Annotated in this window: 45 protein-coding genes and 4 tRNA genes; 27 read left to right on the forward strand and 22 right to left on the reverse strand. The window is 67.6% G+C overall.

The genetic code is table 11. The features are described 5' to 3' along the window. The first annotated feature begins 196 nt into the window (after window positions 1-196). On the forward strand, window positions 197-1,054 hold the full coding sequence (gene prmC / locus AC5P88_RS18910; protein ID WP_495225758.1) for a peptide chain release factor N(5)-glutamine methyltransferase: 858 nt from the start codon (window positions 197-199) through the stop codon (window positions 1,052-1,054). Between the two features lie 48 nt (window positions 1,055-1,102). Then, a complete protein-coding gene (gene pip / locus AC5P88_RS18915) occupies window positions 1,103-2,044 on the forward strand; it encodes a prolyl aminopeptidase (RefSeq protein ID WP_495225759.1) in 942 nt (313 codons plus the stop codon). Window positions 2,045-2,220: 176 nt separating this feature from the next. Here pip and AC5P88_RS18920 read toward each other — a convergent pair whose 3' ends face one another. Continuing rightward, entirely contained in the window at window positions 2,221-3,105 is an 885-nt protein-coding gene (locus tag AC5P88_RS18920; protein WP_495225778.1) for a LysR family transcriptional regulator, read from the reverse strand. A 105-nt stretch (window positions 3,106-3,210) separates the two neighbouring features. Here AC5P88_RS18920 and AC5P88_RS18925 point away from each other — a divergent pair, with 105 nt between their 5' ends. Together AC5P88_RS18925 and AC5P88_RS18930 are read left to right on the forward strand one after the other, a co-directional pair. Then, window positions 3,211-4,629, forward strand: coding sequence for an MFS transporter (locus tag AC5P88_RS18925; protein ID WP_106550873.1), 1,419 nt, complete (start codon window positions 3,211-3,213; stop codon window positions 4,627-4,629). After that, on the forward strand, window positions 4,626-5,297 hold the full coding sequence (locus AC5P88_RS18930) for a DUF7716 domain-containing protein (RefSeq protein ID WP_495225760.1): 672 nt from the start codon (window positions 4,626-4,628) through the stop codon (window positions 5,295-5,297). Before AC5P88_RS18925 ends, AC5P88_RS18930 begins: the two co-directional genes overlap by 4 nt. A 96-nt stretch (window positions 5,298-5,393) precedes the next feature. On the opposite strand, the gene AC5P88_RS18935 is transcribed toward AC5P88_RS18930, so the two are convergent. Genes AC5P88_RS18935 through AC5P88_RS18950 form a run of 4 tightly spaced genes read right to left on the reverse strand, consistent with a single transcriptional unit; the run spans window position 5,394 to window position 8,263 of the window. Beyond that, a complete protein-coding gene (locus tag AC5P88_RS18935) occupies window positions 5,394-6,191 on the reverse strand; it encodes an N-formylglutamate amidohydrolase (protein WP_106550875.1) in 798 nt (265 codons plus the stop codon). Next, on the reverse strand, window positions 6,184-6,738 hold the full coding sequence (locus tag AC5P88_RS18940; protein WP_495225761.1) for an NUDIX hydrolase: 555 nt from the start codon (window positions 6,736-6,738) through the stop codon (window positions 6,184-6,186). Before AC5P88_RS18940 ends, AC5P88_RS18935 begins: the two co-directional genes overlap by 8 nt. Next, a complete protein-coding gene (locus AC5P88_RS18945) occupies window positions 6,735-7,685 on the reverse strand; it encodes a 5'-3' exonuclease (RefSeq protein WP_495225762.1) in 951 nt (316 codons plus the stop codon). The genes AC5P88_RS18940 and AC5P88_RS18945 overlap by 4 nt, the downstream gene beginning before the upstream one ends. Next, complete coding sequence (locus AC5P88_RS18950) at window positions 7,682-8,263, reverse strand: nitroreductase family protein (protein ID WP_495225763.1); 582 nt, start codon at window positions 8,261-8,263, stop codon at window positions 7,682-7,684. The genes AC5P88_RS18945 and AC5P88_RS18950 overlap by 4 nt, the downstream gene beginning before the upstream one ends. A 331-nt stretch (window positions 8,264-8,594) precedes the next feature. On the opposite strand from AC5P88_RS18950, the gene pacR reads away from it, so the two are divergent. Then, complete coding sequence (pacR, locus tag AC5P88_RS18955) at window positions 8,595-10,916, forward strand: PacR family protein (protein ID WP_495225764.1); 2,322 nt, start codon at window positions 8,595-8,597, stop codon at window positions 10,914-10,916. 51 nt (window positions 10,917-10,967) lie between these two features. Then, window positions 10,968-12,047 carry an NAD(P) transhydrogenase subunit alpha gene (locus AC5P88_RS18960; protein WP_495225765.1) on the forward strand — a complete coding sequence of 360 codons (1,080 nt, stop codon included), beginning with the start codon at window positions 10,968-10,970 and terminating at the stop codon, window positions 12,045-12,047. 85 nt (window positions 12,048-12,132) lie between these two features. On the opposite strand, the gene AC5P88_RS18965 is transcribed toward AC5P88_RS18960, so the two are convergent. Genes AC5P88_RS18965 through AC5P88_RS18975 form a run of 3 tightly spaced genes read right to left on the reverse strand, consistent with a single transcriptional unit; the run spans window position 12,133 to window position 13,505 of the window. Beyond that, window positions 12,133-12,594, reverse strand: coding sequence for a DUF3106 domain-containing protein (locus AC5P88_RS18965; RefSeq protein WP_495225766.1), 462 nt, complete (start codon window positions 12,592-12,594; stop codon window positions 12,133-12,135). A 3-nt stretch (window positions 12,595-12,597) separates the two neighbouring features. After that, entirely contained in the window at window positions 12,598-12,924 is a 327-nt protein-coding gene (locus AC5P88_RS18970) for a hypothetical protein (protein WP_106550881.1), read from the reverse strand. Next, window positions 12,921-13,505, reverse strand: coding sequence for an RNA polymerase sigma factor (locus tag AC5P88_RS18975; protein ID WP_495225767.1), 585 nt, complete (start codon window positions 13,503-13,505; stop codon window positions 12,921-12,923). Before AC5P88_RS18975 ends, AC5P88_RS18970 begins: the two co-directional genes overlap by 4 nt. A 98-nt stretch (window positions 13,506-13,603) precedes the next feature. Here AC5P88_RS18975 and AC5P88_RS18980 point away from each other — a divergent pair, with 98 nt between their 5' ends. Both AC5P88_RS18980 and AC5P88_RS18985 read left to right on the forward strand, forming a co-directional pair. Then, the gene (locus AC5P88_RS18980) at window positions 13,604-13,924 is read left to right on the forward strand and encodes an NAD(P) transhydrogenase subunit alpha part 2 (RefSeq protein ID WP_049428770.1); all 321 of its coding nucleotides are present in this window, start codon (window positions 13,604-13,606) and stop codon (window positions 13,922-13,924) included. Beyond that, window positions 13,921-15,381 (forward strand): NAD(P)(+) transhydrogenase (Re/Si-specific) subunit beta, encoded by a 1,461-nt coding sequence (locus tag AC5P88_RS18985; protein ID WP_111112373.1) that lies wholly within the window; start codon window positions 13,921-13,923, stop codon window positions 15,379-15,381. The genes AC5P88_RS18980 and AC5P88_RS18985 overlap by 4 nt, the downstream gene beginning before the upstream one ends. 222 nt (window positions 15,382-15,603) lie before the next feature. Here AC5P88_RS18985 and AC5P88_RS18990 read toward each other — a convergent pair whose 3' ends face one another. Further along, on the reverse strand, window positions 15,604-16,023 hold the full coding sequence (locus AC5P88_RS18990; protein ID WP_106550885.1) for a hypothetical protein: 420 nt from the start codon (window positions 16,021-16,023) through the stop codon (window positions 15,604-15,606). A gap of 122 nt (window positions 16,024-16,145) precedes the next feature. Here AC5P88_RS18990 and sufT point away from each other — a divergent pair, with 122 nt between their 5' ends. The 3 genes from sufT (at window position 16,146) to AC5P88_RS19005 (ending at window position 20,045) form a co-directional block, all read left to right on the forward strand. Then, the gene (gene sufT / locus AC5P88_RS18995) at window positions 16,146-16,697 is read left to right on the forward strand and encodes a putative Fe-S cluster assembly protein SufT (protein ID WP_012479222.1); all 552 of its coding nucleotides are present in this window, start codon (window positions 16,146-16,148) and stop codon (window positions 16,695-16,697) included. 59 nt (window positions 16,698-16,756) lie between these two features. Further along, complete coding sequence (locus AC5P88_RS19000) at window positions 16,757-17,851, forward strand: branched-chain amino acid aminotransferase (protein WP_049428774.1); 1,095 nt, start codon at window positions 16,757-16,759, stop codon at window positions 17,849-17,851. A gap of 451 nt (window positions 17,852-18,302) precedes the next feature. Continuing rightward, window positions 18,303-20,045 (forward strand): S8 family peptidase, encoded by a 1,743-nt coding sequence (locus AC5P88_RS19005; protein ID WP_106550886.1) that lies wholly within the window; start codon window positions 18,303-18,305, stop codon window positions 20,043-20,045. Window positions 20,046-20,175: 130 nt separating this feature from the next. Here the strand turns inward: AC5P88_RS19005 and AC5P88_RS19010 are convergent, their stop codons facing one another. The 3 genes from AC5P88_RS19010 to wrbA form a co-directional block, all read right to left on the reverse strand. Continuing rightward, entirely contained in the window at window positions 20,176-20,661 is a 486-nt protein-coding gene (locus tag AC5P88_RS19010; RefSeq protein ID WP_010481766.1) for an asparaginase domain-containing protein, read from the reverse strand. A 79-nt stretch (window positions 20,662-20,740) separates the two neighbouring features. After that, a complete protein-coding gene (locus AC5P88_RS19015; protein WP_094000359.1) occupies window positions 20,741-21,076 on the reverse strand; it encodes a DUF2069 domain-containing protein in 336 nt (111 codons plus the stop codon). After that, entirely contained in the window at window positions 21,073-21,666 is a 594-nt protein-coding gene (gene wrbA / locus AC5P88_RS19020) for an NAD(P)H:quinone oxidoreductase (RefSeq protein ID WP_005408181.1), read from the reverse strand. The genes AC5P88_RS19015 and wrbA overlap by 4 nt, the downstream gene beginning before the upstream one ends. A gap of 77 nt (window positions 21,667-21,743) precedes the next feature. Here wrbA and AC5P88_RS19025 point away from each other — a divergent pair, with 77 nt between their 5' ends. Beyond that, window positions 21,744-23,018, forward strand: coding sequence for a YihY family inner membrane protein (locus tag AC5P88_RS19025; protein ID WP_049428781.1), 1,275 nt, complete (start codon window positions 21,744-21,746; stop codon window positions 23,016-23,018). Further along, the gene (locus AC5P88_RS19030; RefSeq protein WP_106550888.1) at window positions 23,015-23,587 is read left to right on the forward strand and encodes a TlpA family protein disulfide reductase; all 573 of its coding nucleotides are present in this window, start codon (window positions 23,015-23,017) and stop codon (window positions 23,585-23,587) included. The genes AC5P88_RS19025 and AC5P88_RS19030 overlap by 4 nt, the downstream gene beginning before the upstream one ends. Before the next feature lie 590 nt (window positions 23,588-24,177). On the opposite strand, the gene ppk2 is transcribed toward AC5P88_RS19030, so the two are convergent. The 4 genes from ppk2 to hemA all read right to left on the reverse strand — a co-directional run bounded on the left by ppk2 (window position 24,178) and on the right by hemA (window position 29,240). Next, a complete protein-coding gene (ppk2, locus tag AC5P88_RS19035) occupies window positions 24,178-24,960 on the reverse strand; it encodes a polyphosphate kinase 2 (protein WP_106550852.1) in 783 nt (260 codons plus the stop codon). A 218-nt stretch (window positions 24,961-25,178) separates the two neighbouring features. Then, a complete protein-coding gene (locus tag AC5P88_RS19040) occupies window positions 25,179-26,891 on the reverse strand; it encodes an O-linked N-acetylglucosamine transferase, SPINDLY family protein (protein ID WP_495225768.1) in 1,713 nt (570 codons plus the stop codon). Between the two features lie 5 nt (window positions 26,892-26,896). Beyond that, on the reverse strand, window positions 26,897-27,979 hold the full coding sequence (prfA, locus tag AC5P88_RS19045; RefSeq protein ID WP_106550854.1) for a peptide chain release factor 1: 1,083 nt from the start codon (window positions 27,977-27,979) through the stop codon (window positions 26,897-26,899). Next, complete coding sequence (hemA, locus tag AC5P88_RS19050) at window positions 27,957-29,240, reverse strand: glutamyl-tRNA reductase (protein WP_495225769.1); 1,284 nt, start codon at window positions 29,238-29,240, stop codon at window positions 27,957-27,959. The genes prfA and hemA overlap by 23 nt, the downstream gene beginning before the upstream one ends. Window positions 29,241-29,303: 63 nt before the next feature. Between hemA and AC5P88_RS19055 the strand changes: the two genes are divergently transcribed. The 8 genes from AC5P88_RS19055 to ychF all read left to right on the forward strand — a co-directional run bounded on the left by AC5P88_RS19055 (window position 29,304) and on the right by ychF (window position 36,288). Beyond that, window positions 29,304-30,989: a tetratricopeptide repeat protein gene (locus AC5P88_RS19055; RefSeq protein ID WP_181358237.1), complete on the forward strand. Its 1,686-nt coding sequence runs from the start codon at window positions 29,304-29,306 to the stop codon at window positions 30,987-30,989. Beyond that, window positions 30,986-31,645, forward strand: a complete 660-nt coding sequence (gene lolB, locus AC5P88_RS19060; RefSeq protein ID WP_495225770.1) for a lipoprotein insertase outer membrane protein LolB — start codon at window positions 30,986-30,988, stop codon at window positions 31,643-31,645. The genes AC5P88_RS19055 and lolB overlap by 4 nt, the downstream gene beginning before the upstream one ends. After that, a complete protein-coding gene (gene ispE, locus AC5P88_RS19065; RefSeq protein ID WP_495225771.1) occupies window positions 31,642-32,511 on the forward strand; it encodes a 4-(cytidine 5'-diphospho)-2-C-methyl-D-erythritol kinase in 870 nt (289 codons plus the stop codon). Before lolB ends, ispE begins: the two co-directional genes overlap by 4 nt. Window positions 32,512-32,522: 11 nt before the next feature. Beyond that, window positions 32,523-32,599 (forward strand) — tRNA-Gln (locus AC5P88_RS19070). 140 nt (window positions 32,600-32,739) lie between these two features. Then, a complete protein-coding gene (locus AC5P88_RS19075; RefSeq protein ID WP_005415400.1) occupies window positions 32,740-33,699 on the forward strand; it encodes a ribose-phosphate diphosphokinase in 960 nt (319 codons plus the stop codon). Window positions 33,700-33,809: 110 nt separating this feature from the next. Then, the gene (locus AC5P88_RS19080) at window positions 33,810-34,427 is read left to right on the forward strand and encodes a 50S ribosomal protein L25/general stress protein Ctc (RefSeq protein ID WP_014036085.1); all 618 of its coding nucleotides are present in this window, start codon (window positions 33,810-33,812) and stop codon (window positions 34,425-34,427) included. 48 nt (window positions 34,428-34,475) lie between these two features. Next, the gene (gene pth, locus AC5P88_RS19085; protein WP_005408192.1) at window positions 34,476-35,054 is read left to right on the forward strand and encodes an aminoacyl-tRNA hydrolase; all 579 of its coding nucleotides are present in this window, start codon (window positions 34,476-34,478) and stop codon (window positions 35,052-35,054) included. A 142-nt stretch (window positions 35,055-35,196) separates the two neighbouring features. After that, complete coding sequence (ychF, locus tag AC5P88_RS19090) at window positions 35,197-36,288, forward strand: redox-regulated ATPase YchF (RefSeq protein ID WP_049432727.1); 1,092 nt, start codon at window positions 35,197-35,199, stop codon at window positions 36,286-36,288. Window positions 36,289-36,792: 504 nt separating this feature from the next. On the opposite strand, the gene AC5P88_RS19095 is transcribed toward ychF, so the two are convergent. The 6 genes from AC5P88_RS19095 to AC5P88_RS19120 all read right to left on the reverse strand — a co-directional run bounded on the left by AC5P88_RS19095 (window position 36,793) and on the right by AC5P88_RS19120 (window position 51,179). Further along, entirely contained in the window at window positions 36,793-40,032 is a 3,240-nt protein-coding gene (locus tag AC5P88_RS19095; RefSeq protein WP_495225772.1) for an autotransporter family protein, read from the reverse strand. 264 nt (window positions 40,033-40,296) lie between these two features. Then, window positions 40,297-40,938: a response regulator gene (locus AC5P88_RS19100; RefSeq protein ID WP_111204503.1), complete on the reverse strand. Its 642-nt coding sequence runs from the start codon at window positions 40,936-40,938 to the stop codon at window positions 40,297-40,299. Continuing rightward, entirely contained in the window at window positions 40,935-44,162 is a 3,228-nt protein-coding gene (locus tag AC5P88_RS19105) for an ATP-binding protein (RefSeq protein ID WP_495225773.1), read from the reverse strand. Before AC5P88_RS19105 ends, AC5P88_RS19100 begins: the two co-directional genes overlap by 4 nt. Window positions 44,163-44,287: 125 nt before the next feature. Then, entirely contained in the window at window positions 44,288-45,508 is a 1,221-nt protein-coding gene (locus AC5P88_RS19110) for an EAL domain-containing response regulator (protein ID WP_106550862.1), read from the reverse strand. Next, window positions 45,505-48,276: a response regulator gene (locus AC5P88_RS19115; RefSeq protein WP_495225774.1), complete on the reverse strand. Its 2,772-nt coding sequence runs from the start codon at window positions 48,274-48,276 to the stop codon at window positions 45,505-45,507. The genes AC5P88_RS19110 and AC5P88_RS19115 overlap by 4 nt, the downstream gene beginning before the upstream one ends. A gap of 164 nt (window positions 48,277-48,440) precedes the next feature. Then, a complete protein-coding gene (locus tag AC5P88_RS19120) occupies window positions 48,441-51,179 on the reverse strand; it encodes a TonB-dependent receptor plug domain-containing protein (protein ID WP_495225775.1) in 2,739 nt (912 codons plus the stop codon). Between the two features lie 170 nt (window positions 51,180-51,349). Here AC5P88_RS19120 and AC5P88_RS19125 point away from each other — a divergent pair, with 170 nt between their 5' ends. The 6 genes from AC5P88_RS19125 to AC5P88_RS19150 form a co-directional block, all read left to right on the forward strand. Continuing rightward, the gene (locus AC5P88_RS19125; RefSeq protein WP_495225776.1) at window positions 51,350-52,369 is read left to right on the forward strand and encodes a cyanophycinase; all 1,020 of its coding nucleotides are present in this window, start codon (window positions 51,350-51,352) and stop codon (window positions 52,367-52,369) included. A gap of 106 nt (window positions 52,370-52,475) precedes the next feature. Next, entirely contained in the window at window positions 52,476-53,492 is a 1,017-nt protein-coding gene (locus AC5P88_RS19130; RefSeq protein ID WP_106550865.1) for an isoaspartyl peptidase/L-asparaginase family protein, read from the forward strand. Between the two features lie 137 nt (window positions 53,493-53,629). Continuing rightward, window positions 53,630-53,715, forward strand: a tRNA-Tyr gene (locus AC5P88_RS19135). A gap of 24 nt (window positions 53,716-53,739) precedes the next feature. Beyond that, window positions 53,740-53,813 (forward strand) — tRNA-Gly (locus AC5P88_RS19140). A gap of 49 nt (window positions 53,814-53,862) precedes the next feature. Next, a tRNA-Thr gene (locus AC5P88_RS19145) sits at window positions 53,863-53,938 on the forward strand. 41 nt (window positions 53,939-53,979) lie between these two features. Next, a partial coding sequence (locus tag AC5P88_RS19150) for a GTP-binding protein (protein WP_495225777.1) occupies window positions 53,980-54,210 on the forward strand: 231 nt, incomplete at its 3' end.

Genomic DNA, 54,210 nt, shown 5'->3' on the forward strand with positions numbered 1-54,210 from the left:
CAACTGTTCGGGCGGATCAGGGAGAAACCGGCGCGGAGATCCTTGCTACAGAGCGATCGAAAAGACCTAGAGCCGAACGGTCGTCCGCGCCGGGCTCTCGGCACCTAAGGTGCCAGAGTCGGAAGAGATAAGAGCCGAGCCTACGCTCGGCTGTTCCAGAGGCAGCCGAGCATGGGCTCGCCTTTACAATTGCGGCATGTCTGTCAAAACCGAACCCTCCCTGCGCCAGGTGGTGGCCGAGGCCAGCGCCCGACTCGGCGGCGTTGAAGCCCGCCATGAGGCGGAACTGCTGCTGCTGCATGTGCTTGAGCGCCCGCGCAGCTGGCTGTTCGCGCACGCCACCGATCCGCTGCCTGCTGCCGAACTCGCCGCCTTCGAAGCGCTGCTGGCCCGTCGCGTGGCTGGCGAGCCGGTGGCCTACCTGACCGGGCACCGCGGTTTCTGGACGCTGGACCTGGAGGTCGACCCGGCCACGCTGATACCGCGCCCGGAAACCGAACTGCTGGTCGAGCTGGCGCTGGAACGACTGCCGCCGGACCGCGCGCTGCAGCTGGCCGACCTGGGCACCGGCAGCGGTGCGATCGCGCTGGCGCTGGCCAGCGAGCGGCCTCATGCGCAGGTGCTGGCCACCGATGCCAGCCCAGGCGCGCTGGCCGTGGCCACGCGCAACGCCGCGCGCCATGAACTGCGCAACGTGCGCTTCGCCCAGGGGGGCCACGACTGGTACGCGCCGCTGCAGGGCGCGCGCTTTGATCTGATTGCCAGCAACCCGCCGTATATCGCCAGCGACGATCCGCACCTGGAACAGGGGGACCTGCGCTTCGAACCGGCCACCGCGCTGGCCTCGGGTCGGGATGGCCTGGATGACATCCGCCGCATCGTCGACGGTGGCCCGGCGCGTCTGCTGCCCGGTGGATGGCTGCTGATCGAGCACGGATGGGACCAGGGCGAGGCGATCCGCGCGCTGTTCGACGCGGCCGGTTTCGCCGACGTGCAGACCGTGCAGGACCTGGAGCAGCGCGACCGCATCACCCTGGGCCGGCGACCGGCCTAGAATGGAGGTTCTCCTGCCCCGGCAGGGCATCACCCTGGAGCTGCAAGCATGCGTACGCTGTACCCCGCCATCACCCCCTACGACGTCGGCACCCTGAAGGTCGACGACCGCCACACGCTGTACTTCGAACAGTGCGGCAACCCGGACGGCAGGCCGGTGGTGATGCTGCACGGTGGCCCGGGCGGCGGCTGCAGCGACAAGATGCGCCAGTTCCACGACCCGTCGAAGTACCGCATCATCCTGTTCGACCAGCGCGGTGCCGGCCGTTCCACCCCGCACGCCGACCTGGTGGACAACACCACCTGGGACCTCGTTGCCGATATCGAAAAGCTGCGCGAGCACCTGAACGTCGATCGCTGGCAGGTGTTCGGTGGCAGCTGGGGCTCGACCCTGGCGCTGGCCTACGCCGAAACCCACCCGCAGCGCGTGACCGAGCTGGTGCTGCGCGGCATCTTCATGCTGCGCCGCTGGGAACTGGAATGGTTCTACCAGGAAGGTGCCAACCGCCTGTTCCCGGATGCGTGGGAGCATTACCTGAAGCCGATCCCGTCGGTGGAGCGTCATGACCTGATCTCGGCCTTCCACCGTCGCCTGACCAGTGACGACGAGACCACCCGCCTGGAAGCGGCCAAGGCCTGGGCGGTGTGGGAAGGCGCAACCAGCTTCCTGCACGTGGACGACGACTTCATCAACAGCCACGAAGACCCGCACTTCGCGCTGGCGTTTGCGCGCATCGAGAATCACTACTTCGTCAACGGCGGCTTCTTCGAGGTGGAAGACCAGCTGCTGCGCGACGCGCACCGCATCGCCGACATTCCGGGCGTGATCGTGCACGGCCGCTACGACGTGGTCTGCCCGCTGGCCAATGCCTGGGACCTGACCAAGGTGTGGCCGAAGGCGAAGCTGGAAATCACCCCGGCCTCGGGCCATTCGGCGTTCGAGGCCGAGAACGTGGACGCGCTGGTGCGCGCCACCGATAGCTTCGTCTGATCGGTAGCGCCGGGCCATGCCCGGCGAGGGGTCAGAGCCCTTTCCCACGGAAAGGGCTCTGACCCCGTGTGGAATCATCCGCGCATGGCGTGGATCTACCGTGCTTCGCCGATCAGTAGAGCCAGGCCATGCCTGGCTGCTCCTGCTCTGTATCCTCATCCACGCATGGCGTGGATCTACCAGTTCCCGGCCAGCAACGCGTCAGCCAGCACCTGCAGTTTCGGTGAGTGCTGCCGCGACGGCGGGTAGATCAACGACAACGCACGGCTGCGGCCTTCGAACGGCTGCAGCACGCGCTGCAGCCGGCCATCGGCCAGCGCGTCGGCCACCGCGAAATCCATTACCTGCACGATGCCGATGCCGGCGATGGCCGCTTCCACCAGTGGATCGCCGCTGTCGAACACCATCCGCGTCGGCGGGGTGACTTCCCGTAGCTGGCCGTCCTGCAGGAACTGCCAGTCGACCACGCGGCCACTGCGCAGGTTGCGCACGGCCAGGCAGGCGTGATCCCGCAGCGCGGTCACATCGACCGGCGCGCCGCGGCGGGCCAAGTAGTCCGGGCTGGCCACGGTTACCCAGCGCAGCGGCCGCAAGGGCCGCGCAACAATGCGCTGGTCGGCGATGACGCCGGTACGCAGCGCGGCATCGAAGCCTTCCTCGACCAGATCGACCAGGCGGTCGCTCAGCACCGCTTCCACCTGCAGCTGCGGATGCTGTTGCAGCAACGGTGCCAGCATCGGCACCAGCACCTTGCGCCCGAACATCGATGGTGCACTGATCTTCAAGGTGCCCGCGGGCGTGCACGGACGGTCGGCCAACAGGCGTTCGGCATCCTCGAAACCACATAGCAGCGGCGCGACCTGATCGACGAACTGGCGGCCATCCGGGGTCAGCGCCACGTTGCGGGTGTTCCGCTGCAGCAGCTTCACCCCCAGCGTGGCTTCCAGCCGACCGATCGCGCGCGACAGGCCTGACTGGCTCAGGCCCAGCTGCCCGGCGGCGACAGTGAAACTGCGGGCTTCGGCCACCTGCACCAGCATGCGCACCGCATTGAGGTCCATCGACGTTCCATTCATGCTGAAAATCATGACAGATATGGCGATCAGGGGGTTTATTGATGGCCCTGCATCAATGAGACTGCGCTCCCCCACTGCACCGGACCGCCGATGCCTCCCCTCAAGTACCCGCGCTGGGCGCTGACCCTGCTGGCCACCGCCCAGCTGATCATCGCCCTGGACGCCACCATCATCTTCGTCGCCCTGCATGACATGGGCCGCGCGCTGCAGATCAATGCGCAGCAGCTGCAATGGGTGGTCAGTGCCTACACCGTGGCCTTTGGTGGCAGCCTGCTGCTGGGGGGGCGTGCCGCCGATCTGATCGGGCGCCGTCGTTTCTACCGGCTGGGCATGCTGCTGTTCGCGCTGGCCTCGCTGCTTGGCGCACTGGCGCCGAACGCTACCCTGCTGATCATCGCGCGTGCCGCACAGGGCGTCGGTGCGGCGCTGCTGTTCCCGGCTACGCTGGCGCTGATCAACACGCTGTACGCCGAAGGCCCGGTGCGCAACCGCGCGCTGGCGATCTGGAGCATGGCCAGCGCGGTCGGCCTGGCGCTGGGCACGCTGCTCGGCGGCGTGCTGACCCAGGCGTTCGGCTGGCCGGCGGTGCTGGCGGTAATCGTGCCGCTGGCCACCGCATGTGCGGTCGCTGCCGGTGCGTGGTTGCCGGCCGATGGTCCGCAGGTGCGCGGCCGCTCCTTCGATCTGGCCGGTTGCCTCACCGTCACCGCCGGCGGCAGCCTGCTGGTCACCACGCTGGTGCAAGGGCCGGAGTGGGGCTGGACTGCACCGGCCACGCTCATCTGCCTGCTGCTTTCAGCGGTACTGCTGACGGTCTTCGTGCAGATCGAAAAGCGCAGCCGTGACCCGCTGATGCAGTTTTCGCTGTTGCGCCTGCCTGGCCTGCGCGCGGCACTCGGCCTGACCTTCGCCTTCATGAGCAGCTATGGCGTGCAGTACTACTTCCTGGCGCTGTACTTCCAGGATGGCTACGGCTGGAGCCCGCTGCAGGCTGGCATGGCCTTCCTGCTGCCGACATTGGTGTGCACCTTCGGCATCCGTATTGCCGAGCGCATGCTGCGGCGTCGTTCACCAAGGCAGGTGCTGGCCTGGGGCTTCGCCGCGGGTGCCATCGGCATCGCTGCGGTGGCGCTGGCGATGCCGCATGGCGCCGGTTACTGGCCGCTGCTGCCGGGCATCGTGGTGCTCAGCGTGGGCCAGGGCATGAGCTGGACAGCAATGTGGATCGTGGCCGGGCAGGGTGTGCCGGGTCCGCAGCAGGGTGTGGCGTCCGGCATGGCGGCCACCGCACAGCAGATCGGCGGCGCGTTGGGGCTGGCGGTGCTGGTGATGGTGGCCAACGCCGCGCGCGGCACGCAGGCAGCAACCAGTGCCGATGCCCTGCAGGGCATGGTCAATGCGCAGTACGGCGCCGCGCTGTTCGCCGCGCTCGGCGTGGTCATCGCGCTGGGCCTGCGCCCGGCGCCGGTAGACTCGGCTGCGACTACCTGCCTGAGCAACGAAGCATGATCGAACTGCTGGACCTGCAACAGACCCTGCATGCCTTCGCAGCCTGCAACGATGATGATGGGGTGTACGGCTCCTTCGGTTGGGTGCACGCCACCGATGACGACCTGCTGCAGGCGCGCTTCTGGTTGCCACCCGATGAGGATGCCGCCTTCGATGAGGACAGCGAGGTTCCGGCTGAAGCGCGCGCGCTGGGCCTGGGCACGTTCCTGGAGCCTGCGACGTTTGCGGATGTGCTCGACGTGCAGAAGCGGCAGCGCCCGTTGTCTTCGCTGCGGGACTACGCGCAGGCGCTGGCGTACTACGCCGAGTACGACGCGTTCCAGCAGGTCGAAGGCATCGATGAGGCCCTGGGCGAAGCGGAAGCTGGGGAACAGGCGGCTGCGCGCGAGGCGGGTGTGGGCACAGGCATCTTCGCGTCCTTCGATCTGGCATTGAGCGCGTGCCCGGAGGCGCAGGTCAAAGCGGCGGCGCAGCGCGTGGCGCGCCTGCTGGAGATTCCGGTGGGCGATGCATTGGCGCGTTGCCGCGCGTTGCCGCTGCTGCTGGGTGAAGCGCTGGATCGGCGTCGTGCGCAGGCGATCAAGGATGACTTCGCCGACATCGGCGCGACGCTGCAGGTGCAGGGCTTCAAGCCGTTCCCGTGGATGGAGGCGCCTACGCTGCGGTAGCGCCGGGCCATGCCAGGCGGCATTCCGTTGCGCCGCCGCGATGCGGCTCGCCGGGCGTGGCCCGGCGCTACCGGGCTTCGGTCGGGTGGATGACGTTCAACCGAACGCCAGCAACTCCGGCTGCAATGCGCTGAAGATCCGCGCCAGCCGCTCCGCCCACGCCAGCTGCCCGGCCACGTCGGCAATCAGGTCCTGGCGGATCTCCAGCTCCACGTGCACCAGGCCACGGCCTTCGCCATGCACCGGCACCGCATAGTCGCTGGTACTGCTGACCGAATACGGCTCGTTGTCACCCACCACCAGGTCGCCCTCGTCGCGCAGTGCCTGCAGCAGGGCATGGGCAAAACGCGTGTCCTGGTGGTACAGCACGCCGGCATGCCACGGCCGCTGCATGCCGTTCATCGCCGGGGTGAAGCTGTGCATCATCACCAGCAGAGTGGGGCGGCCTGCATCACGGCGTGCATCAAGCTCGGCGTCGATGCGCGCGTGGTAGGGAGCGTGGATCGCTTCGATGCGTTGTTGCCGCTGCGCTGCCGACAGCCCGGCATTGCCTGGCACCACCGTGTGGTCGCTCACTTCCGGAATCAGCGTTGGCGACGCCAGCGGGCGGTTGCAGTCGATCAGCAGCCGCGAATAGGTCTGTTCGATCGCCCAGGCATCCAGCCGTTCGGACAGTGCGCGGGTGGTGCCGGCAATGCCGATGTCCCAGCCGATATGGCGGTCCAGTTCGGCCTGCGGCAAGCCCAGGCCTGCGAGGACGCGCGGCACCCGCTGGCCGGCATGGTCGGCCAGCAGCAGGAACGGCGAGGCGCCCTGCGGCCGGTGGATCGTGTGGATCGCCGGGTCGTCTGCGCCCAGCAGCGCAGGCAGCGCGTGCAGATCGGCGTCAGCCACGCGGGCGTCCGTCCAGATGGTGCTCGATCATCCACAGCCCGGCCCAGAGCTTGGCATCCAGCTCGTAGCCTTCGCCCATTTTCTGTACCAGCCAGGCTGCCGCCCGAGCACGCGGAATCTCGTGCACGATGATGTCTTCACTGTCGTCACCACCGCCCTCGCCAACGCGGTGCAGGCCGGTGGCACGCACGAAGGCGATCTTCTCGCTGCTGGCGCCGGAGGAGGTCGGGCCGATCAGCAGCACTTCGGCGTGATCGGCGGTCCAGCCGGTTTCTTCTTCCAGTTCGCGCACGGCCGAAACTTCGATCGATTCGCCTGCATCGATGTCGCCGACCAGGCCGGCCGGCATCTCGATGGTGGGCGCCTGCAGCGGCACGCGGAACTGTTCGACGAACAGCACGTTGTCGTCAGGGGTGACCGCGATGATGATCGCCGCCAGGCCACCGGCATGGGTGCGTTCGCTGTACTCCCAGGTGCCGCGCACCAGCATGCGCTGGTACTTGCCTTCATAGACGACGCGCGGGGCTTCGGTGTTGCGCTGGCTCATGCGGGCTCGCCGGAATTGGAAAAAGATGGGGTGGGAAGAATATCGGGCACGCCGGCGGCATCGAACAGCCGGCGGCGGGTCATCGGGCCGAAGCGCAGGGTCTGGCACAGGCCGCCGAGCAGCTCGGGATCGGCGGTCTGGCGCAGCAGGCCGGGTTGGCTGCCTTCCAGCGGTGCGTCCAGCGCGATGGTGGTCAGCTGGCGCCAGAGCAGGGCGTGCTCGCGCTGCTCGCGCAGGCGCACGGCCATCTGGGCGGCGCCACGCAGGCGCAGGAACGGCACTTCATCCAGTCGCTCGTACAGCGCGTCCATGCTGCCGAAATGGGCCAGCAGCACGGCGGCGGACTTGCTGCCGACGCCACTGACACCAGGAATGTTGTCCACCGCGTCGCCACACAGCGCCAGGTAATCGGCGATCTGGTGCGCATGCACGCCGTGCCGTGCCTTCACCCCGGCCACGTCCCAGCGCTGGTTGCGCGCGTAGTCCCACTGTTCGTCGTGGTCCAGCAGCAGCTGCGACAGGTCCTTGTCGGCGGAGATGATCACGCCGCGGTGGCTGCCACGATGCACATGCAGGGCACTGCCGATCAGATCGTCGGCCTCGTATTCGTGGTGGGCCAGAACGGCAAGGCCCAACGCTGCGCACAGCGCCTTGCAGTGCACGAACTGGCGCTTGAGCGCCTCCGGCGCCGGGTCGCGGTTGGCTTTGTAGGCCGGGTACAGGCGGTGGCGAAAGCCGCTGTCCAGCGCTTCGTCGAAGGCGATGGCGATGTGACGCGGGCGCTCGCGCTCGAGCAGGTCCAGCAGGAAGCGGGCGAAGCCGTGCACGGCATTGGTCGGCCAGCCCTGCGCGTCCTGGAACTGGTCCGGCAGCGAGTGCCATGCGCGGAACACGTAGATGCTGGCGTCGACCAGGTACAGCGACGGCGGTGGTACCGGCAGGGTCATGCCGGAGGCGTCCAGTCGCGCAGCAGGGCGGCCGGGTCCGGACGCTCGCGCTCGGGCACGGCGGCCTTGGGCGTGCCGATATGGATGAAACCGGCGATGCCTTCACCCTCGGCCAGGCCCAGGTAGGCCTGCACGGCGGGGTCGAAGGCCATCCAGGCGGTCAGCCACTGCGCGCCGAAGCCCAGCGCCTGCGCGGCCTGCAGCAGGGCGAAGCAGACGCAGCCGGCGGTCATCAGCTGCTCCTGTTCGGGCACCTTCGGGTCCGGGCGCGGGCTGGCCACCACCACGATCACCAGCGGCGCGTGGCTGAAACGCTGGCGGTCCTTTTCGAACACGGCCTCGCCGGCGTGCGGGTCGCGTTGGCGGCTGCGCTCGGCCAGGAAGTCGCCCAGAGTGTGACGTGCATCGCCGGCGATCTTCAGGAAGCGGAACGGCACGCGTTTGCCGTGATCGGGCACGCGCACGGCCGAAGCCAGCATCCGCTGCAGGGTGGCCGGGTCCGGGCCGGGCTCGGCCAGTTGCCGCGAAGGCACGGAGCGGCGGGCATCCAGGGCGAGCAGGGCGGCGGGGTCGGGCATGGAGTCTGAACCGGTCATCACGGAGGTTTGATTATAGTCGGGGTGGTCAAAGACACCGTCTGTGTCGCGTCTGGCCTTTGAATACCAAACTGTGATGAACGTCATGCCACTGGCGGGAAACGGACGGCCGCTTCCCCTCGCCTCGCAGGCCTTGCGCGGCTTACGATATCTACCTTGCCGGGCCGCCGGTCATGAGGTTTGAAGTGAGGACTGTTTCACTGTCCGTGACGGGCTGGCCGGCCTACCATCGACGTACCGGTACATGGGGTGTGCCGGTTGTCGCGATGTCCACGTTGTCTGTCGTACCAGAGAAGGTGGGGAGCCTTCCCGAATGATGAGCGCGCCCACACCGATGGGATCGCCGGGCCGTGACCCGGCCCAGCTCCAGCTTGCCCGGGACATGGTCCTGCCCGCGCTGTGCCAGGCCTTTGGCGCTGCACTGGCGCGCTTCGACGATGCCCTGTTCGATCGGGCCGGCAATGCCGGTTCGTCGCAGCTGCTGTTCCTGGATGCGATGCGTGAACTGCGCCGCCGCCGCGAGGACATTGCCGGTGCCTTCTCTGGCCACCTGCAGCGGGCCTGGGATGCGCTGGCCAGTGGTGAGCCCATGTCGGCCGAATCGACGCTGTCGGGCCCAGCCGAGGATGGCCTGAGCCTGCTGGCGGAGCACGTGCTGGAGTCGCGGTTGGCGGTGCGCAATTTCGCCACTGTGCTGCTGCGCGACTTCAAGCCGGTGCTGGCGCGGCTCGACCGCCGCCTGGGCCGTCTGATCGGCGGCGCCGAACTGGATGCCGACCATAATCCCATCAGCCCCGAACACCTGGGCGTGGCCATCCACGAAGCCTTTGCCGGCTGCGAACTGGCCCCGGAAGTGCACCTGGTGCTGATCAAGCTGTGCGAGCGCGACCTGCGCGCGCCGGTGGGTCGCATCTACGAGAAGCTGGACGAGCAACTGGCCGCGGCCGGGGTGATGTCGCAGATGGGGGCGCCGCGGCGTCCACTGTCGGCTGCACCCGACCCGCGCATGGCCTCGGGCCTGGATGACCTGGTGGAGCAGCGCCCGGGCACGGGCCTGGACGGCGAATTCGGTGAAGACGAGCAGGCCGCACCGGCTTGGGCGCAGCGCTTTGCCGCGCGCTGGTCCGAGCGGCGTGGCCACATGCAGCAGCACCTGGGCGCCGAAGACGGCGGCACCGGCGAGGCCCATGCGGGCCAGCAGGGCATGCTGCTGGAGGCGCTGCACGAACTGCTGCAGCAGACCCGCCACGTGCGCGAGGACGCGACGTCGGCCGCACAGGTGGCGATCGGCCAGCAGCGTCCGCTCAGCCAGCGCGAGATGATGTCGGTGCTGTCGCTGCTGCAGGCCACGCCCAGTGCGACCCTGCGCGCGGCGATCGGCGAGGACGGCGAATCACTCGCGCAGCGGTTGAAGAGCGAAGTGCTGTCCAGCGCCACCCGCCTCGGTGTCGATCCGGGCCAGACCCGGCTGGACCCGCAGGACGAGGATGCGATCGACCTGGTGGGCATGCTGTTCGACGTGATGCTGGACGAGCGCGAACTGGAAGGCCGCTCACGCGAGCTGATCGGCCGCCTGGTGGTGCCGTTCGTCAAGGTCGCCATGCTCGACCGCCGCATGTTCGTGCAGAAGACCCATCCAGCGCGCAAGCTGCTCAACTCGCTGGCCGAGGCCTGCGAAGGCAACACCGGCGAAAGCCAGGCCGAGCGCATGCTGATGGCCAAGGTCGAGGAGATCATCGAGCGCCTCGTGGCCGAGTTCAACGAGAACCTGGCGATCTTCCTGACCCTGGAAGAGGAATTCCGCGAGTTCCTCGTGCAGCATCGCCGCCGCGTGGAAATCGCCGAACGCCGCGCCGCCGAGACGCAGCGCGGCCAGGAAAAGCTGGAAATGGCCCGCACCCGTGCCGGCGCCGAACTGGACCGCCGCATCGGTGATGCCACCCTGCCGCCGGCCATCGCCGAATTCCTGCGCCAGCCGTGGCAGCACCACCTCACCCTGGCGCTGCTGCGCGAGGGCGAGGAGGGCGCGTCGGTGGCCGAGGCCCTGAGCCTGGGCGACGGCCTGCTGGAAGAAGTGGCCGAGGCCCGCCGCCAGATCGTCGGCAAGCCGTGGCTGCAGGCCTGGCAGCCGGTGCTGGCCAAGGTATTCGCCAGCGTGGGTGTGCACGGCGATGCGGCAACCGGAGCGGTCGACGCGCTGCATGACACGTTGCAGGGCATTGCCGAATCGCGGCCGGAACTGCAGCGCGCACTGCCGGAGCTGCCGCAGGTGGCACTGCCGACCCCGCCGGTGGCCGAATCGCCGGCGGTGGAATTGAGTGGGCAGATCGACGCCGATGATTTCGACAACGCCGATGCCGATCGCTTCCGCCGCATGGAGATCGGCAACTGGCTGGACTTCGTCGACAAGGACGGCAAGGTGCAGGCCGGCAAGCTGTCCTGGGTCAGCCCGATTTCCTCGCGCCTGCTGTTCGTCAACCGTCGTGGCGTGCGCTTCTGCGTGGCCTCGCCGGAAGAACTGGCAGTGATGGTGCGGCTGGGACGTCTGCGCGCCCATGTGGATGACGGTGCCTTCGACAGCGCCATGCAGGGCGTGATCGATCGGCTGGACCCGGGCAGCGCCACGCTGCACTGAGTGGAGCCGCCTGCTAGGATCGGGAAAACTCACCGATCAGCGGGGACCTGCATGGCCGTGGCGTTGCTGGGGATCAAGGAGACCACGCCGGGCGAACGGCGCGTGGCGCTGACGCCGGAGACCGCGCGCAAGCTCGGCGCCCTGGGCATCACTGTCTGGTACGAGCCCGGCGCCGGACTGGCCGCGGGTTTCACCGATGCAGCGTATGACGATGCTGGTGCCCGCGCGTTCGATGCCAGCCGCTGGGCCGAAATCGACATCCTGTTGTGCGTGCAGGCGCCGGCGGCGGCGGTGCTGGAACAGCTCAAGCCGGGTGCCACCGTGGTTGGCCTGTTGACTCCTGCCAGTGATCCGGCCCTGGCGGCATTGGCTGCCGATGACCGCCTGCACCTGTTCCCGCTGCAGCAGCTGCCGCGCACCACCCGTGCGCAGGCGATGGACGTGCTCAGTTCGCAGGCCGGCATGGCCGGTTACAAGGCCGCGCTGATCGCCGCCGAACGCGCACCCCGTTTCTTCCCGATGCTGACCACCGCTGCCGGCACCGTGCGTCCGGCCAAGGTGCTGGTGATCGGTGCCGGCGTGGCGGGGCTGCAGGCCATTGCCACGGCCCGGCGCCTCGGTGCCCAGGTGGAAGGCTTCGACGTGCGCCCGGAAACCCGCGAGCAGATCCAGTCGCTGGGCGCCCGCTTCCTCGACCTGGGGGTAAGCGCGACGGGCGAGGGCGGTTACGCGCGCGCGTTGACCGATGACGAACGTGCCGAGCAGCAGCGCCGCCTGGCCGACCACCTGCGCGGCGTGGATGTGGTGATCTGCACGGCGGCGGTACCGGGGCGCCCGGCACCCACCATCGTCACTGCTGCGATGGTGGAAGGCATGGCCACCGGCAGCGTGATCGTGGACCTGGCCGCCGAGAGCGGTGGCAACTGCGCACTGACCCGGCCGGGGCAATGCATCGAACACCAGGGCGTGACCATCGATGGCCCGTTGGGCCTGGCCAGTCGTGGTGCGACCCAGGCCAGCGAGATGTATGCGCGTAACCTGCTGAACTTCGTCGCGCTGTTCGTGCGCGAGGGGCAGCTGGCGTTCGACTGGGACGACGAGTTGCTGGCCAAGACACGCTGGCTGGCGTGAGTCGGTAGCGCCGGGCCATGCCCGGCGAGCGCAGCGGTATGCGGAAATCCGCCGGGCATGGCCCGGCGCTACCGAAGCGGAGGCGTTACCGCGGCTTCGCCGGCGGTGGGTTGTCGCGCACCCAGTCCTTTCGCTGTTCCGGCGTCATCTGCGACCAGCGCTCGCGCAGGGCGTCGCGCTGCGCCGGTGGCATGTCGCGCATCTGGCCGAACAGTGCCCGGGCCTGCTCACGCTGCTCCGGGCTCATGTGCTCGAAGCGGCGCAGACCACGGCGCGCCTTGTCGCGTTCCTCCGGGCTCATCGATTGCCAGCGCTGGCCATGCGAGAGCATGCGCTGGCGCTGGCCCGCATCGGCGCCGTTCCAGCGGTCGCGCAGGGGAGCCAGCAGGGATTCCCGCTGCGCTTCACTCAATTGTTCCCAGGCCGGCAGCGGTGCGGCGGGCGCGGGGCGTGCGGCAGGGGCGGGTGCGGTGTTCTGCGCCAGCGCCGGGACGGCCGGCAGCAGCGACAGGGCCAGCAACAGCGGCAGGATGTTCAATCGGGGCATGGTTCACTCCATCGCCAGGTCGGTATCGCCCAGCCACAGGTACAGATCGGGATTTTCGTCGTACAGCGCGCTGTTGTCTTCCACCGAGGCCAGCACCGGGGCCGGCGCTGGGCCCGACAGGGGGCTGTGGCCGCTGAACTGCAGGCCGATACCCAGTGCCACCACCAGCGAACAGGCGCTGGCCAGCCACCAGCGCAAGCGCCCGTGGCGGGCCGCGCTGGCGCCGTGGCGGGCCTGGCGCAGCCGTGCCAGCGTGGCCGGCGACAGCGCCTGCAGCGACTGCGCGTGCAGGCTGCGCAGGATGTCATCGGAGGGCAGGGAGCGGTTCACGGGTGGATCTCCAGGTAGTCCTGCAGCGCCTGCCGGGCGCGTGCCAGATGGGTTTTTACCGCGCCTTCGCTGCAGCCCATGGCGCGGGCGGTGGTGGCCCCGTCCAGGTCCTGCAGCACGCGCAGGGTGAAGGCTTCGCGCTGGCGGGCGGGCAGGGTGCGCAACGCGTCCACCAGCTGCTGGTACTGCTGGCGCTGTTCGTGCGCCTGTGCGGGGTCCGGGCCGGGATCGGCCCAATCGATCTCGCCGCCTTCCGCGTCCTGGTTGTCGCGCCAGAACGGCAGGCGGAAGCGGCGTCGGCGCTGCAGGTCGATCACGCGCCGGCGCAGGATGCTCCAGAACAGCGGCGCCCATTCGGCGGCAGGTTTGTCGGCATAGTCCAGCATGCGCATCAGCGCGTCCTGCACCGCGTCCATGGCGTCGTCGCGCTGGCGCAGACCAGCCTCGGCGAAACGGAACGCACGCGGGCCGACGCTGGCCAGGAACGCTTCCAGCGACGCCGGCAGGGCATCGGTCTCGGTGCTCGGGGGGACAGGGCTGCTCACCAGCACAGGGTACGGTTCCTCGCTCGGGGTCACCATCGACAACGCGTGAGCGCGGCTTCGGTTGACCGTGGGCGCGCGCCGGGTTCAGCCCGTGGTTATGATGGGCCGACGAAGACAGAGCGGGAGCGTTGCCAGTGAGTGACGGGTTCGTAGCGCTGTACATCTTCATGCTGGCGGCCATCGCCGGCCACGTGATCATTTCGCGGGTGCCGGTGATCCTGCATACCCCGCTGATGTCGGGTTCCAACTTCATCCACGGCATCGTGCTGATCGGCGCGATGGTGGTGCTGGGACACGCGCAGACGCCGCTGGAGAAAGCCCTGGGCTTCCTTGCCGTGGTGCTTGGTGCCGGCAATGCGGCCGGTGGCTATGTGGTCACCGCGCGCATGCTGGAAATGTTCAAGCCGAGCGCGCCCAAGGGTGCCAAGGACGAACCGAAGGAGCCGCAGGCTTGAACATCAGTACCGTCGAACTGCTCGACTGGCTGGTCAAGGCCAGCTACCTCGTCGCCGCCACGTTGTTCCTGCTCGGCCTGCAGCGCATGGCCTCGCCGCTGACCGCGCGCAGCGGCATCCGCTGGGCCGGGCTGGGCATGCTGCTGGCCACGGCGGCCACCTTCTTCCTGCCCGAACTGCACAACGTGCCGCTGATCCTGGTGGCGCTGCTGCTTGGCGCGGGCCTGGCCTGGTGGTCGGCAGGCAAGGTCGCCATCACTGACATGCCGCAGATGGTGGCGCTGTACAACGGCATGGGCGGTGGCTCGGCGGCGGCGATCGGCGCGGTGGAACTGCTGCGCTATGCGTTCCTGGCCAACCGCGATACCAGCCACTGGAGCGCGCAGGCGCTGGCCGACCTGGCCGCGCGCCAGCCATCGGGTACGGTGCTGCTGCTGGCGGTGGTCGGCGCGGCCATCGGCGCGGTGTCGCTGTCCGGCTCGGTGATCGCCTGGGCCAAGCTGGATGGACGCCTGGACAAACGCGTGACCTGGCCCGGCCAGCAGGTGATGAACCTGCTGGTGGCGCTGGCGGTGGTGGTGCTGGCGATCATCGCGGCCAGCACGCTCAGTACCTGGTCCATCGTCGCCTTCTTCGTGCTGGCACTTGCGCTGGGCGTGCTGATGACGCTGCCTATCGGCGGTGCCGACATGCCGGTGGTGATCTCGCTGTACAACGCGTTCACCGGCCTGGCGGTGTCCTTCGAAGGCTACGTGCTGGGTAACGAGGCGCTGATCATCGCCGGCATGATGGTCGGCGCGGCTGGCATCCTGCTAACCCGGTTGATGGCCAAGGCGATGAACCGCCCGATCCGCAACGTGCTGTTCTCCAACTTCGGCGGCACGGCCGGTGGCGAAGCGCAGGCGATCAGCGGTTCGCAGAAGCCGATCGACGCGGCCGACGTCGCTGCGATGATGGCGTTTGCCGAGCGCGTGGTGATCGTGCCCGGCTACGGCATGGCGGTGGCGCAGGCGCAGCACAAGATCTGGGAACTGGCGCAGCGGCTGGGACAGCGCGGGGTGAAGGTGAAGTTCGCGATCCACCCGGTGGCGGGGCGCATGCCCGGGCACATGAACGTGCTGCTGGCCGAAGCCGGCGTGCCCTACGACCTGATCGCCGACATGGACGACATCAACCCGGAGTTCGCCAACACCGACGTGGTGCTGGTGATCGGCGCCAACGATGTGGTCAATCCGGTCGCGCGCACCGACCCGGCCAGCCCGATCTACGGCATGCCGGTGCTGGACGTGGTCAACGCCCGCAACGTGGTGGTGATCAAGCGCGGCAAGGGCACCGGCTTTGCCGGCATCGAGAATGCGCTGTTCTACGCCGACAACACGCGCATGCTGTATGGCGACGGTGCCGAAGCGGCGGCCTCGCTGGTGAGCGAGTTGAAGGCGCTCGATGGCGGGCATTGAGATCCGGGGTCGGATCCCTTTCCGCAGGAAAGGGTTCTGACCCCATGCTTCAGGCCCTCATCCACGCATGGCGTGGATCTACCGGGCGTGGGTGCGGACCTTGGTCCGCACGCTTCTGCCGGCCAGCAGCCGGCACTACCATCCCATCCACGCATGGCGTGGATCTACCCGCGCATCACGCTAGCGCCGGGCCATGCCCGGCGGGCGTAGCAACCAGCGTGCTCAGCGCGCCAGCCAGGCACCCACGGCCACGGCCAGCGCCAGCCACAGCCATTCCATCGCGCCATTGGCCAGGGTGATCAGGGTCCAGGCCAGGTGCGGGCCCATGCGCAGGCTGGCGTCCCACAGGTCCAGCCCGATCGAGCCGCCCATCCAGGCGCTGGCGATGGTCCAGTTGGCCACGGCGGCCACCAGCAGGGTACCCACCACGACCAGGGCGATGCGCAGCCGGCCCGGGCCGAGCGTACCCATGCGCAGCATGAACACCAGTTCCAGGGCGGTCAGTACCGCCATCCAGCCGACCTGCCGGCCGGTCATCAGTGCCAGCACCATCCAGGCAAGGGGAGCAACAACCAGGCCCAGCAACAGCATGATGGGCCAGAGCCAGGTTACGGTCCTGGCACGCGCGGCATTGGAGGACATCGAAGCTCCCTGAAGATCACCCACAGGATACTGTGGTTTGCGGCGGTGCACCGGCGGTGCCGGGGCGGCTGGGCTAGAATGCCGTCTTGCGTGGCCCCGGCCACGGCCCCATATCGGTCCCCATGTATTCCCGTAGCAGCGAACCTGTCCACTTCGAACGCGATTGCGAGGCCGTGATGGTCCCGCAGGGCGATACCGTGACCCTGCCCGCCGGCAGCTATGGGTACATCACCCAGGCGCTGGGCGGCAGTTATTCGGTGTTCGTCGAGGGCAACCTGTTCCGCATCGCCGGCAAGGACGGCGACGCCATCGGCAAGGAGGCCCCGGCGCCGCTGGAACTGCCCGCCGATGCCACCGATGAACAGGTGGAACAGTTGGTGTGGCAGCAGCTGCGTACCTGCTTCGACCCGGAAATTCCGGTGAACATCGTCGAACTGGGACTGGTCTACGAGGTCGAGATCAAGCACCTGGACGAAGGCCAGCGCGAGATCGACGTGAAGATGACCCTGACCGCACCGGGCTGCGGCATGGGCGACATCCTGGTCGACGACGTGCGCAGCAAGCTTGAAATGATCCCGACGGTGGCCGAGGCCGACGTCGACCTGGTGTTCGACCCGCCGTGGAACCAGCACATGATGTCCGAGGCGGCCCGGCTCGAGACCGGCATGCTTTGACCCAGGGCCCGCAGTGACGCGGGCCCGGCACTACCCGCAACCAGAACAGGAATCCTCCGGTGTCCCAGTCCATTCCCAGCTTCGCCGTCACCCGTTCGGACCACCCGCGCAGCGCTGAAGAGCGCGCCCAGATCCTGGAGAAGCCGGGCTTCGGCCTGCACTTCACCGATCACATGGTGGAAGTGCGCTGGGACAAGGATGCCGGCTGGCACAACGCCAACGTGCGTGCCTATGGCCCGCTGCAGCTGGACCCGGCTGCGGCCGTGCTGCACTACGGCCAGGAAATCTTCGAAGGCATCAAGGCCTACCGCCACGCCGACGGTTCGATCTGGACCTTCCGCCCGGATGCCAACGGCCGTCGCCTGCAGCGTTCGGCACAGCGCCTGGCGCTGCCGGAACTGCCGGTGGAGATCTTCGTCGAATCGCTGAAGCAGCTGATCGCCGTGGACAGCGCCTGGGTGCCGTCGGCCGATGAGTCCAGCCTGTACTTCCGTCCGTTCATGATCGGCGACGAAGCCTTCCTCGGCGTGCGCGGCGCGCACAAGGCCGGTTACTACGTCATCGCCAGCCCGGCTGGCCCGTACTTCGCCAAGGGCGTTGCCCCGGTGTCGATCTGGCTGTCCACCGAGTACGCACGTGCGGCCAAGGGCGGCACCGGCGCGGCCAAGTGCGGCGGCAACTACGCCGCCTCGCTGCTGCCGCAGCAGAAGGCGCAGGCGCAGGGCTGCTCGCAGGTGCTGTTCCTCGACCCGGTCGAAGGCAAGTACCTGGAAGAACTGGGCGGCATGAACGTGTTCCTGGTCTACAAGGACGGCACCCTGGTCACCCCGGAACTGTCGGGCAGCATCCTCGAAGGCATCACCCGCGAGAGCATCCTGCAGCTGGCCCGCGACCGTGGCATGAAGGTCGAAGAGCGCAAGGTCACCATCGATGAGTGGAAGCAGGGCGTGACCTCCGGCGATATCGCCGAAGTGTTCGCCTGCGGCACCGCTGCGGTGGTCACCCCGATCGGCCAGCTGAAGGGCGAGGGCTTCTCGGTGGGCGACATCAACGCCCCGGCCGGCGAAGTGACCATGTCGCTGCGCAAGGAACTGACCGACATCCAGTACGGCCGCCTGCCGGACCGCCACAACTGGCTGGTCAAGCTGGGCTGATCGCCCACGGCCCACTGTAGAGCCGAGCCCACGCTCGGCTGCTTTTCCGGAAAGCCCGTCCCCGTGACGGGCTTTCTGCGTTTCGGGCCTGGGGCCAGATCCCTTTTCCTGCAGAAAAGGGATCTGACCCCGGATCAGCGGACGCCGATGTCGGCAAAGTCATTCCAGGACACGTGACGACCCAGTCAGGTCTGTGCAGGACACGAGAAAGTTCCTTCACCTTCACAAACCCTCGACCCGAAAAGTCTCAGAACGAACATTTCATCTTGCTGAAAAGACGCTGAAAATCTTGTGGTGTCCGGTTTCGGCCTTTAGCGTCATCTGCACGGCGGATCGTTAGGGGGATCCGCTGACTCACCGGACTTCGAACCTCGCCAATGCAAGCCAGCCCACGGTTCGGGCCGGTGCTTCTGCCGATTCCGGCATTCACACCACAAGAAAGGGAAATACGATGTCCCAGGTAACGCAACCGCGTGTGCGTCGAGTGTGGGTGGTCCTTGGTGCGTCCGTTCTGTCATCGCTGCTGCTGGCCACGCCTGCGCTGGCCGGTGATGTCCAGCTCAGCGGCCTGCAGTCCGCGCCGACGCACCAGCGTTTCATCGTGAAGTACCGCGACGGCAGCGCCGCCGTGGCCAACACCACTGCGCTGGCTTCGTCGCTGAAGACGGCCGCCGCTGGCCTGGCCAGCAGCCAGGGCCGCGCGCTGGGCCTGCAGGAGGTCCGCAAGCTGGCCGTCGGCCCGACCCTGGTCAAGACCGACCGTCCGCTCGACCAGGCCGAATCCGAACTGCTGATGCGCAAGCTGGCCGCCGACCCGAACGTGGAATACGTCGAAGTCGACCAGATCATGCGCGCGACGCTGACCCCGAACGACACCCGCTTCAGCGAGCAGTGGGGCTTCGGTACGTCCAACGCGGGCATCAACATCCAGCCGGCCTGGGACAAGTCGACCGGCACCGGCGTGGTCGTGGCGGTGATCGACACCGGCATCACCAACCATCCTGACCTCAACGCCAACATCCTGCCCGGCTACGACTTCATCAGCGACGCAGCGATGGCGCGCGATGGTGGCGGCCGCGACAACAACCCGAACGATGAAGGCGACTGGTACGGCGCCAACGAGTGTGGCTCGGGCATCCCGGCCTCCAACTCCAGCTGGCACGGCACCCACGTCGCCGGCACCGTGGCGGCGGTGACCAACAACGCCAGCGGCGTGGCTGGCACCGCGTTCAACGCCAAGGTCGTGCCGGTGCGCGTGCTCGGCAAGTGCGGCGGTTACACCTCCGACATCGCTGACGCGATCGTGTGGGCGTCCGGTGGCACCGTCAGTGGCGTGCCGGCCAATGCCAATCCGGCCGAGGTCATCAACCTCTCGCTGGGCGGTGGCGGCAGCTGCTCGACCACCTACCAGAATGCGATCAACGGCGCGGTCGGCCGTGGCACCACCGTAGTGGTCGCCGCCGGCAACAGCAATGCCAACGTGTCCAGCTCGGTGCCGGCCAACTGCCCGAACGTGATCGCGGTGGCGGCGACCACCTCGGCCGGTGCACGTGCCAGCTTCTCCAACTACGGCACCGGCATCGACATCTCGGCACCGGGCCAGAGCATCCTGTCCACCCTCAACACCGGCACCACCACGCCGGGCAGCGCGACCTACGCGTCGTACAACGGCACCTCGATGGCGGCGCCGCACGTGGCCGGCGTGGTCGCGCTGATGCAGTCGGTCGCTCCGAGCCCGCTGAGCCCGGCGCAGGTCGAGAGCATCATCAAGAGCACCGCACGTCCGCTGCCGGGCGCCTGCTCGGGTGGTTGCGGCGCCGGCATCATCGACGCCAACGCGGCCGTGGCTGCGGCGATCAACGGTGGCGGCAACCCGAACCCGGGTGGCAACGTGCTGCAGAACAACGTGCCGGTGACCGGCCTCGGCGCTGCGACCGGTGCCGAGCTGAACTACACCGTCGCGGTTCCGGCCGGCAGCACCCAGCTGCGCGTGGCGATCAGTGGCGGCAGCGGTGATGCCGACCTGTATGTGCGCCAGGGCAGTGCCCCGACTGATACCACCTACACCTGCCGTCCGTACCTGAGCGGCAACAGCGAGACCTGCACCATCAACAGTCCTGCTGCCGGCACCTGGTATGTGCGGGTGAAAGCGTACAGCACCTTCTCGGGCCTGACCCTCAACGCCCAGTACTGAGCCCAAGCCCCTCTCCATGGGCACGCCCCGGCTTAGGCCGGGGCGTTTCTGCTTTGGTGGGTGCCGACCTTGGTCGGCACGCGGTTCCTCAAGCCATGGTGGGGGCCGACCTTGGTCGGCACGCCGTTCCTCAGACCGACTCGAAGCGGTTCGCGGCCACGTTCTTGCGCACGTGCTGCGGGTCGAAGATCCGGCCGTTCATCGCGATGTACACGCCGCTCGGCAGCGACTGCACCGCACCGATCGCGCAGCCGATGTTGAACTCGGCATCCGAACCACGGAAGCGCGCCGGGCTGAGCGCGCCGGTCATCACGATGGTCTTGTCCGGGATCGTGGCCAGCACCTTGCCGGTCTGCACCATCGAATCGGTGCCGTGGGTCACCAGCACGTGGCGGGTCGGCTGAGCGGCGATGGTGGCGCGGATCAGTTCGCGGTCTTCATCGTTGATGTGCAGCGAATCCTTGCGCAGGATCGGAATCACGTTGAAGCGGAACGTCACGCCCAACTCACGCAGGATCATGCCGATCTGGGGGTCGCCGATCTGGTAGTCCGACTTGTCGTCGAAGTAGATCTTGTCGATCGTGCCACCGGTGGTGACGACCAGGAGCTCTTCCATCATGTGCATGCGCGAAACCAGGACAGGTACAGCGGCGCGGGGCCAGGAACACAGATGATACGGCCCGGCGGGCGCAGCGTCAGCGTCGCTTGCCGAAGCGGGCGCGCAGCCCTGGCAGGCTGGCGCTGAAGATCACCAGCAGCGCCAGCGCGATCTCGATCAACGCCAGCCAGCGCGTTTCCGGGTGGCTCCAGGCGCTCATCACGCCGTGGCTGAACCAGCCCAGCGCCAGCACCGAGGCCCAGAAACCGGCCTTGCGCCAGCCCAGGCGCAGCGCAAAGGCCAGCGCCAGCGGCGGCGCGGTGAACACCAGCTGGGTGGCCAGCCAGTGCTTGTCATTGATGAACCAGCCTGCGAACAGCGCAGCCAGCCCCATCAGGGCCAACAGCAGGACCGTGCGCGGCGGCCGGTTCATCGGGCCAACCGCTGCGCGATGTCGGCCACCCGGCGGCCCAGCGCCCGCGCCAGCACGGCCTCGTCGTCGGTGGGCTGCGGGTCGTCGGCGGCACCGGCCACGTGGCTGGCGCCATAGGGCGTGCCGCCACTGGTGGTGTGGCTCAGCGCCGGTTCGGTGAACGGGATGCCGACGATCACGCAGCCATGGTGCAGCAGCGGCACCTGCATCGACAGCAGGGTCGATTCCTGTCCGCCGTGCATCGAGGCGGTGGAGGTGAACACGCCGGCCGGCTTGCCCGAGAGGGTGCCGTTGACCCATTCGGCGCCCAGCCCATCCAGGAAGTGCTTGACCGGGGCGGCCATGTTGCCGAAGCGGGTGGGGCTGCCGAGCAGCAGGCCCTGGCACTCGACCAGGTCCTGCACGCTCACATAGGGGGCGCCATCGTCGGGTACAGGCGGCTGCGCGGTCTGGGTCACCGCGGCTACCGGCGGCACCGTGCGCAGGCGCGCGCTCATGCCCGGCACTTCGCCGATGCCCCGCGCGATCTGGCGCGCCAGCCGTGCCACCGAACCGCCCCGGCTGTAGTACAGCACCAGAATCTCGCCCATCGTGCCCGCTTCTCCTCGTCGTGTGGCCACCAGTATGGCTATCCTGCCAGCATTCCGCATCGGGTACCCTTCCACCGATGGAACCTTTGGATACGCTCAACCTGTGGATGGAGCGCGCGCGGGATCGCGCACGGGCCATCAGTTTCGGCCGCTTCCTGTGGCATCGCTTCCTCGACGACCGCCTGTTCCAGGCAGCGGCGGCGCTGGCGTACACCACGGTGTTCGCACTGGTGCCGCTGGCCATCGTGGTGTTCGGCGTGCTCTCGGCCTTCCCCGTCTTCGACCGCTGGAGCGACCAGCTCAGCGATTACGTCTTCTCCAACTTCGTGCCCAACGCCGCGCGCGCGGCCGAGGGCTACCTGCGGCAGTTCTCGGCCAGCGCCGGCCAGCTCACCGCCGCCGGCTTCATCGCGCTGGTGGTGTCACTGCTGATCACCCTCAACAGTGTTGAAGAGACCTTCAACCAGATCTGGCGGGTCGGTTCGACCCGGCCCAAGCTGACCCGTTTCCTGGTCTACTGGACCGTACTGACGCTGGGCGCGATGCTCGCGGCCGCTTCGCTGGCGGTGTCGGCGCGGGTGTTCGCGATGCCGCTGTTCGGCACCCAGGAGGGCCGCTGGCTGGCCGAACTGGCGCTGCGGCTGGCGCCGATCCTGATCGAGTTCGTCTGCATCACGCTGATGTTCCGGGTGGTGCCGCATCACACGGTGAAGTGGCGGCATGCAGTGCCCGGCGCGATCCTGGCGGCGGTGATCCTGGAACTGGTGAAATGGGGCATCGGCGCCTACCTGGGCAGCTTCCAGTCCTATCAGAAACTCTATGGCACGGTGGCGTTCGTGCCGATCCTGCTGCTGTGGATCTACCTGTGCTGGGTGGCGGTGCTGCTGGGCGCATCGCTGTCCTCGTCGATGGCGGCCTTCCGCTACCAGCCGGTGGAACTGCGCCTGCCGCAGGGCTACGAGTTCTATGGCCTGCTGCGCCTGCTGGGCCGCTTCCACCATGCACGTGCCAAGGGCAAGGGCCTGGCTGACGATGAAATCCTGCGGCTGGAGCCGATGCTGACCGATTCGCTGCTGCAGGACCTGGCCTGCAACCTGCAGGAGATCGGCCTGCTGCGCCGCGACGAGCGCGGCGAGTGGTTGCTGTCGCGCGACCTGGACCAGGTCAGCCTGGCCGATCTGTACGAATGCACCCAGCTGCGCATCCCGGTGGCCGAGCAGCATCTGCCGTACCGGGACGACAGCCTGGGTCGCGCCGCACTGGCGGCACTGGACGACCTGCGACTGCCCCTGCGCGAACGCCTCAAGCGCAAGGTCAGCGATATCTACACCGAATCTGGAGACATGCCATGACCCGCAAGACCCCGTTGCTGCTGCTCCCGCTGGCCCTCCTGTTGGCGCTGGCAGCCTGCAAGCCGGCGCAGGAGCCGACCCCGGCCAGCAGCCAGCCGCCGGCGCAGGCACCGACACCGAGCACGCCGGCACCGGTCGAGGAGACCCCGGCCGAACGCACCACCGCCGAGTTCCCGACGCTGAAGATGAAGGCGGTTGATGGCAGCGACTACGACCTGGCCGCGCACCGTGGCAAGTGGGTGGTGGTGAATTTCTGGGCGACGTGGTGTGCCCCGTGCCGCAAGGAAATGCCGGAGTTGTCGGCGCTGCATGCGATGCGCAGCAACATTGAAGTGGTCGGCCTGGCGTATGAGGACATCGAAGCGCCGGAGATGCAGGCATTCCTGACCAAGCATCCGGTGACCTATCCGATCGTGATCGTCGACCCGTTCGATCCGCCGGCCGATTTCGCCACGCCGCGTGGCCTGCCGTTGACGCATCTCATCGATCCGCAGGGCAAGTTGGCGCACAGCTTCCTCGGACCGGTGACCGCCGCGGATATCGAAAAGCAGATCGCTGCTGCCAAGTAGGGGGTTGGTCGGCAGGGCCTGCGGCCCTGCACCCGCGGTAGTGCCGGCCGCTGGCCGGCAACCCCAGCAACGGCAACAGCAACAGCAACAGCCCAAGCGGGTTTCCTGTGGGTAGGCGGGGTGGGTCCGGTTGCGGGGGCCGCTGCAAGTACGTCCCTGTAAGCTCGGTCGCCGCATCCATGCGGCTCACGCCCCCGCAACCGGACCCACCCCGCCTTCGACAGATCTCCGCGATCTGTCGGAATGGCATGGCCTGCTCCTGGTGGGTGTCGACCTTGGTCGACACGGTAGATCCACGCCATGCGTGGATGCTCTTCGTTCCATTGTCGAAATATTCGATTTCAATGGAGATTCATCCACGCATGGCGTGGATCTACCAGATCGCCGGAATCTGTCAGAGGTGGGGCGGTATCGGAGTGCGGGGTGTCCGCGGCATGGATGCCGCGGCCAAGCCCCCATGGACGGGTTTACGGCGTCCCCGCACTCCGATACCGCCCCGCCACCCCACGGGATACCCGCTGTTGCTGTTGCTTCGGCCGTTGCTCGAAGGCCGCTGCAGGTGCAGGGCCGCAGGCCCTGCCGAACAAACCCTATTCCTCTACCGGGAAATCCTCGATCGGCTTCAGCACGTCGTAGTGCTCGCGATGCAGCTTGCCTTTCAGCTTCGGCAGCTCCGGCAACGGCGCATCCACGCGCGTATCCGGCAGCCGGTCCAGCAGGTTGCGCACCAGCGTCAGCCGGCCCAGCCGCTGGTCGTTGAAATCCACCAGCGTCCACGGCGCCGCCTCGCGATGCGTCGCGCGCAGCATCGCCTCGCGGGCCTCGGTGTAGGCGCTGTACTTGCTGCGTGATTTCAGGTCCACCGGAGAGAGCTTCCAGCCCTTCAGCGGGTCGATATGACGCTCGGCGAAGCGCTTCTCCTGCTGCTCCTGGTCAACGCACAGCCAGTACTTGAACAGCAGGATGCCGTCGTCCACCAACAGCTGCTCGAACACCGGCGCCTGGCGCAGGAACTGCTGGTACTCGGTCTCGCTGCAATAGCCCATCACCCGTTCCACGCCGGCGCGGTTGTACCAGCTGCGGTCCATCAGCACGATCTCGCCGGCGGCCGGCAGGTGCGAGGCGTAGCGCTGGAAATACCACTGCGTGGCTTCACGGTCGGTGGGCTTGGGCAAGGCCACCACCCGGCACTGCCGAGGGTTGAGGTGCTGGCTGATGGCCTGGATCGCGCCGCCTTTGCCCGCCGTGTCGCGCCCTTCGAACAGCACCAGCAGGCGTTGCCCGCTGTGCTGCACCCAGCGCGCCATCGCCGTCAGTTCCAGCTGCAGTGGCAGCAGCAGGTCGTCGTACTCCTTGCGCTTGAGCTTGGCCATCGTCACACCACGCGGGAAGGAAGCCCGAGCGTAGCGCAGGTGGCGCTCAAACGATGTCGATGCCGGGTAGAGTCGACTGTCAGTCGACTATCGCGCGAAGCGCGGGGGTTTGCGTTCTGCGCCTAGGGCAGTCGACTAACAGTCGAATCTACCCAGTCGACGTCATCCAGTCGACGTCATCCAATCGGCGTTACCCAGTCGACGCCATCCAATCGAAGTTACCCCGTCGGTTCTACTGTACCCACCCAGCCGTGCTCACGCGCCAGCTGCTGCAGCAACGCCGACAGATCGCGGGCAAACCCGCCCATGTCGAACAGCCCGCTGCGCTCGCGTGCCTGCACCAGCTCAGCGCGCAACGCGGCCAGCGCCGCTGGGTCGTTGCCCAGTGCGCTGGCAGTGGCGATGAACGCGGCATCGTCGGCGACGTTCAGCCGGGCCAGGCCGAGGTGATGGTTGAGGCTGCCGGCCACGCGCGCGGCGAAGGTGTCACCCGGGCAGGTCAGCACCGGGCAGCCGGCCCACAGCGCATCGGAGGCGGTGGTGTGGGCGTTGTACGGATGCGTGTCCAGGAACAGGCCGGCCAGCTGATAGCGCGCCAGGTACTGCGGATGCGGCAGCTTGGCCATGAACACCAGGCGCGCCGGGTCCAGGCCCGCGGCCTGTGCGGCGGCACGCAGGCGCGCATCGGCCTGGCCGGGCCCGGACAGCAGCCACAGCACGCTGCCGGGCACCGCATGCAGCACTGCGAAGGCACGGCCCATGCTGCGCGGATTGAGCTTGTAGCTGTTGTTGAAGCAGCAGAACACCACGCCCTGCTCGGGCAGACCGCAGTCGGCACGGGGCGGCGCAGGCTCCAGCACACGCGTGTTGTCCGATGGCTGGAAGGCGCGCGGCAGGCGCAGCACGTGTTCGCTGTAGTGCGGCTCCAGTGCCGGCGGCAGGGCGAAGGCATCGCCGACCACCGCGTCCATCCACGGCGCCCCCGACGTGCCTGGATAGGCCAGCCAGTTCAGCTGCAGCGGGGCAGGGCGCATCGCCAGCACTTCCGGCGCGCCGCCACCGCCCCAGCCGCGCAGGTCGAACAGCAGGTCGATGCCCTGGGCGCGGATGCGTGCGGCGGTATCGGCATGGCGCAGGCCGGCCACATCATGCAGCTGCGCCGCTGCCTGCAGGCGCTGGCGGATGCGGCTGCCGTCGTCGCGGTTCAGTGCGAACAGATGCAGTTGCAGTGCGGGGTCGTGACGCAGCTGCTCGAACAGTGCCACGGTCAGCAATCCGGTTGGATGTGCGCCGAAGCCATTGGAAAGGAAACCGACGCGCAGCGCGCCGCGCGGGCGCACCGTTGCCGGTGGCAATGGCCGCACCGAGGCAGCCACGGCCAGCGCACGGGTGCGCGCGCAGGCCAGCTGTTCGGCAGCGCTGGCGTCCTCGCTGAGGAAGGCGAACGGTTCGACCACGCCCTGGCCGCTGGCAACGGCGGCGCGCACCTGTGCAGCCAGCGTATCCACGTCCTGCCAATCGCACAGGCGACGCTGCCAGGCCAGGCGCTGGGCGGCGATGTACGGTTCGGCCGGCATCAGCCCATGTGCGCGTCGATAGGCCGCCGACGCGCCTTCGGCATCATCGGCATCTTCCAGTGCGTGGCCCAGCCACAGCGCAATGCCGGGATGCTGCGGTGCCAGCGCCGAGGCCTGGCCGAGCAGCTTGGCCGCGTCGCCATGTGCACCGGCCATCCACGCCACGCGGCCCAGCCGTGCCAGCGCTTCGGGGTGGTTCGGGCGCAGCTGCAGGGCACGTCGCGCGGCCTGTTCGCCGGCAGCGATGTCGCCGGCTTCCAGTTCCACGTCGGCCAGCATCACCCAGGCGACGAAGTCGTCGGGCTGGCGGGCGATCGCTTGCTGCAGTTGCTGTCGCTGCTGCCAGGCCGACATCGTGCTCAGCCCGCCGACAGCTGGGCCAGGGCGTCGACCTGGTGTTCGTGGCTGAGCCGCTGCAGCAGCGGGTCGAGGTCGCCGGCCAGGATGTTGGGCAGGTCGTACAGGGTCAGGCCTTCCACACGGTGATCGGTGATGCGCCCCTGTGGGAAGTTGTAGGTGCGGATGCGCTGGCTGCGGTCGCCACTGCCTACCTGCAGGCGCCTCGACTCAGCCTGGGCGGCGTCCTGGCGCTGGCGCTCGGCGTCGAGCAGCTGCGCTTTCAGGCGCTTCATCGCCTTGTCGCGGTTGGCGTGCTGGCTGCGTTCGGTCTGGCATTCCACCACCACGCCGGTCGGTACGTGAGTGATGCGGATCGCCGATTCGGTCTTGTTGACGTGCTGGCCGCCGGCGCCGGAGGAGCGGAAGGTATCCACCTTCAGGTCGGCCGGGTTGATGACGATGTCATCGACTTCGTCGGCTTCCGGGATGATCGCCACGGTTGCGGCCGAGGTATGGATGCGGCCCTGCGATTCGGTGGCCGGCACGCGCTGCACGCGGTGCGTGCCGGATTCGAACTTCAGGCGCGAGAACGCGCCCCGGCCGACCACGCGTGCCACCACTTCCTTGTAGCCGCCGTGCTCGCCGGGATTGTCCGATTCGATCTCGACCTTCCAGCCCTGGCGCTCGGCATAGCGGGCGTACATGCGGAACAGGTCGCCGGCGAAGATCGCCGCCTCATCGCCACCGGTGCCGGCGCGCACTTCCAGGAACAGGTTGCCTTCATCGCGCGGGTCGCGCGGTACCAGCAGCAGCGCCAGTTCCTGCTCCAGTTCCAGCAGGCGCGCCTGCGCGGCGGCGATTTCCTCGTCGGCCAGTTCGCGCAGGTCGGGATCAGCGCGCATGCCTTCGGCGGCGGCCAGGTCGGACTTGGCACGCGCTTCATCGGCGAGTGCAGCAGCGACCGGTTCAAGTTGGGCGAATTCGCGCGAAAGGTCGCGGAAACGAGTGTTGTCGGCGACCACGTCGGGTTCGGCGAGCAGGCGTTCCAGTTCTTCGCGGCGCTCGGCCAGCGCTTCCAGCTTACGGCGCAGGGTCGGCGTCATCGGGTCTCACGGGTGGGTGGCGGTAACCCGGCGTGGCCGGGAACAGGCGCTCGGCGGCGCGGGTCAGGTCGGCATCGCCGCTCAGTGCCGCAGCGCGCAGGGCAGCGGTAGGAGGATGCAGCAATCGATTGGTCAGGCCGTGCGCCAGCAGTTCCAGCACTTCGTCGGCCGGCTTGCCATTGGCCAGCTGCTGGCGCGCGCGTTCCAGCAGTTCAGTGCGGGTGGCCTCGCCGAACGCACGCAGCTGTCGCAGCGGCGCCTGGTGGGCGCTGGCCTGCTGGGTCTCGACGAAGCGCGATACCTGAAGGTCGATGATCGCCTCGGCCTCGGCGGCTGCCTCGCGGCGTCCACGGCGGTTGTCTTCCACCGCGCGCTCCAGGTCGTCGACGGTGTAGAGGAAGGCGTCGTTGAGCGTGCCGACCTCCGCCTCGATGTCACGTGGCACGGCCAGGTCGAACAGCAGCATCGGTTTGTGCCGGCGTGCGCGCAGGGCCTTGGCCACCATCTCGCGATGGATCACCGGTTCGCGCGCGGCGGTGGCCGAGAACACCACGTCGGCCTCGCCGAGGTGGCGGTCCAGTTCGCTGAGCGGCAGTGCCACGCCGCCGTGGCGGCTGGCCAGCTCCTGCGCATGGGCGAGGGTGCGGTTGGCGATCAGCAATCGCCGCACCTTGCCCTCACTCAGGTGGCGTGCAGCCAGCTCGATGGTCTCGCCCGCGCCGACCAGCAGCACGGTGGAATCGTCCAGGCGCGCGAAGGCGTTCTGCGCCAGGCGCACTGCGGCCGAGGCGACCGACACCGGATTGGCGCCGACCTGGGTGTCGGTGCGCGCACGCTTGGCGACCGAGAAGGTCTGCTGGAACAGGCGGTCCAGCCGCTGGCCGAGCAGGCCGTGGTCACGCGCGGTCGACCACGCATCCTTCACCTGGCCAAGGATCTGTGGTTCGCCCAGCACCATCGAATCCAGCCCGGTGGCGACCCGGAACAGGTGGCGTACCGCTTCTGCATCGGCATGCTGGTACAGGTAGCCCTGCAGGTCACCGGCCTGGGCATGCAGCCACTGGTCCAGTGCCTGCGCCGAATCGGCCACGGCGTACAGTTCGGTGCGGTTGCAGGTCGACAGCAGCACCGCCTCGGCGATCTGCGGGGTATCGCGCAGCGAACCGAGCGCGCGCGGCAACGCCTCACCGGCGAAGGCCGCGCGCTCGCGCAGCTCCACCGGTGCGGTCTGGTGATTCAGTCCGAGCACCCACAGGGTCATTGTTCAGTTGCTTGCGATAAGCTGCTGGCCATTGGACGACATTTTAAGGCCCCGATGCCGACGATGCCCGCATTGATTCGCATCCCCAGTGTTCTGCTGCTGTCCCTGGCCTGTGCCCAGGCCCTGGCAGCGGTGCCGGCCAAGGCCCCCGTACGGGCCCCGGCCACGGAGGAACTGGCGCTGGAACCGGTGATGGCCGGTGAATTCGCCCTGCAGGCCGGCAAGCTGGCCGAGGCCGCCCGCTGGTACCTGCAGGCGGCCCAGCAGACCGACGGCGACGCCGGCCTGGCCGAACGTGCCACCCGCATTTCCATGCTGGCCAACGATGATGCCAGTGCCGCCAAGGGCCTGGCCCTGTGGCAGCAGCGCGCGCCCAGTTCGTTGACCATGCGCAGTGCCGCTGCCGCGCTGGCCATGCGCCAGGGTGATGTGAAGGCCGCGCTTGGCGATCTGCAGGCGTTGCTGGCCGACCCCGACGAGCGCGGCTGGAAGTTCGCCCTGGCCGCCCTGATCGGCGGTGGCCGCGACCCGGCGGTGCCGGCGCAGGTGCTGGGCGAGCTGGTCGACGCCAACGCCATTCCGCCGAAGATCGAGGCCTGGCAGGAGTTCGGTCGCCTTGCCCTGCGCATGGACAAGCCCGACCTGGCGCGGCGCATGATCGATGAAGTGGTCAAGCGCTTCCCCGAAGAGCCGCGCGTGGCGCTGCTGCGTGCCAGCCAGCTGCAGCAGGCCGGAGAGACCGGCAAGGCGTTGTCGCTGCTGCACGATGTGGAGCCGAAAACCCGACAGGACCCGGAACTGCGCAATGCAGTGGCCATTGCCTACGACAGTCTCGGCCAGCCGTCCGCAGCCGAGCGCGTACTGGCCTTCGGCCCGCAGGACGTGCAGACCTGGGGCATGCGCGCTTCGCTGCTGGCCAAGCAGGGCGACAAGGCCGCGCTCTCCAATCTCTACAACGAACTTTCACGACAGGCGGCCAAGCCGGACCCGGCGCAGCGCCTGCTGCTGGGCAAGATCGCCGAATACCTCAAGCGTTACCCCGAGGCCGTGCAGTGGTACCACAGCGTGCCCGGTGGCGATGAACTGAGCGAGGCACGCCTGCGCGCGGCCAATGCGCAGGCCCTGGCCGGGCGCCTGCCGCAGGCATTGGATGAAGTGCACGCGATCCAGTCCGATGCGGTGGTCGACGACGACGTGCGTCGCGACGCCTACCTGCTGGAAGCCGAACTGCGCCAGCGCGCCGACGACAGTGCCGGGGAGCTGGACGCGCTGGCCCGGGGCCTGGCCGCCTACCCGGATGACAATGGCCTGCTCTACGCCCGTGCCCTCACCTGGGAACGCCGCGACGACATTCCGCGTGCCGAGGCCGACCTGCGCAAGATCCTGGTGACCGACCCGGAAAACGTGCCGGCGCTGAACGCGCTGGGCTATACCCTGGCCGACCGTACTGGCCGCCTGCAGGAAGCGCTGGAACTGATCGACCGCGCGCGCGTGGCCGAGCCGGACAACGCCGCCATCGTCGACAGCTATGGCTGGGTGCTGTATCGCCTGGGGCGCAAGGAAGAAGCGCTGGTGCAGCTGCGCCGTGCCTGGACCCTGGCCAAGGACCCGGAGATCGCCGCACATGTGGGCGAAGTACTGTGGGTGCTGGGCAAGCATGACGAGGCGCGCCACTTCTTCGAGGAAGCGGCCAAGCTCGATCCCGAAAACCGCGCGCTGCTGCGCGCCCGCGAGAAATTCAATCCATGAGTGTTTCGATGATCCGGCCGCTGCTGCTGGTGGCCGTGACCCTGGCGGTCAGCGCCTGTACCACCGTGGGCACGCAGAAGACCCCGCCACCGGCGGTGGTCGAGACCGTTTCCGCCGAAGCCGCGCAGGCCGAGGTCGCGCGCGTGGCCGCGCTGCACGCGCAGCCGGACTGGGCGTTCCAGGGCCGGGTCGCGGTCAGCAAGGGCAAGGACGCCGGCAGCGGCCGCATTGACTGGAAGCAGGAAGGCCGGCGCTATGTGGTCGAGCTGAGCGCGCCGGTGACCCGGCAGAGCTGGAAGCTGATCGGCGATACCCATTACGAAGCCGGTCGGCTGGAAGGGCTGCCGGGCGGTCCGCGGGACGGTGAGGACGCACAGGACCTGCTGCTGGAGGCCACCGGCTGGGATGTGCCGGTGAACCAGTTGCCGGACTGGGTGCGCGGCCTGGTGGCCGGCGACTCCGGCGCCCCCGACAAGGTCGAGCGCGATGCCGATGGGCGCCCGCGCCGCATCCAGCAGATGGGCTGGACCGTGCAGTACCTGGACTGGTACCCGGCCGAGGGCGAGCGCCCGGCGCTGCCGCGCCGCATCGAGGCCAGCAGCGAGGACGCCAAGGTGCGCCTGCTGGTGGACCAGTGGGGGCAGGGCACCCCATGAATGGCGCAGGCGACGACGCGGGCTGGTCCTGGTGGCCGGCCCCGGCCAAGCTGAACCTGTTCCTGCACATCACCGGCCGCCGTGCCGATGGCTACCACGAGCTGCAGACCGTGTTCCGCCTGCTGGACTGGGGTGACCGCATCGGCCTGCGCCTGCGTGAAGACGGCCTGGTGCGCCGGCAGGGGGATGGCCTGGCAGGCGTGGCCGAGGCCGACGATCTGGCGGTGCGCGCAGCGAAGCTGCTGAAAGAGGTCGCCAATATCGCGCAAGGCGTAGATATCGTCGTCGAAAAGAACGTTTCTGCAGGTGGTGGCTTTGGCGGTGGTTCCTCCGATGCGGCCACCGTACTGGTGGTGCTGAACCGGCTCTGGCGGGCCGGTCTGGACGAGGATGCGCTGGCCGCGCTGGGCCTGCGCCTGGGCGCTGACGTGCCGGTGTTCGTGCGCGGCCGCAATGCCTGGGCCGAAGGCGTGGGCGAGCGCCTGCAGCCGATCACCCTGGCCCCGGCCTGGTACGTGGTGGTCGAACCAGGCGTTCATGTTCCTACGCCGGCGCTGTTTGCAGACCCGGATTTGACGCGCGACAGCCCAGTTGCGAAAATAGAGGACTTCGCTTCCGGGACCCTGGTCGGGAACGCGTTCGAACCGGTGCTGCGCCGCCGCGAGCCTGCCGTAGAGGCGGCGCTTGTCGCGTTGAGCAGTATCGGGTCCGCGCGGCTGACCGGTTCGGGAAGTGGTTGTTTCGTCGAGTTCGCATCGCAGTCTGCTGCAGAGCAGGGACGGTCGAAGTTGCCGAAGGAGTTGCGGGCAAGGGTGGCAGCGGGCGTTGCGCGTTCGCCACTGCTGGATGCACTCGAGCAACACTGATTTATCAATGCAGGGGCGTCGCCAAGAGGCCCAAGGCACCAGGTTTTGATCCTGGCATTCGTAGGTTCGAATCCTACCGCCCCTGCCAATAGCGGCTGTGTCCGCGCCTTCCAGCGCATCGCCCGCGCGGGACGTGGAAACAACCGCGGTGTTGTCAGCAGCAAGGGTCCATCAGGGTCCTTGCCGACTCCGGATCCCCGCCACTCGTCCCCGCCCGAGACAATCATGATGCAAGAGTCCCCGAACCTGCTGGTCTTTTCCGGCAACGCCAACAAACGTCTGGCGCAGAACATCTGCAAGGAACTGGGGGTTCGCCCGGGCAAGGCGCTGGTCTCGCACTTCTCCGATGGTGAAGTGCAGGTGGAGATCGAAGAGAACGTCCGCAAGCAGGACGTGTTCGTGATCCAGCCGACCTGCGCGCCGAGCGCGGAAAACCTGATGGAACTGCTGGTGCTGATCGACGCGCTCAAGCGCGCATCGGTGGCCAGCGTGACCGCCGTGGTGCCGTACTTCGGTTACTCGCGCCAGGATCGCCGCATGCGTTCCTCGCGCGTGCCGATCACCGCCAAGCTGGCGGCCAAGATGTTCAGCACCGCTGGTGCTGATCGCGTGCTGACCGTCGACCTGCACGCCGACCAGATCCAGGGCTTCTTCGATATTCCGGTGGACAACGTGTATGCGTCCCCGCTGCTGCTGGCCGACATCTGGCGCGCCTACGGCACCGAGAACCTGATTGTTGTCTCGCCGGACGTGGGCGGCGTGGTCCGCGCCCGTGCGGTGGCCAAGCGCCTGGATGACGCCGACCTGGCGATCATCGACAAGCGCCGCCCGCGCGCCAACGTCTCCACCGTGATGAACATCATCGGTGACGTCGAAGGCAAGACCTGCGTGATGGTCGATGACATCGTCGACACCGCCGGCACCCTGTGCGCCGCTGCCGCTGCCCTGAAGGCGCGCGGTGCGCTCAAGGTCGCTGCCTACTGCACCCACGCGGTGCTGTCGGGCCCGGCAGTGGACAACATCACCAATTCCCAGCTCGACGAGCTGGTGGTGACCGACACCATCCCGCTGAAGGACGCGGCGCGGGTGTGCAGCAAGATCCGCCAGCTGAGCGTGGCGGAAATGCTGGCCGAAACGATGCGCCGCATCGCCTTCGGCGAGTCGGTCAGCTCGCTGTACGTCGATTGAGTTTTTCGCCCTCGCCGGCAACGGTGGGGGCATACCCCGGGTGCTTCTGGTCGCGGAAGCATCTTCAACCGCCACGCCGCAAGGCGCGGCAACAACCTGAGTAGTCGAAAATGTCGAAGACCCATGAAATCAAGGTCACCAAGCGTGAACTGCAGCGTAAGGGTGCGAGCCGCCGCCTGCGTCACGCTGGTGTGATCCCGGCCATCGTGTACGGCGGCAACGCCGAGCCGGTCGCCATCAGCCTGGACCACAACGAAATCTGGCTGGCCCAGCAGAACGAGTGGTTCTATGCCTCGATCCTGGACCTGAACCTGGACGGCCAGGTGCAGAAGGTCCTGCTGCGTGACATGCAGCGCCACCCGTACAAGCAGCTGATCATGCACCTGGACTTCCAGCGCGTGAACGAGAACGAAGCCCTGACCGCTTCGGTCCCGCTGCACTTCATCAACGAAGACACCTCGCCGGCCGGCAAGGCTGCCGACGTCGTGGTCACCCACGAACTGAAGGAAGTGACCATCACCTGCCTGCCGAAGGACCTGCCGGAGTCGATCGAAGTCGACCTGGGCGAGCTGAAGGCCGGTGACGTGGTGTACCTGTCCAACATCAAGCTGCCGAAGGGCGTGGAAATCCCGGCGCTGGCGCTGGGCAAGGACCACGACGACGCCATCGTCACCGCCAAGGCCGGCAAGGCCGACGCGGCCGACGAAGAAGCGGCTGCCGCCGAGTAATACCGCTACGGTGCCTGCCTCCGGGCAGGCACCGTACTGGAAGGAACCATGGCAGGACTGCGACTGATCGTCGGTCTGGGCAATCCCGGATCGGAACACGCCCGGACCCGGCACAATGCCGGGTTTCATTTCGTTGAGGCCCTGGCGGAAAAAGCCGGTGCGCGATGGAATGTGGACAGCAAGCTGTTCGGCGAGACCGCCAAGGTCGAGATTGCCGGGCAGACGGTGTGGCTGCTCAAGCCCGCCACCTTCATGAACCTCAGCGGCAAGTCGGTCACGGCGGCGCAGCGGTTCTGGAAGATCGAGCCGGAAGAGACCCTGCTGGCCCATGACGAACTGGATCTGGCGCCCGGCGTGGCGCGGCTGAAGTTCGACGGCGGCCACGGTGGCCAGAACGGCCTGCGCGACACCATCCGCCTGCTCGGCCACGGCAAGTTCCATCGCCTGCGCGTGGGTATCGGCCATCCCGGCCACAAGGACCGCGTGGTGGGTTGGGTGCTGGGGCGTCCGTCCAAGGAGGACGACGTGCTGATCGCGCGCGCCATCGACGATGCGATCGACGTGATGCCGCTGGCGGTACAGGGCGATTTCAGCGAAGCGATGAAGCGCCTGCACACCCCGAAATAACCCGCTTTGGGTAGGTGCCAACCTTCCTGATTCCGGTGGGTGCCAACCTTGGTTGGCACACAATGATCAACATCGAGATGGATTGGCCAAGCAGCGCGCGCGCTGTTTCACCAATCACTTTCACCCCAGAGAGCTGTCACCCATGGGTATCAAATGCGGCATCGTCGGCCTGCCCAACGTCGGCAAGTCGACCCTGTTCAATGCGCTGACCAAGGCGGGTATCGCCGCGGCGAACTTCCCGTTCTGCACCATCGAACCGAACGTCGGCATCGTGCCGGTGCCGGATCCGCGCCTGGGCGAACTGGCAGGCATCATCAACCCGCAGAAGGTCATCCCGACCGCGGTCGAGTTCGTCGACATTGCTGGCCTGGTGGCCGGTGCTGCCAGCGGTGAAGGCCTGGGCAACAAGTTCCTGGCGCACATCCGCGAAGTCGATGCGATCACCCACGTGGTGCGCTGCTTCGAGCACGGTGACATCGTGCACGTGGCCGGCAAGGTCGATCCGATCTCGGACATCGAAACCATCGATACCGAGCTGGCGCTGGCCGACCTGGACAGCGTCGAGAAGGCGCTGAACCGTGCCGAGCGCGCAGCCAAGGGTGGCGACAAGGATGCCGCGGCGCGCAAGCCGGTGCTGGCCAAGCTGCAGGCCGCGCTGTCGGACGGCAAGGCTGGTCGTTCGGTGGGCCTGGACGAAGAAGAGAAGGCGCTGGTCCGTGACCTGTTCCTGCTGACCCTGAAGCCGGTGATGTACATCGCCAACGTGCTGGAAGACGGCTTCGAGAACAACCCGCACCTGGAAGCCGTGCGTGCGCATGCCGCCGCCGAAGGTGCGCAGGTGGTGCCGGTGTCGGCCGCGATCGAAGAAGAGCTGTCGCAGCTTGATGACGAAGACCGCGACACCTTCCTGGCCGACCTCGGCCTGAGCGAGCCGGGCCTGAACCGCGTGATCAACGCGGCCTACAGCCTGCTGGGCCTGCAGACCTACTTCACCGCCGGCGTGAAGGAAGTCCGCGCGTGGACCGTGCGCAAGGGCGCCACCGCCCCGCAGGCCGCCGCGGTCATCCACACCGACTTCGAGAAGGGCTTCATCCGCGCCGAAACCATCGCGTATGACGACTTCATCAAGTACAAGGGCGAAGCCGGCGCCAAGGAAGCCGGTCGCCTGCGCCTGGAAGGCAAGGAATACCGCGTGCAGGAAGGCGACATCCTGCACTTCCGCTTCAACGTCTGATCCTGCGGCAACGGATCGACCCTGGACGCCCCGCCCTGTGCGGGGCGTTCGCGTTTGCGGGTATGGACAAAAAAGCACCACACTGCGAAACGCTTGCGGTGTGATGTTCGCCGGCACTTGTCCACAGCAAACTCCCATCGCTTTCCACGTCGGGTGTGGAAAACCGGCGAACCCGATGTAGAGCCGAGCCGATGCTCGGCTGCGATGGACTTGAGCCGAGCATGGGCTCGGCTCTACACGTTTCAATCATGTGGCGTGGTCAAATTTTGGCCACGCTTCGAAACGCCTGCGGTGCAATGCTCGCACCCACTTGTCCACATCAAATCCCAACCACTCTCCACGACGGGTGTGGAAAACCGTCGAAGAGCATGGACAAAAAATAACCACGCTCCGAAACGCTTGCTGCGCAGTGCTCGCCGCCACTTGTCCACACCAAACCCCCACCGCTTTCCACGGCCCGTGTGGAAAAAGAACCCGGCACTCCCTTGCCGGGTTCTTCCCGCATCACCAGTTGTACGAGACGCCCAGCTGGGCGCCGACATCGCGGAAGCCCATGCTGCCGCTCTGCCGGCTGATCTCTCCCCAGCCGCGCCATCCGCCGGACAGGTTCAGCTGCACGCCGGCCTTGGCCTCGTAGATGTCACGCGGCAGCTGGCGGCGCAGTTGCTCGCCGTCCATCGCCAGCCCCGCGCCATTGCCGCCGGACCACCAGTTCACCGCCACGTACGGGTGCACCTGGCCCTGCGCCGGGCTCAACCCACGGCTGTACAGGCGCAGGCCGAGGCGGGTGCTTGTCTCGCCACCGCCGCGGTCCTCGACCACTGTGCCGTTGGCCTCCACTACGCGGTCGCTGTCATAGCGGCTGTGCACCACCTGCAGCTGCGGTTCCAGGTAGATGCCGCGCTGCGCGGTGTGCCGCAGCGGCAGCACGTAGCCGGCTTCGGCAGACGCGCTCCAGCTGCGGGCGTCATAGCGCTCCTTCTGCAGGCCGTCGCCCTGCACACTGTTGCGGAAGCGTCCGTACTGCAGCGAGCCATCCACATAGGCGCCGCCTTCCATGCGCGCATCCTGCAGCCAGGTGGCGTAGGCGCCCACGCTGGTGCCGGTCACCACGCCACGCGCGGTATAGCCGGTCAGCTGCGAGCGGCTGTCATTGCGCGCGCGGCCGTGGCCGAGCATCGCGCCCGCCTGCAGCTCGCCCGTGCCACCCACTTCGAAGCGGCGGCCGACGCCGACCAGCACGCTGCTGATCTGGCCATCGACCTGTACCTGGCGGTTGCGGTCGTGGCTGTCGGGCTGCCCACTGCGAAGATGCATCCAGGCCACGGCATCGCTGTTGGCGCCGGCCTCGGCGGCGGGATCACCGGCGCGGTCGTGCAGGCTGTGCCGGAAGATGCCCAGCGCGGCACCGCGGTTGGCCACGTAGGCGGCCGGTTCCGGACGTTCCACCTGCGGGCGCGGCGGATCGATCGGTGGCTCCGGCGGCAACGGCGGATCGATCGGGGGTACCGGCGGCACTGGCGGATCAACCGGCGGTTCCGGCGGCTTCGGCGGATCAACCGGAGGTTCCGGCGGATCGACCGGCGGTACGTATTCCGAACGCAGGTACCAGTTGCCATCATCCGGCGTCGATACGCCGCCCTTGAACAGGAAGTAGTCGTAGGCGCCCGCAACCGCGCGCCCCTGCAGGCTGAACTGTGCATCCGACTGGCCAGCCACGGTGATCAGGCGGATGCCCTCCTGGGTCAGCGCACCGGCACCGCCGGCATTGCGCACGTTCACGCTGGCAGTGCCGCTGCTGTTGCCGTTGATCACCAGCTGGTCGCCGAGCGAGGTGTCGTCACCCAGCGCGCGGTTGAAGATCCACTGGCCACCGTTGCCCACGTAGTCGCCGCTGACGGTAACGGTCTTGAAATCGCCGGCCGCCGGCGCATCGAAAGCGATGGTGCCGGTGTGCTCGAGCGTGCCGACGCTGGAACTGGCGCGCACGTTCCACTGGCTGCTGCCGTCCAGCGACAACTGGGCGATCTGGTAGCCGGAATCATCACGTAGCGCACCGCTGAACGTGGTGCCGTTGCGCAGCACCATATGCACGTCAGCCGTTGCGCTGTCGACCACCACGTCACCGCGCAGCGTGCTGGCGTCGGCGCTGAAGTCGATGCGGCTGGTCGCCACGCTGCTGCCATCGGTGAACACCGTGTCGCTGACCCGCAGCAGGCGGCCGCTGCCGTCGCCCGCGGTCACGTCGCTGCCATTGACGGTCAACGCATGGTTGCTGCCCTGCAGCCAGAACGCGGCGCCGCTGGCGGTTTCGATATGGCTTTCGTTGAAGGTGGCACGGTTCCAGTAAGGACCGAAGGCGGTCAGGTAGGAGCGGTAGCCGCCGCTGTTGCTGCCAGTCATGCGGATGTCCAGGCGGTCGGCCTGGGTCAGCCGCGCCGTGTTCATGTGCACGATGCCGAACACGTTCTCGCCGTCGCTGCGGATCGCAACGTTGTCGAGCAGCGCGGTGGCGGTGGAGCCTCCGATGAACACGCCGCCGCCGCCGTTGCCGCGCACGTCGATCACGCTGCCGTTGGCTTCGATGCGGCTGGCGGTGCTGCCGGTGGAGCCGGTCACGCGCACGCCGTAGGTCGCATCACCGTGCGTGGTGATCCGGCCACCCTGCACGGTGGCAACGCCGCCGGCGATCTCCACGCCGTAGCCATAGGTGTCGGTCCAGGTATCAACGGTGCTGTTGGTCAGCTGCAGGCGCGACTCATCGCTGGCCAGCCAGAACCCGGAGTAGCCCTCACGCACATCGAACACGGCGTCGCGGGCGGTCAGCTGGCCCCAGCTGTTGATGTTCACGCCATAGCCGCCCACGGTATAGAAGCTGCCGCCGTTGATCTCCGCGCTGGAATACGTCTTGCTGATGCTGCTGCCGAGCAGGCGCATGCTGCCACCCACCGAGTGCGCTTCCACGTTCTCCAGCAGCACGCTGCCGCCGCTGCCGATATCGAACCAGCCGCCGTCCAGGAAGGTGTCGTACAGCTCGGCGCGGCTGCCTGCGCCATCGACGGCGACACCGGCGAGGATGCCGCCGGGGGCGAGGGTGATCCGGCTGTTGCGGATCGTCAGCAGGCCGGCGCTGTCGGCGCGCAGCCGGGCACCACCGTCGCCGCTCATCTGAAGATCGGCCAGATGCAGCTCGCTGCCCTTGCCGGACGCACCGGCCAGTGTCCCGCCGGTACCGGTCATCGAAAGGCGGCCGCCGGTGTAGCGGATCACGCCGCCGTTGTAGGCCTGCACGCTGCCGAATCCGCTGCCATTGCGGGTGGTATCGATGTCGACATCTCGGGCGTCGATCACACTGCCGGCACCATTGGCATACAACGCATAGAAGCCAGTGCCGGTGGCCGGCGAGATGGACAGCGCAGCGCTGCGCAGCTGTACCTGTCCGCCATTTGCGGCAGACACGGCACTGCCATTGCCGGTCACGTTGATGCGGCTGCCATCGATCAGAGCATTGCTGCCTGCACCGGTGACGGCCAGCGCGAAGCTGCCCGCGTCGTGGGTGAGTACATCATCGGCACCCAGCTGCAGGCTGTTGCCATCGCTGACCTTCAGCGGCCCGGTCAGGTCGGCGGCCTGGGCCGGCAGTGCCGCCCACAGGGCGGTGGCCAGCAGGCTGGGAAGGAGAGGAGCAGGCGCGGGACGCGCGCGCCCGGACGCACGGCGGCGCCGAGTGGGGGAGGCGTTCATGCTGGTGGACTTCCTGTGGCAGGGCGCAGCGCGGCTGCGCGAACTGGCGCGGCAGGGCCGCGTCGCTGCGGAAGCCCGCTGTGATGGCAGCAGGGGCGCCATCGGCTTCCGTTCTCCCACATGGCGATGCAGCTACTGCCGGCAGACGCACCATGGCGGGATGCGTCCAGCCTAGGAATCGGCACAGTTCTGTGGAATCAGGCGTTTCCTAAAGCCCGTGCAGGCCCTCCTGCGGGGCCGGCAGGGTTCAGCCTGCAGTGGGGCTCAGGCGAACAGCGAGGCCTGCAGGCAGTACTCGATCAGGGCCTGGTCGCTGTCCACGCCCAGTTTGCGCATGGCGCTGATCTTCTGCGTGCTGACCGTCTTGGCGCTGCGCTGCAATTGCCGCGCGATGTCACCCACGCTCATGCCGCCGGTGAACAGGCGGATCACTTCCAGCTCGCGCGGCGACAGGCGGGCGCGGACCGCATCGGCGTCGGCCGGTTCGCTCGCAGCGACCGGCAGCAGGCCGGGCGGGCGGTAGACGCGGTCGGCCAGCACCACGCGCAGGGCCTGCACCAGGCTGCCCAGGCCATGGCTCTTCAGTACCACCCCACCGGCGCCTGCTGCGTACATTGCTGCCACCAGCGACGGGTTGGAGACCATGGTCAGCACCAGCAGGCGGGTGTCCGGGAAGCTGCGGTGCAGGAACGAGATCAGCTTGATGCCATCACCGAAGTGGTCGCCCCCGGGCATGCTGTAGTCGGTGATCACCGCCTGTGGCCGGGTCTGTGTCATCAGGTCGATCAACGTGGCCGGATCGGCGGCTTCTCCCACAACCTCCAGGTCCAGTTCGCCCGCCAGCACATCGCGGATGCCGGCAAGGACGATCGGATGGTCGTCGGCGATGAGGATCCGTGTGGTCATGGCAGGAGCGGGTCGTCTGGGAGGGAAGGGGAGCCGGTATCAAGCAGGGGTTCGAGCAGTCGTTGCAAGCGCTGCTGGAACGCGAGCAGCGGGGCGTTCACCGCGTCCAGTCCGTCACCCTGCGCGATGCGCTGTTCGATCTGCAGGCCGTTGTCCACCAGGCCGGGGGCGCCAACAATGACCAGTGCGCCACGGATGCGATGCAGAACCTGCGCGACGCGCAGGGCATCGGTAGCGGTGATCGCCTGGCGCAGGCTGTCGAGATCGTCCTGCATGGTCTGCACGAACAGCGCCTGCATCTTCGGGGGCACCTGCAACGGAGCATCGTGGCCAGCGGCGACGAGCGGCGCCGATCCGACCGCCGGCGCAACGCTCGCGGAATCCGTGCGGGTGATCCGGGCCAGCAGGCGCTGCAGCGCTTCCAGAGTGATCGGCTTGACCAGCAGGCCCTGCATGCCGGCCTCCTCACAGCGCCGGCGCTCGGCCGGGTCGGCATTGGCGGTGGCACCGTGGATCGGCACGCCAACGCCGCGTGCCCGCAGTTCGCGGGCCAGGCCGTAGCCATCCAGCCCGGGCATGTTCAGGTCGGTCAATACCAGCGCGAATGCCCCCTGCTGCCAGTAGCCCAGAGCTTCATTGCCATCGCTGGCGACCACGGCGCGGCATCCCAGTTGTTCCAGCTGGTCGCGCAGGATCGCCTGGTTGATCGGGTTGTCTTCGGCCACCAGCACCTGCAGGTTGAAGCGGCGGGGCGGCGGGAGCCGGCCTTCCGCACTGGTTGCCGATGCCTGGCCACTGGCTGCTGCCAGCGCCATCACGATGGCGTCGAGCCGGTGCAGTCCAATCCGCCAGGTGTCGTCGATCAATTGCGGGCGTGCGCCGCCGTCGCGGCTGGCTGCCACGTGCGGGTTGCCCGTGGCCGGCGGCACCGGGCCATCCAGCACCACATCGAGCAGGACCGAGGGTGCTGGCGCGTTCGTTGCGACGTCTTCCCGGTACACGTTGGCGATCGCGCCACGTTGCTGCAGGCGTTCGCACAGCGATTGCACCAGTTCGCGGGCGGTGCCCCGCACCTGCACCCGCAGGTTGGCCGGCAGCCGTGGCGGCGGCGACTGCTGCGGATCGGCCGGAGCCGGTGGCAGCGGCAGTTCCACGCTGAAGCTGCTGCCCAGGCCGCTTTCGCTCACCACGCGCAGGTGACCATCCATCAGGGCCGCGAGATGGGCGCAGATGGCCAGGCCCAGGCCGGTCCCGCGCATGGCGTCGGTAGCCGGGTTGGCCTGGAAGAACGGCTCGAACAGATGGGCCTGGTGCTCGCTGGCAATGCCGATGCCAGTGTCCGTCACCTGCCACTGGATCCAGCAGCAATCGTCCTGCAAGCGCGTGGATACCCGTACCACCACACGCCCGCTGTCGGTGAACTTCAGCGCATTGCTGATCAGGTTGTTGAGCACCTGGCGGATCCGCGCCGCATCGCCACACACCGTCTCTGGCACGTCGGCATCGATGCAGGCATAGAACTGGAGGTTCTTGCCGGCTGCCGCAGCGGCATACGAATCCATTGCATCCTCGGTCAGCCGTACCGGATCGAACGGGCTGGGCTCCAGGCTCAACTGCCTGGCTTCGGCCTTGCTTACGTCAAGGATGTCGCTGATCAGCTGCATCAAGGTCGACGAGGAGCGCTGTATGGTGGCCAGGTAATCCTGTTGCTTCGCATCGAGTGGCGTCAGTCCCAGCAGTTCAAGCGTGCCGAGCACGCCGTAAAGTGGGGTTCGGATCTCATGGCTCATCGTCGCCAGGAACTGGCTCTTGGCGCGGTTGGCCTGGTCGGCGGCCCGGCGCGCCTGCTGCAGGACCTGCTCGGCTTCATGCTGGGTGCTGAGATCGATGAACAGGCACAACACGGCGGGTTCGCCGCGGTAGCGTGCCGGCGTGGCGGTGACCAGCAGGTGGCGGTCCTCCGGCGTGGTGTAGGCAAGGCCGTCGCCGAGCGTGGTGCCTCCGGCCGTCAGTACACTGCGCCGCCAGGGGCCGTGCCATCCGCCAGCGTGGTGGTCTTCGCCCAGCCAGCGACGGGCGAGGGCGTTGTCCAGCAGCACCGTGCCGTCATTGCGCCGCAGCAGGCACAGCCCGATCGGTGCGTTGTCCAGGATGGTGCGGCTGAAGGCTTCGCTTTCGAGCAGGCGCGCGTGATTGGTGCGCAGTGGCTCGATGACCGATCGGCGGTAGGCGCGCAGCACCAGCGTGCCACCCAGCGCCAGCATCAGTGCGACCAGCGTGGCGCCCAGCAACGGCCCCTGCGGATGCTGGAAGATCTGGCGCCAGCCCACGTGGTAGACCGCCAGCCACCCCCGGTCGCTGCGCATGCGGAACTGCAGGCCGTCCAGGCCGGCCTGCCAGGAGGCGCTGGCGCTGCTGGCATCGGCGGCATCGCCAAGCAGGCGACGGCCGCTGGCATCGAACAGCGACAGGCGCTGGAACACGGGAATGCCCAGCACCTGGCGGTAGTCATCAACACGTGCCGGGTCGAGCAGGCACGCCAGGGCGGCCAGCGAGCCATCGCTGGGCTCGCCCCACAGGCGCGCGTCCTGTGGCGCATGCGCAATCGCCAGCAGACGGGTCTGGCCGTCGCGCCAGGGCACGTCGACCCAGATGATTCCACCGCGCTGCAGGGCCGGCTGCGTGGCCAGCACCCGGTGGATGTCGCTGATCGCCGGGCGCAGGTGGTGCGGGCTGTTCTGGCTGGCGTCAGCGCCGGTCATCTGCACCGGCGCCAGCACGCCGCGCGTGCCCTGGCCATCGACCAGCAGGCACTGCGGTGGTGGGAAATGCGAGGCCGACCAGAACGTGCCGTAGAAGCGCAGGAAACGATCCCCCAGTTCGGTTGGCGGTATCGCTTGGTTGTCGGTGTTCTCCACCAGCGCGAAGTTGGCGAACATCGGGCCACGCTGCAGTTCCACGCTGGCATCCGGAACCGGCTGGCCGCGTGCGCCGACATCATGCAGCCGCCACTGGCGCAGGAAGCGCTCCTGTTCGCGCAGCGTGCCGTCGAGGCGGCGGAAGTGGTACTCGATCTTCCTGCGCTCTTCGTTCAACAGCTGCGTGCCGCTGGACAGCAGCAGGCCGGCCTGCAGTGTGGCCAGCACGACCACGCCGATCAGCAAGGCATGGACGCGCAGGGAGCGGCGGGCAAGTCGACGTACGGGAGCGGCCTCGGCCGGCATGGCGGGTCTCGGAGCAATGGGCAGTCAGCGGCAACTCGCGGCGGCGGGGAATTGCCGGGTATCGCCGCCCATACAGGATCGTCAATGGTGCTTGATGAATCCGTGAAGCCCGTGTGGAGCCGGGCTCATCGCAGGGCGGCCGATGCGGCCTCGTCCATTCGCGGCGATTCGTCATCCAGCAGACGGGTGAATTCATCCGATGGCAGCGCTTGCGAAATCAGGAAGCCCTGCACCTGGCTGCAACCGAGCTGGCGCAACGCCGCCAGGTCGGCATCGCTTTCCACGCCTTCGGCCACGATGGTAAGGCCCAGCTGGTTGGCCAGCGCGATGATGGTCGACAGGGTCAGATGCAGGGCAGGATCGCGGGCACAGCCACTGACCAGCGCACGATCGATCTTGACCTCGGTGAAGGGCGTATTGACCAGGTTGTGCACCGAGCTCAGGCCTTGCCCGAAATCGTCCTGGGCGAGGCCGAAACCCTTCATGCGCAGGCGACAGGCGCCTGCATAGAAGTCGCTGACGTGCCGCGTGGTGCTGTTTTCCATCAGCTCGAAACACAGTTCACCCGGCGTGCCGCCCAGCGCCAGCGTCATCGCCAGCAGCTCGTCAGGCAGGTCGGACTGCTCCAGCAGATGCGGCGGCAGGTTGATCGATACCGGCACGCGGAAGCCCTGCTTGCGCCAACGCGCCTGTGCCTTGATGCTGGCCTTGAGCATCATCCGCAACAGTTCGCCTTCCAGCCCATGGCGGCACATCGCGGGCAGGAAGCTGCCCGCGGCCAGTGTTCCCAGCTGCGGATGGCGCCAGCGCACCAGTGCTTCAGCAGCGACCACGCGCCCGGTCTGCAGCGATTTCTTGGGCTGGAACCAGGCCGTGAGGCCGCCGTCGGCCATTGCCTGGCGCAACTGCTGGGCATCGGGTTCCGGCAGCGTCGCCGCGTGTGCTGGTGCTGCATCCACCGACGGTCGCGCCTGCGCCAGCGCGTCGAACAGCGCCTCGACGTCGGTCGCGGCCACCGGCTTGGGCAGCAGGCCGATCACCTCCAGTCCGAGCGATTCGGCCATCAGGCGCGCTGACGTCATCATCCGTCGCGATGCCGCGCTGGCCACGGCCAGGCGTGGTGGCCGCGGTTGGGCGGCAAGCGCCTGTATGAACTGGATGCCGTCCTGTCCCGGCATCAGCAGGTCGCTCACTACCAGATCGTAGGATTGGCAGGCGCACAGGGCGATCGCTGCTTCCACGTCCTCGCAGGCGTCGACCTGCACACCGCGGCGGCTGCCGAACAGGTTGGCGAGATAGCCGCGCTGGAACGGCTGGTCTTCCAGGATCAGGATGCGCTGGGTCATGCGGGGTTTCCTTGGCGCAGGGCGGTGATTGCCTTGCGCAGGCGGGCGATGTCGATGGGCTTGCTCAGATAGCCCCGCATGCCGCTGGCAAGGCAGCGCTCGCGTTCCTCGGCGGTGGCGTTGGCGGTGGCGCCGATCACCGGCAGTGGATTGCCGTCATCGCGTAGTTGCCGTGCAAACGCGTGGCCATCCATGCGCGGCATGTTGATGTCGGTCACCACCAGGTCGAAGCTGTGTTCACGGCACAGCTGCAGCGCTTCCATGCCGTCCTGGGCCAGTTCCACGTCGCAGCCCAGGGTGCGCAGCTGTTCTGCCAGGATCACCCGGTTGATCGGATTGTCCTCAACGGCCAGCACGCGCATGCCCAGCGGCATCAGCGGCGCTGCGCCCGCGGCTTCCGGCAGCGCCGCGCCGCGTTGCTGGAGGTTGGCCACTGCGTTGCCGATTGCGGTCATGCCATGCAGGCTGACTACCAGGCTGCCATCGGGCGCCACGATGGGCTGGTCGCCGCCGTCGATCGAGGCCACGACCCGCGGGCCCTTCCAGGGCAGCGGCGTCGACGCTTCACCGTCCATCAGGATCGCGCCGTCATGGTCGAGCAGGGCAGGCTCACCGTGCAGCGGCTGTGCGTTGGCACCCCAACGTTGCAGCCAGCCGCACGCACTGTCGACCAGTTCGCGGTCACGGCCACGTACCAGGATCGGCGGCTCCTGCTTCAGGGTCGGCCCATCTTCGGTAGCGGCCAGCACCGGCAGCGGCAGGCGCACACTGAAACTGCTGCCCAGCCCGGGTTCGCTGACCACCTGCAGCTCGCCACTCATCAGGCGGACCAGGCGGTCGCTGATGGACAGGCCGAGCCCGGTGCCCTGCGCGCTGGCTGCGCCGCGTACCTGGCGGAAGGGCTCGAACAGGCGCGCCTGCTCTTCGGCAGCGATGCCCACGCCGGTGTCGGTCACTTGCCAGGCCAGCACACTGGACTCGGCCTCGCGCTCCACCTGGCGAACGCGGAGTACCACGCGGCCGTGTTCGGTGAACTTGATCGCGTTGCTGAGCAGGTTGCCCAGCACCTGGCGGATCCGGTCGGCGTCGCCAAGAACGCGCGTCGGCAGGCGCGGGTCGGTGCAGACCAGGATATGCAACCCCTTGCGGGTGGCGGACGCGGCGAAGCTGCGCAGCACGCTTTCGGTCAGTTCGCGCGGCGAGAATGAACTCGGCTCCAGGCTGAGCTGCCCGGACTCGATCTTGGAAACATCCAGCACGTCGCTGATCAGCTGCAACAGCACCGATGACGAGCTCTCGATGGTGCGCAGGTACTGCGACTGCCGCGCATCCAGCGCGGTGTGTCCAAGCAGTTCAAGCGTCCCCAGTACGCCGTACAGCGGTGTGCGGATTTCATGGCTCATGGTGGCCAGGAACGCGCTCTTGGCCTGGTTGGCGGCATCGGCGGCCTGTCGTGCCGATGACAGCGCCGCCTGTGCCTGGCGATGCCGCGAGATGTCGTGGAAGACGCACAGCAGCACATCATCGCCCTGATAGCGGCAGGCGGCGTGCAACACCTGCAGTTGCCGGCCTTCGCGGGTTGTGAACTCCAGCCCACGGCCGCGTTCGCCGGCATGCCCGCGCCATGGCGCCTGCCAGTCGCTGTCTTCGCCATCCTGCCCCAGCCAGTCGCGCAGCAGCTGGTTGCAGAGCAGTAGATGGCGGTCACTGCGTCGCAGGACGCAGATCCCGACCGGGGCCATGTCGATCACCGTCGAGCTGAAGTCCAGATTCTCAAGCAGCCGGCGGTGCTGCTGGAGTGCTGGCTGGATCAATTGACCGTCGACGCGATGCCGCAGCAGGCGCAGCGTAAAGCCGGCCAGCAGCAGCGCCGTGCTGCAGGCCAGCAGTGGCACCGCCAGGTCGCTCAGCAGCAACGACGGCGGCAGGTGGTAGACCAGCCGCCAGCCATCGTTGCCGACGCTCTTCACCAGGGCCACGCCGCGCGGTATGCCGCTGCTCCACAGCGTGCCGAAGCTGTCGTCCTGGCGTTGCCGCAACGTTTCCCAGCCCGCCCTGTCCAGGCGGGGCGTCTGGCTGGACAAGGCCGGTTGCGCCTGGTCGTCGAGCAGCGCGTAGCCACCAATACCCTGGCCATCAATCATGCTCGCCGCCGCCGCACCATCCAGCAGCAGCAACAGCCACTGCGCCGGGTGCGGCCCGGCCTGCACCGGTTGCGCCAGTACCACGCCGGTGTCGCCCGGGCGCAGCCAGTACACGGGGTCGGCGCCGTCGAGGCTGCCGTTGCGCGCCTGCAGTGCGTGCAGCGGCGGCAGTTGTGCCAGCGCCACGTCCACCTCGGTGCCAGCCAGCCTGTGCGGGCCACCTGCATCCACCAGTACCAGTTGTGTCTGCAGCGCCTGCAGCGTGTGCTCGGCACGTGCTGACAGCAGCAGTTGCTGGCCGCCTGCGCCATCGGGGATGTCCAGCGCAATCCGGCGCATGCCCTCGGCGTCGGTTGCCGAGGTGACAGGTGGGCCCTTCACCACCGAGTCGCCCAGGTAGCGCAGCAGGGCTTCACGCTGGTCGAAGTAGATCTGTGCCTTGTAGGCGGCTGCGTTCATTTCCCGGCGATGGGTCGAGATGTCCTCGTTGAACGTGCTCAGCAGGTAGAAGCCCGCCGCGGCTGCCAGGCAGATGAACACGCACACGGTCAGGCAGCGCAACAGCACCGATGCGGTGCTGGGCGGCGCGGACTGCGGCAGCAATGGGCGGGGAATGCGGAACATGAACCGATGCTAGGGAGCCACGCCGAAGTGGCGGAATCAGTTGTTTCCTAAAAGCCGCTGCCGGGCTGCCCGCAGCGGCGCCGTGCGGGGCTTCCGTTCAGCAATGCATGAAAAAGCCCCCGCCGGAGCGGGGGCTTTGGGGAGCATGCTGCGGACCGTCCTGCTTACAGTGCGCTGCCGCCGAACTTGTGGGTGTACTGCAGGTTGATGGTGCGGCCGACGCTGTCGAACCAGGACACGTCGTAGTACGGGTACGCGGTGTAGGTGGCGTCCTTCGGCGGCATCTTGTTGAACACGTTGACCACCGACAGCGACAGGCGCGAATGGTCGTCGAAGCGGTACTGCACCGACGCGTTGTAGCGGTAGGTCGCCTTCACGTATGGGCTGTCACCGCTTTCCCAGTCGAACGACTGGTCGTAGTTGTCCGAGGTCGGCAGCTTGCCCAGGCGCGAACCGTAGACCGTGGCCGACCACGCGTCCTTCTCCCAGGTCACGCTCAGGCTGGTCTTGGTGCGCGGGATGTCGAATCCGCTGTTGACCGCGAACTGGTCCAGGGTCGGATCGCCGGGGTAGCGCTGGAAATCGTGCTTCTTCACCCAGGTGTGGGTGCCATTGAGGATGAAGTCGCCGATGCCGGTCTGCAGGCGGTAGCGCAGGCCGACGTCGATGCCGGAGGTGGACTCGCGGGCGACGTTGATCGGGGCCACGCGCACGCCATACAGGCGGCCATCGCTGGTGCGGGTGATGCGGTCGAGCGCATCCACGCAGGTCGGCGAGCTGATGTCGGCAGTGCCGAGCCGGCAGTTCGCTTCGTTGGCCAGGATGGTGCGCACATCCATGTCCTGCACCTGCTTGCGCATGTCGATGTCGAACCAGTCCACCGACAGGTCCAGGCCGATCGCCGGCGACCAGACGAAGCCAGCGCTCCACGAGGTGCTGGTTTCCGGGTCGAGCTGGCGGTTGCCGGTGCGGCTGCGGATCAGGTTGCGCTCGTAGTCGGAGCAGTCGCTGGCGCCGTCGGCACGGCAGCTGTACAGGTCCTCGGCAGTGGTCTCGTCGTTGCCGGGGCCGGCGAACACGTAGTGCAGGTCCGGTGCGCGGAACGCCGTGCCATACGAGCCACGTACCAGCAGGGTGTCGATCGGGCGCCATTCCAGGCCGCCGCTCCAGGTCGCCTTGCCGATGGTGTGGCCCGAATAGCGGTACTGGTCGTAACGGCCGGCCACGCTCAGGTTGACCGTCTCGTGCAGCGGCATGCGCAGCTCGGCGGCGGTCGCCCAGCGGTTGCGCGAGCCCTGGCCGTCCGAATCCTTCCAGCTGTAGTAGTAGTACTGGGTGGCCAGCGGATCGGGATTCAGCGCGTAGGCCTGCTGGCCCACTTCCACGGTCGCGGCGAAACCGGCATCACCGCCCGGCAGGCCGAACAGTGCAGAGTTGGTCAGGGTGAACGCTGCCGTCTCGGTGCGCGACTTCGGCGAATAGGTGGTGCGTGCGGCAATCGAATCGTACTCGGCGCGGGTCAGCGGCCGGTACAGCCGCGACGGGTCCGCGTTGTAGATCGGGAAGCCATCATCATCCACACCCAGCTGCGGACCCAGGAACAGGTCATTGGCCTTGGAGGCGATGATCTGCGCCCAGCTGATCCGCGACTGGTACTGCGAGTGGCTCAGCGCCGCTTCGTAGTCCCAGTTGCCGATCAGGTTGCCCTTGAAGCCGGTGGTCACGCTGAAGGTCTTCTGCGTGCTGCGTACCATCGCATTGCGCAGGCCGCCCATCTCCTCGGGCGAGAACTGGCGCTGCCAGAACTCGATCTCGCCGGTGGCCTGGTTGTTGAAATAGCCCGACTCATCGCCACTGGCATCCATCCGGCCCCACTTTGTGACATCGCGCATCAGCGACATCGTGTGGTAGCCCAGCTGCACGTCGGCAAACCACTGGTGGCCATTGTCGAAGTCGTAGCTCAGCGATGCGTAGCCGTTGGCTCCGCGGCGCTTGCTGAGGATGGTGCCGTAGCCGATCGACGCGTCGCTGCCGCAGTAGTAACCGTACTTCGGACGGTAGGCGCGGTAGGTGCTGCCCTGGTTCTGCCCGGCCAGTGCGTCGCAGGTGGCGGCACCCGGGTCCAGGTAGTTGTCGTCGTAGTCGGTGCGCAGGTAGGCGCGGCGTGCGATGCGCGAGCCCTCGGTGGGGCCGTCCTGGGTCGAATCCTGGATGTCGCGCTCATAGGCCCACAGCGGGGTCTGCGACTGCAGCTCGACGCTGTACACGGCGTTGAAGTTGCCGCGGCTGAAGCCGCTGGCCAGGCTCATGTCGAACGACTCGCCACCGCCTTCGCTGGTGGTGCCCATGCGCATGTCGATGGTGGTGCCGTCGGCCTTCTTCTTCAGGATGAAGTTGACCACGCCGGCGATCGCGTCCGAGCCGTAGATGGCCGAGGCGCTGCCGGTCAGCACTTCGATGCGCTCGATCATGCCCAGCGGGATGTTGGAGACGTCGGTGAAGTTGCTGCGGCCCTTGAACGGCATCGGGAAGTCGGCGATGCGGCGGCCGTTGACCAGTACCAGTGTGTGGTTCGGGCCCAGGCCGCGCAGGTCCACCTGCTGGGCGCCCGGCGAGAAGTCGGCGCCACTGGAGGACTGCTGGCTCTGCGTCTCACCGCCGTTCTGGGTCATCGCGCGCAGCACGTCCGGCACGGTGGTGAAGCCGCTGGAGCGGATCTGCTCGGCGCTGATCACCGTGATCGGGGCGGGGCCTTCCACCTGGGCGCGCGGAATGCGCGAACCGGTGACCTGCACCGCGTCCAGTTGTTGAACCGAAGAGGAAGCCGGAGCCTGGGCCGCCGCGGAAGCAGCCACGCCCATCAACGCCAGCTGGATCGACCACGCCATCGCCTTTCTACGCATGAGGAATTCTCGGAAATGAAGCCGGCCCGCGGAGGAGGGGCCATGTCCCCCATTCAGATTTCCGGAATGGGCGCGCGCATTTAACGCCTTTTTCATGTCCTTGACTACTGGGTCTCTATCTGGCAAAGAGTGAAAACGCTTGCAAGTCGATTTTGTTCAGGGAGATCAAGATGCGACGCCCCCACAGCCCCCTGCGCGGACGCTTCCTCTGGCTGGCACTGCTGGTTCTGGCGTGGCCCCTCGCGGCCCTTGCCGAGGATCTGCAGGGGCCTGGCTTTGCCTATTACGAAGTGGGTGACCTGGAGGCGCAGAGGCCCGGTCCGCGCGCACCGGCGATGATGCTGATGGGCGGTGGCGAATGGGTGCCCGAGGCCTTCCAATGGTGGCTCCGGCAGGCCGGCAACGGCCGCGTGCTGATCCTGCGTGCTTCCGGTAGCGATGAGCTGCAGGACCGGCTCTATCGCGAGATCGGTGGGACCACCGCGGTGCAGACCCTGGTCTTCGACAGTCGCCGCGGTGCGGACGATCCCGCCGTGTTGCGCGTGGTTGCCGCGGCCGATGCCATCTTCATCGCCGGCGGTGACCAGTCACGCTACATCCGTTTCTGGAAGGGGACCGCGCTCAACCGCGCGCTCAACGCACATGTGCGTGCAGGCAAGCCGATTGCCGGTACCAGCGCCGGACTGGCGATCCTCGGTGGCTATGCCTACGGTGCGATGGATGGTGGCAGCATCACCTCGGCCGGAGCCCTGGCGGACCCGATGGGCAGCGCGGTGACCATGGACAGCGGCTTCCTGCAGATGCCCTACCTGCAGCGCGTAGTCACCGACACCCACTTCGACAAGCGCGACCGGCTCGGTCGCCTGATCGTGTTCGTGGCGCGCGCCGCACAGGACAGTGGCGACCCCGATATCGTCGGCATCGGGGTCGACGAGGACACCGCTCTCTGCGTCGAACCGGATGGCCAGGCCCAGGTCTACAGTGCCGACGGCGAAGGCAAGGTCTGGGTGGTCAGCCCCGGGCGTGATGCGGACCGCCTGGTCGAAGGTGAGCCGTTGCGCTTCCATGCAGTGCCGGTGACGGTGGTCGCCAGCGGCAGCCGCATGCGCCTGGACGATTTCCAGGCCGAGGCCGATTACCAGGCCGTGGCCGACGTCAGCGACGGCGAGATTGAGTTCACGCTTCGGTAGTGCCGGCCGCTGGCCGGCAACTTACCTTCCCTGATGCGCCCCTTGCCGGCCAGCGGCCGGCACTACCCTGCAATCCATTCCCTCGTTACTTCTGGAGACGTACCCGATGAAACTGCGCCTGGCGCTGTCTGCGTTGCTGTCCCTGCCGTTGCTCGCCCAGGCTGCACCGGCCACCTCGCCGTTGCTGGTCATCCATGGCGGCGCCGGCGTCGAGCGCAAGGACCTGTCACCGGCCGAAGAGAAGGCGGCACGTGACGCGCTGCGGGCGGCGCTGCTGAAGGGGCATGCCGAACTGGCCGCGGGTCGCCCGGCGCTCGCTGCGGTCACCGCGGCGATCACCGTGCTGGAGGACGATCCCACCTTCAATGCCGGCAAGGGGGCGGTGTTCACCCACGACGGCCGCAACGAGCTGGATGCGGCGGTGATGGATGGCGCCACCCAGGCCGCGGGTGCGGTGGCCGGCGTGCAGCGGGTGCGCAACCCGATCCTGCTGGCGCAGACCGTGATGCAGAAATCCAGGCACGTGATGATGGTCGGGCAGGGCGCAGAGGCGTTCGCGGTGGAGCAGGGCATCACCCTGGTTGATCCGGCGTACTTCCGCACCGACAAGCGCTGGCAGCAGCTGCAGCGCGCGCTGAAGGAAGAGGCCAGCGGCCAGGCGCATGCCGACCTGGAGACCGCAAAGCACTTCGGTACCGTGGGTGCGGTCGCATTGGACGCGCAGGGGCATCTCGCAGCGGGCACCTCCACCGGTGGCATGACCAACAAGCGCTATGGACGTGTGGGTGATTCGCCGATCATCGGCGCCGGTACCTGGGCTGATGCGCGCTGCGCGGTGTCTGGCACCGGCTGGGGCGAGTACTACATCCGTACTGCTGCCGCGCACGAGATCTGCGCACGCATGCGTTACCAGGGGCAGAGCCCGGAGCAGGCCGGCAAGGGCGTGATCAACGAGACGATCCCGCAGATGGGCGGCGATGGTGGTGCGATCGTGCTCGCAGCAGACGGAAAAATGGCCACGCCGTTCAACACCCAGGGCATGTATCGGGGCTGGATCGGCGCCGACGGTGTCCCCCATGTCGCAATTTTCGCCAGCGAGACCCTGCCGGTCCCCGGGCAATAACCTTGCGTATCAATGGGTTTGGGACAACGTGTGAAAAAGATGGAAAAAAGCGTTGACAGGCCCCCGTCCCATCAGCAGAATAAGCGGCTCACCACCACACACCGCAACGCTTCGGCGGCAACGGGATGGGGTGGTAAGGAGGGATACCCAAGCGGCCAACGGGGGCAGACTGTAAATCTGCTGGCTTACGCCTTCGGTGGTTCGAATCCACCTCCCTCCACCAGTTTCACGTTGTGACATTCCCGGCGCGGGAGTAGTTCAATGGTAGAACCTCAGCCTTCCAAGCTGATGGTGCGGGTTCGATTCCCGTCTCCCGCTCCATTGAATGAACTTTGAATATTATCGAGTTCATGTCATAATGCAAAACTCGGCTCACGTAGCTCAGTCGGTAGAGCACTTCCTTGGTAAGGAAGAGGTCGAAGGTTCGATTCCTTTCGTGAGCACCATCTTAAGCATCACCTCTCAGACGAATTCGAGATAAGCAGCCATGGCCAAGGGTAAGTTCGAGCGCACCAAGCCGCACGTCAACGTCGGCACCATCGGTCACGTCGACCACGGCAAGACCACGCTGACCGCCGCACTGACCAAGATCGGTGCCGAGCGCTTCGGTGGCGAGTTCAAGGACTACTCCTCGATCGACGCCGCTCCGGAAGAAAAGGCTCGTGGCATCACGATCTCGACCGCGCACGTCGAATACGAATCCCCGGTCCGTCACTAC

The organism is Stenotrophomonas sp. YJH_SMC_8 (genome assembly GCF_059371315.1).

Excerpts from the sequence above, each read along its gene's own strand:
- ispE (WP_495225771.1), top strand. The coding sequence starts at position 31,642 with ATGAATGGCGCAGGCGACGACGCGGGCTGGTCCTGGTGGCCGGCCCCG.
- AC5P88_RS19125 (WP_495225776.1), top strand. The coding sequence starts at position 51,350 with ATGCGACGCCCCCACAGCCCCCTGCGCGGACGCTTCCTCTGGCTGGCA.
- AC5P88_RS18960 (WP_495225765.1), top strand. The coding sequence starts at position 10,968 with ATGGCCGTGGCGTTGCTGGGGATCAAGGAGACCACGCCGGGCGAACGG.
- AC5P88_RS19040 (WP_495225768.1), bottom strand. The coding sequence starts at position 26,891 with ATGTCGGCCTGGCAGCAGCGACAGCAACTGCAGCAAGCGATCGCCCGC.
- AC5P88_RS18930 (WP_495225760.1), top strand. The coding sequence starts at position 4,626 with ATGATCGAACTGCTGGACCTGCAACAGACCCTGCATGCCTTCGCAGCC.
- AC5P88_RS19120 (WP_495225775.1), bottom strand. The coding sequence starts at position 51,179 with ATGCGTAGAAAGGCGATGGCGTGGTCGATCCAGCTGGCGTTGATGGGC.
- prfA (WP_106550854.1), bottom strand. The coding sequence starts at position 27,979 with ATGACGCCGACCCTGCGCCGTAAGCTGGAAGCGCTGGCCGAGCGCCGC.
- AC5P88_RS19025 (WP_049428781.1), top strand. The coding sequence starts at position 21,744 with ATGGAACCTTTGGATACGCTCAACCTGTGGATGGAGCGCGCGCGGGAT.
- AC5P88_RS18965 (WP_495225766.1), bottom strand. The coding sequence starts at position 12,594 with ATGCCCCGATTGAACATCCTGCCGCTGTTGCTGGCCCTGTCGCTGCTG.
- AC5P88_RS19080 (WP_014036085.1), top strand. The coding sequence starts at position 33,810 with ATGTCGAAGACCCATGAAATCAAGGTCACCAAGCGTGAACTGCAGCGT.
- AC5P88_RS19130 (WP_106550865.1), top strand. The coding sequence starts at position 52,476 with ATGAAACTGCGCCTGGCGCTGTCTGCGTTGCTGTCCCTGCCGTTGCTC.
- prmC (WP_495225758.1), top strand. The coding sequence starts at position 197 with ATGTCTGTCAAAACCGAACCCTCCCTGCGCCAGGTGGTGGCCGAGGCC.
- pacR (WP_495225764.1), top strand. The coding sequence starts at position 8,595 with ATGATGAGCGCGCCCACACCGATGGGATCGCCGGGCCGTGACCCGGCC.
- pth (WP_005408192.1), top strand. The coding sequence starts at position 34,476 with ATGGCAGGACTGCGACTGATCGTCGGTCTGGGCAATCCCGGATCGGAA.
- lolB (WP_495225770.1), top strand. The coding sequence starts at position 30,986 with ATGAGTGTTTCGATGATCCGGCCGCTGCTGCTGGTGGCCGTGACCCTG.
- AC5P88_RS19030 (WP_106550888.1), top strand. The coding sequence starts at position 23,015 with ATGACCCGCAAGACCCCGTTGCTGCTGCTCCCGCTGGCCCTCCTGTTG.
- AC5P88_RS19095 (WP_495225772.1), bottom strand. The coding sequence starts at position 40,032 with ATGAACGCCTCCCCCACTCGGCGCCGCCGTGCGTCCGGGCGCGCGCGT.
- pip (WP_495225759.1), top strand. The coding sequence starts at position 1,103 with ATGCGTACGCTGTACCCCGCCATCACCCCCTACGACGTCGGCACCCTG.
- AC5P88_RS18940 (WP_495225761.1), bottom strand. The coding sequence starts at position 6,738 with ATGAGCCAGCGCAACACCGAAGCCCCGCGCGTCGTCTATGAAGGCAAG.
- AC5P88_RS19115 (WP_495225774.1), bottom strand. The coding sequence starts at position 48,276 with ATGTTCCGCATTCCCCGCCCATTGCTGCCGCAGTCCGCGCCGCCCAGC.
- AC5P88_RS19100 (WP_111204503.1), bottom strand. The coding sequence starts at position 40,938 with ATGACCACACGGATCCTCATCGCCGACGACCATCCGATCGTCCTTGCC.
- AC5P88_RS18975 (WP_495225767.1), bottom strand. The coding sequence starts at position 13,505 with ATGGTGACCCCGAGCGAGGAACCGTACCCTGTGCTGGTGAGCAGCCCT.
- AC5P88_RS19075 (WP_005415400.1), top strand. The coding sequence starts at position 32,740 with ATGCAAGAGTCCCCGAACCTGCTGGTCTTTTCCGGCAACGCCAACAAA.
- hemA (WP_495225769.1), bottom strand. The coding sequence starts at position 29,240 with ATGACCCTGTGGGTGCTCGGACTGAATCACCAGACCGCACCGGTGGAG.
- sufT (WP_012479222.1), top strand. The coding sequence starts at position 16,146 with ATGTATTCCCGTAGCAGCGAACCTGTCCACTTCGAACGCGATTGCGAG.
- AC5P88_RS19110 (WP_106550862.1), bottom strand. The coding sequence starts at position 45,508 with ATGACCCAGCGCATCCTGATCCTGGAAGACCAGCCGTTCCAGCGCGGC.
- AC5P88_RS18925 (WP_106550873.1), top strand. The coding sequence starts at position 3,211 with ATGCCTCCCCTCAAGTACCCGCGCTGGGCGCTGACCCTGCTGGCCACC.
- wrbA (WP_005408181.1), bottom strand. The coding sequence starts at position 21,666 with ATGGGCGAGATTCTGGTGCTGTACTACAGCCGGGGCGGTTCGGTGGCA.
- ppk2 (WP_106550852.1), bottom strand. The coding sequence starts at position 24,960 with ATGGCCAAGCTCAAGCGCAAGGAGTACGACGACCTGCTGCTGCCACTG.
- AC5P88_RS19010 (WP_010481766.1), bottom strand. The coding sequence starts at position 20,661 with ATGGAAGAGCTCCTGGTCGTCACCACCGGTGGCACGATCGACAAGATC.
- ychF (WP_049432727.1), top strand. The coding sequence starts at position 35,197 with ATGGGTATCAAATGCGGCATCGTCGGCCTGCCCAACGTCGGCAAGTCG.
- AC5P88_RS18990 (WP_106550885.1), bottom strand. The coding sequence starts at position 16,023 with ATGTCCTCCAATGCCGCGCGTGCCAGGACCGTAACCTGGCTCTGGCCC.
- AC5P88_RS18945 (WP_495225762.1), bottom strand. The coding sequence starts at position 7,685 with ATGACCCTGCCGGTACCACCGCCGTCGCTGTACCTGGTCGACGCCAGC.
- AC5P88_RS19055 (WP_181358237.1), top strand. The coding sequence starts at position 29,304 with ATGCCCGCATTGATTCGCATCCCCAGTGTTCTGCTGCTGTCCCTGGCC.
- AC5P88_RS18950 (WP_495225763.1), bottom strand. The coding sequence starts at position 8,263 with ATGCCCGACCCCGCCGCCCTGCTCGCCCTGGATGCCCGCCGCTCCGTG.
- AC5P88_RS18920 (WP_495225778.1), bottom strand. The coding sequence starts at position 3,105 with ATGGACCTCAATGCGGTGCGCATGCTGGTGCAGGTGGCCGAAGCCCGC.
- AC5P88_RS19005 (WP_106550886.1), top strand. The coding sequence starts at position 18,303 with ATGTCCCAGGTAACGCAACCGCGTGTGCGTCGAGTGTGGGTGGTCCTT.
- AC5P88_RS19015 (WP_094000359.1), bottom strand. The coding sequence starts at position 21,076 with ATGAACCGGCCGCCGCGCACGGTCCTGCTGTTGGCCCTGATGGGGCTG.
- AC5P88_RS19105 (WP_495225773.1), bottom strand. The coding sequence starts at position 44,162 with ATGCCGGCCGAGGCCGCTCCCGTACGTCGACTTGCCCGCCGCTCCCTG.